We start from the raw sequence: 56,113 nt of genomic DNA, 5'->3' as shown, positions 1-56,113 counted from the left end.
CTCGCCCTTCAGGTAGTTGAAGGTCGAGTCGAACTGCAGCAGCTGGTAGGTCTCCGTGTTGGTGGGTTCGAGGCGGTTGTAGACCACCTCGGCCATCTTGCGGAAGTCGTCGTGCGTCTTGCCCTCGGCCTGGACGAGGCTCGCGACGGTCACGACCTCCAGCGGGTTGTCCAGCTTGAGGCCCTGGGCCTTGGCGGACAGCTGGTACGCGCCGTACTTCTTGCTCGCCTGGCCGACCATGTCCTTGAGGACCGTCTCGGGCTTCATGCCCTCGGCCGCCGGATAGGTGCCCGGCCAGAGGAAGCCCTCCAGCGGGTCCTTTATGTCGCCGTTGTTGTTCGCCCACTCGGGCAGGCCGAGACTCTCGAACTTGGACTCGGCCACCTTCTCGGTGCTGCCCTCGGACAGGCCGAGCTTCTCGTCGATCGCCTTGTAGACCTGCGCGTTGCGCTGGCCCGGCGTGACCATGACGTTGTTCTGGCTCTTGGGGTCGAGCATCATCTCGACGGCGCTCTCGGCGGACATCCGCTTGTTCAGCAGGTAGGCGCCGGCCTGGATGCTCTTGCCGTCGGGGTTCTGCGCCTGGGCGGCCACGAAGGCGTCGACGCTCTTGACGACGCCGGCCTCCTTCAGCCGCCGGCCGATGTCGTACCCGCTCGCGCCCTTGGGGATCTGGACGGTCACGGACTGCCCGGTGCCGTCGCCCGCGTAGTCCGGCGCCTCACCGAAACGATTCTGGTAGAACTGGAAGCCAAAGTAGCCAACTCCGGCGATACCCCCGCCGAAGACCGCGAGGACCACCAGGCAGGCGCAGCCGTTGCGGCGTTTCCTGCCCTTGTTGCCGCGGCCCCGGCCGCGTCCGGCGCGGCCCGTGCCGTCGGCCTCGTCGGCGCCGTCACCGTCATCGCCGCCCCCCGCGAAGAAGGCGTGTTCGCCCTGGTCGGGGCCCGGGTCCCAGTCGGTGCGCGGTTCCGGTTCGGCCTGTCTGCGGCTCGGCGGCTCGGGCGGCGGGTAGGCCTCGGGGTTGCCGTAGTAGTCGTCCTGGTCACCGCCGTACGCGGCGGCCTGCCCGCCGTAGGGGTCCGTGGGGTCGGTGGGGGCCTGCGGGTGGCCGCCGGTGTGCCAGGCGTCGCCGTCGTACTGCGGGTGCTGCTGGGGGGCGGCCGGGTACTGCTGCTGGTCGTACGGCCGGCCCCACTCGTCGTACTGCGGCTGCTGCTCCTGCTGCGGATAATGCTGCGGACGGCCGCCGTAAGGGGACTGCTGACCCGGCTGGGCCTGCTGTCCTGTCCATCCGCCGTCCCCGTACAACGGGTCGTCCGGATGCCACGGTTCGGAGCCTGGGCCCCGGCCATACTCAGTCATCGATCCCCTAGAGCCGCGAGGCGGCGGTCGCCCGGTGTGCAGCCCCGCGTCCGTTCCGCCTCTCTCTGTGCGGCAGCTGTTCGAACACCGCCGCATCGCGGGGAACGTTACCGTATCGCGATCAGATGACCACTTCGACGCCCTCGCCGGGTGCTGTGCCTGACACCCGTTCGGATTCCAGCGCCTGTTGCAGGATGATGACCGCGGCTGCCTGGTCGATCACGGCGCGGCCCTTCTTGGACCGTACGCCGGAAGCGCGCAGCCCTTGACCGGCCGTCACCGTGGTCATGCGTTCGTCCACGAGTCTCACCGGAATCGGCGCGATCATGCGTGCGAATTCCTGGGCGAAGGCGCGGACCTTGACGGCGGCCGGGCCCTCGCCCCCCTTCAGGGAACGAGGGAGACCGACGACGACCTCGATCGGCTCGTACTCCTCGACCAGCTGCCGCAGCCTGCGGTGGGCCGCGGGCACGTCCCGGCCGGGGACCGTCTCGACGGGGGTGGCGAGGATCCCGTCGGGGTCGCACGAGGCGACCCCGATACGGGCGTCCCCGACGTCGATCGCCAGGCGACGGCCGCGGCGCATCGCCGGTCCGTCCGCCTGGTCGCGGTGCGGGTCGTTCACTTGGCGGTGTCCGCCACGAGCCGCTCGACGGCGTCGACGGCGTCACCGATGGCGGCCGGGTCCTGGCCGCCGCCCTGGGCGACGTCGGGCTTGCCGCCACCGCCGCCGCCGAGGGTCTTGGCGGCCGTGCGCACCAGGTCACCGGCCTTCAGGCCGCGCTCGCGGGCGGCCTCGTTGGTGGCGATGACCGTCAGCGGCTTGCCGTTCACCGTGGTGAACAGCGCGACCACGGCGGCCCGGCCGCCCTGGATGCGGCCCCGCACGTCGAGGACCAGCTTGCGCAGGTCGTCGGCGGTGGTGCCGTCCGGCACCTGGCCGGTCACCAGGGCCACCCCGCGCACGTCCTTGGCGGACTCGGCGAGACCGGCGGCGGCCTGGAGGACCTTCTCGGCGCGGAACTTCTCGATCTCCTTCTCGGCGTCCTTCAGTTTGCCGAGCATGGCGGAGACCTTCTCCGGGAGCTCCTCGGGACGGCCCTTGATCAACTCCTGGAGCTGGGCGACGACCGTGTGCTCGCGGGCCAGGAAGTTGTAGGCGTCCACACCGACCAGGGCCTCGATACGGCGCACACCGGAGCCGATGGAGGACTCGCCGAGCAGCTTCACCAGACCGAGCTGGGCGGTGTTGTGCACGTGCGTGCCGCCGCACAGCTCCTTGGAGAAGTCGCCGATGGTGACGACGCGGACGCGCTCGCCGTACTTCTCGCCGAACTCGGCGATGGCGCCCTGCTTCTTGGCCTCCTCGATGCCCATGACGTCGGCGCGCACGTCGAGGTCGCGGGCGAGCACCTCGTTGATCTTCTGCTCCACGTCGGTCATGACCGCCTGCGGCACGGCGGACGGGGAGCCGAAGTCGAAGCGGAAGCGGCCGGGCTGGTTCTCGGAACCGGCCTGGGCGGCCGTCGGGCCGAGGGCGTCGCGCAGCGCCTGGTGGGTCAGGTGGGTGGCCGAGTGGGCGCGGGCGATGGCCTTGCGGCGGCGGGAGTCGATCGAGGCCTGCGCCGTGGCGCCGACGGTGACCTCGCCGACCTGGACGACGCCCTTGTGGACGTACACGCCCGGGACCGGCTTCTGGCAGTCGCGGACCTCGATGACCGCGCCGGAGTCCACCTTGATGCGGCCGGTGTCGCCGATCTGGCCGCCGCCCTCGGCGTAGAAGGGGGTGCGGTCGAGGACGATCTCGACCTCGTCGCCCTCGGTGGCGGCCGGGGAGGGCACTCCGTCCACGAGGATGCCGACGATGGTGGACTCGCCCTCGGTGTCGGTGTAGCCGATGAACTCGGTCTCGCCGGAGGAGTCGGCGATCTCGCGGTAGGCGCCGAGGTCGGCGTGGCCGCTCTTCTTGGCCTGGGCGTCCGCCTTGGCGCGCTCCCGCTGCTCCTTCATCAGGCGGCGGAAGCCGTCCTCGTCGACCTTCAGGCCCTGCTCGGCGGCCATCTCCAGGGTGAGGTCGATCGGGAAGCCCCACGTGTCGTGCAGCAGGAAGGCCTTGTCGCCGGGCAGCACGGTGGAACCGGAGGCCTTGGTCTCGGCGACGGCGGTGTCCAGCACGTTCGTGCCGGCGTTGAGGGTCTTGAGGAAGCGGGCCTCCTCGGCGAGGGCGACCTTCTCGATGCGCTCGCGGTCGGTGATCAGCTCCGGGTACTGCTGCCCCATCATCTCGATCACGACGTTGATCAGGTCCTCGACGACCGGACCGGTGGCGCCGAGCAGGCGCATGTTGCGGATGGCGCGGCGCATGATGCGGCGCAGCACGTAGCCGCGCCCCTCGTTGCCCGGGGTGACGCCGTCGCCGATGAGCATCGTGGCGGTGCGCATGTGGTCGGTGACCACGCGCAGGGACACGTCCGAGTCGTGGGCGTCGCCGTAGCGGACGCCGGTCAGCTCGGTGGCCTTGCCGATGACGGCCATCGAGGTGTCGATCTCGTACATGTTCCGCACGCCCTGCAGAATCATGGCGAGCCGCTCGAGGCCGAGGCCGGTGTCGATGTTCTTGCTCGGCAGGTCCCCGAGGATCTCGAAGTTGTCCTTGCCGATGCCCTCGCCGCGCTCGTACTGCATGAAGACGAGGTTCCAGATCTCCACGTACCGCTCGTCGTTGACGGCGGGGCCGCCCTCGGCGCCGAACTCGGGGCCGCGGTCGTAGTTGATCTCGGAGCAGGGGCCGCAGGGGCCGGGGACTCCCATGGACCAGTAGTTGTCCTTCATGCCCAGGCGCTGGATGCGCTCCTTGGGCACGCCGACGACCTCGTGCCAGATGCGCTCGGCCTCGTCGTCGTCCTTGTAGACGGTGATCCACAGCCGCTCGGGGTCGAGGCCGTAACCGCCCTTGTCCTGGGGGGTGGTGAGCAGCTCCCAGGCGAGCTTGATGGCGCCTTCCTTGAAGTAGTCGCCGAAGGAGAAGTTGCCGCACATCTGGAAGAACGTGCCGTGCCGCGTGGTCTTGCCGACCTCTTCGATGTCGGGCGTGCGCACGCACTTCTGCACGCTGGTGGCGCGGGCGAACGGCGGCTTCACCTCGCCCAGGAAGTACGGCTTGAAGGGCACCATGCCGGCCGGAACGAGCAGCAGAGTCGGGTCGTCCGCGATGAGCGACGCCGAAGGGACGACGGTGTGCCCGCGCTCCTCGAAGAAGCTCAGCCAGCGGCGGCGGATCTCGGCCGACTCCATCAGTGGTCCTCATTCCGGTTGTACGAGTACGTCGTCCTGTCGATGTACTTCGAGGTGGACTGCGGGTTGTTGCGGTTCTCGATGGCGGTGTGATTCCGCACTTCGGGCAGTTCGCGGTCGACGGGGGCGTTCAGCCCGAGGGCGTCGTCCAGTTCCGCCTCCCGCCGGGCCATGTTGTCGCGGACGTCCAGCGCGAAGCCGACCGCGCGGTCCTTGATCCTGTGGCCCGCGTCGATCGCCTTGTGGGCCGCGGTCACGGCCAGGTGCTCGGGCGTCAGCTGCTTGAGCTTGCGGTTGACCTTGGTGGTGGCCCACACACCGGTGGCGACACCTGTGGTGAACCAGAACGTACGGCGGAACATGTCCGGGTCAGCCCTTCTTCCGCTTCGTCGTGCGCGCGGCCGGCACGGTACGGCCCACGACGACCGTACGCCTCGACGTCTTCGCGGGTGCCTCCTCGTCCCGGCGGCCGGCGATGGCCTTGCGCACGCCGTATCCGAAGGCCGCGACCTTGACCAGCGGGCCGCCGAACGTGGCGGCGACGGTGGTGGACAGCGCGGAGGCGTTGGAGGTGACCTCCTGCACGTCGGTGGCGATCGCGTCGACCCGCTCGATCTGGGTCTGCGCGGACCGCACCGCCGAGGAGGCGTCCGCCAGCAGCGGGACGGCCTGATCGGTCACGTCCGCCACGAGCTTGGTGGTCGCCCTGAGCGTCTGGGCCAGCCTCGCCAGTGCGACGGCGAGGAAGGAGACCAGGATCGCCCAGAAGACGGCCACCAGGATTCCGGCCACCTCTCCACCGGACACTGTGCACCCGCTCCCTGAAAACGTGCCTGAACATCGAGAACATCGAGAAAGTCGTGCACCGAGCCTATCGCGCCCGGCACGAGCCTCCGTACCGCATTCCCGTCGGCGGCGGGCGCAGTCGCGGGAAGCGTTTGTACGGACCGAAGTTGCTTCAGTACGCTCCGTGTCCCATGCGGAATCATCGGCGCGGCGGTACCTGCGCGGACGGCAATCTGCCCCTGGAACTCGACGCCTTCGTGGGGCGCACGGCTGAACTCGCCGAGCTCTGCCGGGCCCTGGACGAGGCGCGGCTGGTGACCGTGACCGGCATGGGCGGGGTCGGCAAGTCCCGTCTCGCCGTGCACGCCGCCGCGCGGTCCGCCCCGCCGGACGGGGTGTGGCGGGCGGAGCTGGCCCCGGTCCGGGACCCGGCGTTCCTCGACCACGCGGTCGTGGCGGCCCTCGGCCTGACGGACCACACCACGCGGCCGCCGCGCGAGACGCTGGCCGGCCACCTCGCGGGACGCCGTGCGCTGCTGGTCCTGGACGGCTTCGAGCACCTGGTGGACCGGTGTGCGGCGCTGGTGGCGGATCTGCTGCACCGGCTGCCGGGGCTGCGGATCCTCGCGGTGGGGCGGCGGGCGCTGGCGGTGGCCGGGGAGCGGCTGTTCCCGCTGGCGCCGCTCGGCCCGGACGAGGCGGCCGAGCTGTTCAGGGTCCGCGCCGCGCAGCAGGGCATCGACGTGGGCGACGGCCCCGAGGTGCGGGAGGTGTGCCGGCGTCTGGAGGGCATTCCGCTGGCCGTCGAGCTGGCGGCGGGGCGGCTCGGGGCACTGTCCCCCGCCCAGTTGCTGGAGCGCCTCGACGACCGGTTCCGGCTGCTGACGGGCGGCGGGCGGGACGCGCTGCCCCGGCATCAGGCGCTGCGCACGGCGATCGGCTGGAGCCACGAGCTGTGCACGCCCGAGGAGCGGCTGCTGTGGGCGCGGCTGTCGGTGTTCGCCGGACCGGTCGACCTGGAGGCCGCCGAGTACGTGTGCAGCGGGGACGGACTGGCCGCGGAGGACGTGCTGGACGTGCTGGGCGCGCTGCTGGCGCAGTCGGTGGTGACGCGCGAGGAGGGCCCGGCGGGCGTGCGGTACGGCATGCTCGACACGGTGCGGGAGTACGGCGCCCGGTGGCTGGAGGCGACCGGGGACGCGGAGCGCCTGCGGCGCCGGCACCGCGACTGGTGCGTGGGCCTTGCCACCTGGTGCGAGCTGGAGTGGTTCTCGCCGCGCCAGGGCGAGGTCGCGGCGAGCATCGAGGCGGAGCTGCCGAATGTGCGGGCCGCGCTGGATTTCTGCCTGTCCGACCCGCAGGAGGCGCATCTGGGTCAGTACCTGGCGGGGACCCTGTGGTTCGTGTGGGTGGGCTGCGGACGGCTGTCGGAGGGCCGGCACTGGCTGGAGCAGGCGGCCCGGCTGGACTCGGGCAGCGAGCAGGCCCGGCTGAAGGCGCTGTGGGTGCTCGGCTATGTGGCGATCCTGCAGGGCGACACGGTTCCGGCGCTGGCGGCGCTGCAGGAGTGCCGCGAGGAGGCCGAGCGGTGCGCGAACGAGACGGCGGTGGCGTACGCGGAGCACCGCACGGGCTGTCTGGCGCTGATCACGGACGACATGGCGCGGGCGGAGACGCTGCTGCGGTCGGCGCTGGAGCGCTACCGGCGGATCGGCGAGCTGAACAGCAATGTGCTGATGGGCCAGGTGGAGCTGGCGATGACGCGCGCGTTCCAGGGCGACCTGCCGGACGCGGTGCGCCTGTGCGAGGACGTGCGCCGGGTGTGCGAGGACCACGGCGAGCGGTGGACGCGGGCGTACGCCCTGTACGTGCTGGCGTACGCGGCCTGGTACGAGGGTGATCTGGGGCGGGCCCGTGAGCTGCTGCGCGAGTGCCTGTCGGACGCGCACTCCTTCCACGACCTGCTGGGCTCGGTGCTGGCGGTGGAGCTCGTGGCGCTGGTGACGGCGGCGGAGGGCGACGCGGCCGAGGCGGCGGTGCTGCAGGGCGCGGCGGGGCGGATGTGGCCGTCCGTGGGTCTGCCGCTGTTCGGCTCGGAGTACTTCAACGCGCCGCACGAGCTGTGCGAGGCGACGGCCCGCGAGGGGCTGGGCGACGAGCGGTACGAGGAGTGCGTCCGGCAGGGGTCGCGGCTCGGCAGGCAGGAGGCGGTGGCGCGGGCGCTGGTGCGGCGGCGGGTGGCGCTGGACGGGCTGCCCGCCCCGCGTGCGGCCGTGCGGGAGGCACGGGAGTCCCGGGCGGCGGGGCGCAAGCAGCAGCCCGCCGCCTCGCCCACCTGGAAAAAGGGCGGGGAGACGGCGGGCTGAGGTACCGCTGTGGTGACTGCGTCCGCCGGATCAGCGGGCGTAGTACTCGACGACGAGCTGCTCGTCGCAGATCACCGGGATCTCCTTGCGGTTCGGCTCGCGGTCCAGGCGGAACGCCAGGGCCTTGAGGTTCACCTGGAGGTAGCGCGGGGTCTCGCCGTCGGGGGCGAAGCCGCCTTCACGGGCGATCGTGAAGAGGGTCTTCTCCTTGCTGCGGTCGCGGACCTGGACGACATCGTCGGGACGGACGACGAAGGACGGCTTGTCGACCTTCTTGCCGTTGACCTGGATGTGGCCGTGGACGACCATCTGGCGGGCCTGGTAGATCGTGCGGGCGATGCCCGAACGCAGGACCAGCGCGTCGAGGCGCTTCTCCAGCTCCACGATCAGGGCCTCGCCGGTCTTGCCCTGGACCTTGGACGCACGCTCGTAGGCGCGGACCAGCTGACGCTCGGAGATGTCGTACTGGGCGCGCAGCCGCTGCTTCTCGAGCAGACGGACCTTGTAGTCCGAGTTCTGCTTGCGGCCACGGCCGTGCTCGCCCGGCGGGTAGGGGCGGGCCTCGAAGTACTTGACGGCCTTCGGGGTCAGCGCGATACCGAGGGCACGCGACTTCTTGACCTTGGGGCGGGACTGGTTCGCCATGAACCAAACACCTCGTGTTCTGTGTGCGAATACGGCTTCACCAGGGTTAGGGGAGGTCGCATCCGCAGCCGGGGAAACCCCGCGGGTCCGCTTGCGCGGGCCTGCCGGGCAGCCGCTCCCCTGATCTGGGCACATACGTGCAGCACGCGAGTGGCCCACCGACCGGTCCCGGGAATCCGGGTGGTGGTGGGCTGCCCGCGACACCGTTCGCCGGTGCGCGACGCTCCTGGAGATCCCCGCCCGGGGGCCGGGTCTCCGGCTGGATGTCCCGCTCTGGTGGTGCCGGTTTCCCTCGGGAGGGGCCGGACACGGGACTCAGCACTTCGGGCAAGTCTACAGGCTGCTCATGGGCGCTTCCGACCGAGGTGCTTGCGGGTCCATTCGACCGCGTCCGCGTAGCGCGCCTCGGCGCCGTGCCGGGTGGGGGTGTAGTACTCGCGGTCCTTGAGGGCGTCCGGCGCGTACTGCTGGGGGGCGATGCCCTCGGGCCGATCGTGCGGGTAGACGTATCCCTGGCCGTGGCCGAGTGTGCCCGCGCCCTTGTAGTGGCTGTCGCGCAGGTGCGGCGGGACGGGCCCGGCCAGTCCCTTGCGGACGTCCTCCAGGGCGGCGCCGATGGCGGTGGTCGCGGCGTTGGACTTGGGGGCCAGGGCGAGGGCGATGGTGGCGTGGCTGAGGGTGAGGGCGGCCTCGGGGAAGCCGATCATGGCGACGGCCTGGGCGGCGGCGACCGCGATCGGCAGTGCGGTCGGGTCGGCGAGGCCGATGTCCTCGCTGGCGGAGATCATCAGGCGGCGGGCGATGAAGCGGGGGTCCTCGCCGGCCTCGATCATGCGGGCCAGGTAGTGCAGGGCGGCGTCGACGTCGGAGCCGCGGATGGACTTGATGAGGGCGCTGGCGACGTCGTAGTGCTGGTCGCCGTCGCGGTCGTACTTCACCGCGGCCCGGTCGACCGTCTCCTCCAGGGTGGTCAGGGCGATCTCCGTCTCGCCCTTGTCGAGGGCGGCGCCCGCGGCGGCCTCCAGGGCCGTCAGGGCGCGGCGGGCGTCGCCGCCGGCGATGCGCAGCAGGTGGTCCTCGGTGTCGTCGGGGAGGGTGACGGCGTCCGCGAGGCCCCGCTCGTCGCTGAGGGCGCGGCGCAGCAGGCCCCGGAGGTCGTCGTCGGTGAGGGGTTCGAGGGTGAGCAGCAGGGAGCGGGACAGCAGTGGGGAGATCACCGAGAAGTACGGGTTCTCGGTGGTCGCGGCGATCAGCGTCACCCAGCGGTTCTCGACGGCCGGGAGGAGGGAGTCCTGCTGGGCCTTGCTGAAGCGGTGGATCTCGTCGAGGAAGAGGACGGTCTCCTTGCCGTACCCGCCGACGGCGCGGCGGGCGCCCTCGATGACCGCGCGGACCTCCTTGACGCCCGCGGTGATCGCGGACAGCTCCACGAAGCGCTTGTTGGTGGCCTTCGAGACGACGTACGCCAGGGTCGTCTTGCCGGTGCCGGGCGGGCCCCACAGGATCACCGAGGAGGGTCCGGCGGGTCCGGAGGCGCCCTCGCCGACCAGGCGGCGCAGTGGCGAGCCCGGCTTCAGCAGGTGCTGCTGGCCCACCACCTCGTCGAGGGTGCGCGGACGCATGCGGACCGCCAGGGGGCTGCCCGCGGGGTCCTTCTCCTGGCGTTCTTCTGCTGCGGCGGTGAACAGGTCGGGCTCCACGTCGGCAACCCTAAATCACCCCACTGACAACGCGTCGGCCGCTGTCAGCCGGTCCAGAAGTCCCACCACCGGGTCAGGATCAGCATGCCGATGATGCCGATGTGCAGCACGGGCATGACCCAGGTGAACTCGCCGAAGAAGCCGCGCAGCCAGCCGGGGGCGGGCAGGAAGCCCTTGCGGATGTTGAACGACGTCACGTACCAGAACATGACGATCGTGGCGACCCAGGCCAGGCAGCACCACAGGCACAGGGCGTTGATCCGGTACAGGGACTGGAAGGTCAGCCAGGCGCAGAAGCCGACGCCGAAGAGGGTGCCCGCGTTGAAGGTGAGCCAGTACCAGCGCGGGAAGCGGGCCCCGGCGAGCAGGCTCATGCCGACGCAGACGACGATGCCGTAGGCGACGAGGCCGAGCATCGGGTTGGGGAAGCCGAACGCGGCGGCCTGGTCGCTCTCCATGACGCTGCCGCAGGAGACGACCGGGTTGAGGCTGCAGCCGGGCGTGAACGTCCTGCCCTCGGCCTTGGCCTCCAGGAGCTTGAACTTGTCGAGCGTGATGACCCACGCGGCGAGCAGTCCGGCCGCGCCGGTGATCACGAGCAGCAGGGCGAGGGCACGGCTGCCGCCCTGCGCGCGCGACGCGGCGGGGGCGCGCTCCGGCTCGGGCTCGCTGGAGACGTCCTTGACTGTCGTCTTGCTCATCACGCCGATTCCGTCACTCGAGGGGTCGGGCCTGCTTCGGGCAGGGCCATTGTGCCGCACCTGTCTGTGTGCCGACCGTGCTGTGGACAGATCCGCCGGCACTGCTGCGGCACAGGAAGGCACGCGTGGCCGTGCCCGGACGCCGTCCGCCCACGCAGGGCCCGGGGCCGGGCGGCCGTGCCGTCCGGCCCCGGGCCCTCACCCGAGCCGTGCCTCCAGTTCGGCGACGATCTCGTTCACGCCGACCGCCGTCTGCTCGCCGGACTCCATGTCCTTCAGCTGGACGACGCCGTCCGCCAGGTCGCGCTCGCCCAGCACGAGGGTGTAGCGCGCGCCGGACCGGTGGGCCGCCTTCATCGCCCCCTTCAGTCCCCTGCCGCCGTAGGAGAAGTCCGCCGCGATGCCGTTCTTGCGCATCTCGGTGACCTTGGTGAACAGCAGGCGGCGCGCGTCCTCGCCGAGGGCGACCGCGAACACGCTGGTGGAGGGCGGCAGTTCGAGTTCGACGCCCTCCGCCTCCAGCGCCAGGACGGTGCGGTCGACGCCGAGCGCCCAGCCCACCGACGGCAGCGCGGGGCCGCCGATCATCTCGGACAGGCCGTCGTAGCGCCCTCCGCCGCCCACCGCGGACTGCGAGCCGAGCCCGTCGTGGACGAACTCGAAGGTGGTGCGCGTGTAGTAGTCCAGGCCGCGCACCAGCTTCGGGTCGTCCTCGAAGACGACGCCCGCCGCGCCGATCAGCTCGCGGACCTCCTCGTGGTACGCCTTGCACGCGTCGCACAGGTAGTCGCGCAGCAGCGGCGCGCCGGTGAGCTGCTTCTGGACCGACTCCCGCTTGTCGTCGAGCACCCGCAGCGGGTTGATGTCCGCGCGCCGCAGGGTGTCCTCGTCGAGGTCCAGGCCGCGCAGGAAGTCCTGCAGCGCGGCCCGGTACACCGGCCGGCACTCCTTGTCGCCGAGGGAGTTGAGCAGGATCCTGAAGTCGCGCAGGCCCAGCGAGCGGTACGCCTGGTCGGCCAGGATGATCAGCTCGGCGTCCAGCGCCGGGTCCTCCGCGCCGATCGCCTCGGCACCGACCTGCGAGAAGTGGCGGTAACGGCCCTTCTGCGGACGCTCGTAGCGGTAGTAGGAGCCCGAGTACCAGAGCTTGACCGGGAGGTTGCCCGCCTTGTGCAGGTTGGCCTCCAGCGCGGCGCGCAGGACGGAGGCCGTGCCCTCCGGGCGCAGGGCGAGCCTGTCGCCTCCCTTGGTCTCGAAGGCGTACATCTCCTTGGTGACGATGTCGGTGGACTCGCCGACACCGCGCGCGAACAGCTCGACGTTCTCGAAGCCGGGCGTCTCGATGTAGCCGTAGCCGGCGTTCCGCAGCGGGGCGGCGATGGCCTCGCGGACCGCCAGGTACGTCGCGGAGTCCGGCGGGATCAGGTCGTACGTGCCCTTGGGGGCCTTGAAGGTGCTCACGGAAGGTCTCGTCACATTCCTCGTCGGGGAGCCGGGGGCGCTCCCTGGCCGGCCGCCACCTGCCGCAGATAGGGGTTGGTGGCGCGTTCCTGGCCGATGGTCGTCTGGGGGCCGTGGCCGGACAGCACCACGGTCGAGTCGTCGAGCGGCAGGCACACGCGGGCCAGCGAGTCGAGCAGCTCGGCCATGTCACCGCCGGGCAGGTCGGTGCGTCCGACGGAACCGGCGAACAGCAGGTCGCCCGAGAAGAACACCGGCGGAATGTCCGCCGCCTCGGGCATCCGGAAGGTCACCGACCCCTTGGTATGGCCCGGCGCGTGCGCGACGGAGAACTCCAGGCCCGCCAGCTCCAACCGCGCGCCGTCGGCGAGTTCCTTGACGTCGTCGGGCTCCCCCACGGTCAGCTCGCCCATCAGCGGCATCCCGATGGAACGGCCGAGCGCCTTCTCGGGGTCGCTCATCATGTACCGGTCCTCGGGGTGGATCCAGGCCGGCACGTCGTGCGCGCCGCACACCGGGACGACCGAGGCCACGTGGTCGATGTGGCCGTGGGTGAGGACGACGGCGACGGGCTTGAGCCGATGCTTCTTCAGTGTCTGCTCGACGCCCTGGGCGGCCTGGTGGCCGGGGTCGATGATCACGCACTCCTCACCGGCGGCGGGGGCGACGAGATAACAGTTCGTCCCCCAGGCCCCGGCGGGGAACCCGGCAATGAGCACGATCGTCCTTCGTTTGTATCGGTTCGGGTGGGGTTGTGCCCGGGCTGCGCCCGTGGTCAGAGCCTACCGGCGCTGCCGATTCCACAGTGAACCCATATACGGTACGGGGCACACGCAGGCGGCCGGCTCGCCCCACGCACGCGTACCGGTCGGCACACGAGACGCATGAGGAGAGAACCCGGTGGTCAGCCAGGAGCAGCGGCGGCGTCAGCTCGCCCGGGAGAAGTTCTTGAGGCAGCAGCAGCGCCGCACGTCGGCACGGCGCAAGGCGCGGATGCGCAACGCCGTGATCGCGTCGGTCCTCGGCGTGGTCGTGGTGGGCAGCGTCGCGCTGTACACGACCGGGGCGCTCAAGGGTGACGACAAGACCAACGCGAACGCGGAGGTCAGCCCGAGCGCGTCGGCGCCCGGCAAGGCGCCCGACCCGTGCGAGAAGCCCGCCCCGGGCAAGGCCGCGTCGCAGACCTGGAAGAAGGAGCCTGCGATGACGATCGACAAGTCCGCGCAGTACACGATGAAGCTGGCGACGACCTGCGGCGACATAGACATCGACCTGAAGACGGCGGCGGCCCCGCACACCGTCAACTCCTTCAGCTTCCTCGCCTCGAAGGGCTACTTCGACCACACGAAGTGCCACCGCCTCACCACCAACGGCATCTACGTGCTGCAGTGCGGCGACCCCACGGGCAAGGGCACCGGCGGCCCCGGCTACACGATCCCGGACGAGAACCTGAAGGACAAAAGCCTGAAGGGCAACACCTACCCCAAGGGCACCGTCGCGATGGCCAACACGGGGCAGAAGAACAGCGGCGGCAGCCAGTTCTTCCTGGTCTACGAGGACAGCAAGCTGCCGCCCAGCTACACCCCGTTCGGTACTGTCTCCGCGTCGGGCATGAAGGTGCTGCAGAAGATCGCCAAGGCGGGCGAGAGCACCGGAGCCGGTGACGGAGCACCGAACGCGACGGTGGTCATCAACAAGGCGACCGTCACGAAATCCTGACCCCCAACTGCGGAATTTCGGTCGCGCGGGATGCGGACAGCCGCCCCGCCGGTCGCCTATGTTGGCCGTGACGAAACTGTGGACGATGCCCGGGGGAGCTCGACAGCCCCTCGCAGGCATCATGTGGAGGAGGCGCTGTGAGCAGCGACCCGTGGGGCCGCGTCGACGAGACGGGGACCGTGTACGTGCGGACGGCCGACGGCGAGAAGGTCGTCGGCTCCTGGCAGGCAGGCTCCCCTGACGAGGCACTGGCCTACTTCGAGCGCAAGTACGAGGGCCTGGTTGTCGAGATCGGCCTCCTCGAGAAGCGGGTGAAGACCACCGACCTGTCGTCGAAGGACGCCATGGCGGCCATCGACCACCTGCGTGAGCAGGTCGACGCGCATCACGCGGTGGGCGACCTGGACGCCCTGCGGGTCCGGCTGGACAAGCTCGTGGAGCTGGTGGACAAGCGCCGCGAGGAGCGCAAGGCGCAGCGGGCCAAGCAGTCCGACGAGGCGCGCAGGGCCAAGGAGGCGCTGGTCGCCGAGGCGGAGGAGCTGGCGCAGTCCGACCAGTGGCGGGCGGCCGGTGAGCGGCTGCGGGCGCTGGTGGACACCTGGAAGGGCCTGCCGCGACTGGACCGCAAGTCCGACGACGAGCTGTGGCACCGCTTCTCGCACGCGCGCTCGGCGTTCTCCAAGCGGCGCAAGCAGCACTTCGCGCAGCTGGACGCGCAGCGCGAGGAGGCCCGCCGGATCAAGGAACGGCTGGTCGCCGAGGCGGAGTCGCTGTCGGGTTCGACGGACTGGGGCCCGACGGCCGCCCGGTACCGCGAGCTGATGACGGAGTGGAAGGCCGCGGGCCGCGCCCAGCGCGAGCACGAGGACGACCTGTGGAACCGGTTCCGGGGCGCCCAGGACGTCTTCTTCGCCGCCCGCAGCTCGGTGTTCGCCGAGCGTGACGCCGAGCAGGCCGAGAACCTGAAGCTGAAGGAGGAGCTGGCCCACGAGGCCGAGAAGATCCTCCCCGTGACGGACCTGAAGGCCGCCCGCGCCGCCTTCCGCGCGATCAACGAGCGCTGGGAGGCCATCGGCCACGTGCCGCGCGACGCCCGGCCGAAGGTCGAGGGCCGGATGCACGCCGTGGAGCGGGCCATCCAGGAGGCCGAGGAGGCCGAGTGGCGCCGGACGAACCCGGAGGCACGCGCGCGTGCCGAGGGTCTGACCGGCCAGCTGCAGGCAGCGGTGGACAAGCTCAAGCGCCAGATCGAGCAGGCCCGCGCCCAGGGCAACAACGCCAAGGCCGACAAGCTGGAGCGCGAGCTGGAGGGCCGCCAGGCGCTCTTGGACCAGGCTCTGAAGGGCCTGCAGGAGTTCGGCGGCTGACCCACGCCGACAGAGACGAAGGGGGCTTGCCGTACGCGGTACGGCAAGCCCCCTTCGTCGTGCGCGTGCGCGGGTCTACGTCCTGTTGCGCGCCGACGTCACGCGGTACACGTCGTACACGCCTTCCACTCCCCTGACCGCCTTCAGGACGTGCCCGAGGTGCTTGGGGTCGCCCATCTCGAAGGTGAAGCGGGAGGTGGCGACGCGGTCGCGGGAGGTCTGGACGGCCGCGGACAGGATGTTCACGTGCTGGTCGGACAGGACGCGGGTGACGTCCGACAGCAGCCGGGAGCGGTCCAGCGCCTCCACCTGGATGGCCACCAGGAACACCGAGGACTGGGTGGGCGCCCACTCGACGTCGAGGATGCGCTCGGGTTCGCGGGACAGCGAGTCGACGTTGACGCAGTCGCTGCGGTGCACCGATACGCCGCTGCCGCGGGTGACGAACCCGATGATGGGGTCGCCGGGCACCGGGGTGCAGCAGCGGGCCAGTTTCACCCACACGTCCTCGACGCCCTTGACGACGACGCCGGGATCGGAGCTGGTGCGGCGCTTGCGGCTGCGGCCGCGGGACGGCGGGACCGACTCGTCGATCTCCTCGGTGGCGGCCTCCTCGCCGCCGAGGGCCTGCACCAGCTTCTGCACGATGTTCTGCGCCGAGACGTGGCCCTCGCCGATCGCCGCGTACAGCGCGGAGATGTCCGAGTAGCGCATCTCGTGCGCGAGCGTGACGAGCGAGTCGCCGGTCAGGATGCGCTGGATCGGCAGGTTCTGCTTGCGCATCGCGCGGACGATGGCGTCCTTGCCCTGCTCTATCGCCTCGTCACGGCGCTCCTTGGAGAACCACGCGCGGATCTTGTTGCGGGCCCGCGGCGACTTGACGAAGCCGAGCCAGTCGCGGGAGGGGCCCGCGCCGGCCGCCTTGGAGGTGAACACCTCCACCAGGTCGCCGTTGTCCAGGGTGGACTCCAGCGGCACCAGCCGGCCGTTGACCCGTGCTCCTATCGTGCGGTGGCCGACCTCCGTGTGGACGGCGTACGCGAAGTCGACCGGGGTGGCCCCGGCCGGGAGCGCGATGACATCGCCCTTGGGGGTGAAGACGAAGACCTCGTTGCGGGAGAGGTCGAAGCGCAGGGACTCCAGGAACTCGCCGGGGTCCTCGGTCTCCTTCTGCCAGTCCAGCAGCTGCCGCAGCCACGCCATGTCGTTGATGGCGTCCTTGTCCTTGCCGGACGCCCTGGGCGCGTCGGTGCGCACCTTGGAGGCGCCGGCGACGGCCTCCTGCTTGTACTTCCAGTGCGCGGCGATGCCGTACTCGGCGCGGCGGTGCATGTCGAAGGTGCGGATCTGCAGTTCGACGGGTTTGCCGCCGGGGCCGATGACCGTCGTGTGCAGCGACTGGTACATGTTGAACTTGGGCATCGCGATGTAGTCCTTGAACCGGCCGGGGACCGGATTCCATCGCGCGTGCACCGTGCCGAGGGCCGCGTAGCAGTCGCGGACGGTGTCCACGAGGACGCGGATGCCCACCAGGTCGTAGATCTCCGCGAAGTCACGGCCGCGGACGATCATCTTCTGGTAGACGCTGTAGTAGTGCTTGGGGCGGCCCGTGACGGTGGCCTTGATGCGGGCGGCGCGCAGGTCCTGCTGCACCTCGTCGGTCACTATGGCGAGGTACTCGTCGCGCTTGGGGGCGCGCTCGGCGACGAGGCGGACGATCTCGTCGTACATCTTGGGGTAGAGGATCGCGAAGGCGAGGTCCTCCAGCTCCCACTTGATGGTGTTCATGCCCAGGCGATGGGCGAGCGGCGCGTAGATCTCCAGGGTCTCGCGCGCCTTCTTCTCCTGCTTCTCGCGCTTGAGGTAGCGCATGGTGCGCATGTTGTGCAGGCGGTCGGCGAGCTTGATGACCAGCACGCGCGGGTCCTTGGCCATGGCGACGACCATCTTGCGCACGGTCTCGGCCTGCGCGGCCTCGCCGAACTTGACCTTGTCGAGCTTGGTGACGCCGTCCACGAGCAGCGCGACCACGTCGCCGAAGTCGCGGCGCAGGTCCGCCAGGCCGTACTCGGTGTCCTCGACGGTGTCGTGCAGCAGACCGGCCATCAGCGTGGCCGGGTCCATGCCCAGTTCGGCGAGGATCGTGGTGACGGCGAGGGGGTGCGTGATGTAGGGGTCGCCGCTCTTGCGCTTCTGGCCCCGGTGCCAGCGCTCGGCGACCTGGTAGGCACGCTCGATCTGGCGAAGCGTGGCCGTCTCGATCTTGGGGTCGTTGCTGCGCACTATCCGCAGCAGGGGCTCCAGGACCGGGTTGTACGAGTTGGCGCGCTGGACGCCGAGCCGGGCGAGGCGGGCCCGGACGCGGTTGGAGGAGCCGGAGCGTGCGGGCTGCCCGACGGGTGAGCGGACCACGGGAGGCTGCGCGGGGCGCTCGGCGGGCACCGGTTTGGGCCGGGACTCCTCGGCCGGCTTGTCGACGGGCGCCGACTGCGCGTGCTGGACCGGCCCGCTGGGGTCGTTCTTCGCCTGGGGCGTGCTCGGCGCGGGCTTGGCCGCGGCGGCCGAGGCGGACTCGGGCTTCGCGGCGGTCAGGGGCTGGGCCTCGTCTGGCAAGAGGGCTCCTCGTGCACGATCCGGGTCCCTCGGTCAGGCTCCGGAGACCCCATGGTAGCGATCCCGGAGCGGGGGATCCCCTTCAGACCATTGTGAGCCCTGTCCACCGGGGAAACGCGAGAGGCGGGCGCCGGATTTCTCCGGACCCGCCTCCGCGCTGCCGTGCCGGTGCGTCCGGCCCGGCCGCAGATCCTCTAGACGGTGAGCAGCGCCTGCAGTGGGGCGCCGGCGAGGGCCGCTTCCAGACGGGCCCGGCCGCCGAGGAAGCCGAGTTCCATGAGGACCGCGAGGCCCGCGACCTCGGCGCCCGCCCTGCGGATGAGCTGGATCGCGGCCTCCGCGGTGCCGCCGGTGGCGAGGACGTCGTCGACGATGAGGACGCGGTCACCGGCGGACAGGTCCTCGGCGTGCACCTCGATCTCCGCCGAGCCGTACTCCAGCTCGTAGGCCTGGCCGAGGGTGGCTCCGGGGAGCTTGCCCGCCTTGCGCACCGGGATGAAGCCGAGGCCGGCGCGGACGGCGACCGGGGCGCCGAGGATGAAGCCCCGGGCCTCCAGGCCGACGACCTTGGTGGCGCCGGCCCGCTCGGCGATCTCCGCGAGCGCGTCGGTGAGCGCGGTGAAGGCCGCCGGGTCCGCCAGGAGCGGGGTGATGTCCTTGAACATCACGCCCGGCTCCGGGTAGTCGGCCACGTCCCGGATGCGGCTGAGGAGCAGCTCCTGGATGCCGGTCATCGCCGCTTCCCCGAGGAGCGGCCGCGGCCCCGGGCACGGGACGCGGGCTGGCTGCGCGGGCCGACGACGGCGGGGGCCTCGTCGTCCGCGTCCGCGTCCAGCTCGTCCTCGGCGGAGGTGTCCTCGGCGGAGCCGTCCAGCGGCTCGCCCTTGGCCGCGGCCTGAGCGCGCTTGGCCAGCACCCGCTTCTTGAGCGCCTTCATCGGCGGCTCGAGTTCCTTGAGGTCGGCGACGAGCGGCGTGGCGATGAAGATCGACGAGTACGCGCCGGCGGCGAGGCCGACGAACAGCGACAGCGAGATGTCGTTGAGCATGCCCGCGCCGAGGACACCGCCACCGATGAACAGCAGGCCCGCCACCGGCAGCAGCGCGACGACCGTGGTGTTGATCGACCGCACCAGGGTGCTGTTGATCGACCGGTTGGCGATCTCGCTGTACGTCCAGCGGGTCTGCCGGGTGATGTCCCGCGTCTGTTCCTTGAGGCTGTCGAAGACGACGACCGTGTCGTAGAGCGAGTAACCGAGAATGGTCAGCAGACCGATCACCGTGCCCGGCGTGACCTCGAAGCCCACCAGGGCGTAGATGCCGACGGTGATGGTGATGTCGTGGATCAGCGCGACGAACGCGGCGAGCGCCATGCGCCACTCGAAGGCGATCGCCAGGTAGATCACGACGAGGACCATGAAGATGCCGAGGCCCTGCCAGGCCTTGTCGGCGATCTGGTCGCCCCAGCTGGGGCCGACCAGGTCCGCGTTGATCTGCTCGGCGTCGATCTTGAGGTCCTCGGCGAGCGAGTCCTTGATCCGGTCGGCCGCGCCGGTGTCGATGCCGGCGACCTGGATGCGCATGCTGCCGTCGCCGAGCTGCTGCACGATCGCGTCGTGGCCGGACGCCTCTTCGGCGTACTCCTCGGCCTGGGCCACGGAGACGCTCGTGTTCTTGGGCGTGGTGAAGACCGCTCCGCCCTGGAACTCGATGCCCATGTTCAGGCCGCGCACCGCCAGGCCGACGATGGCCGTGATGGTGATCAGGATGGAGATGCCGTACCAGATCTTGCGGTTCTTGACGAAGTCGTAGCCGACCTCGCCGCGGTGCAGTCGGGCGCCGAGGGTGCCGAGTTTCGACATCGTCTCACGCCTCCTTCGGGTCGACGGGGCCGGCGGCCGCATGGACGGGACGGCGGGTGCGGCGCAGCGGGGGCTTGGCACCCAGGCTCTTCGGGTCGAGGCCGGACCACTTGTGGCCGCTCGCGAAGAAGTCGCGGCGGGCCATCAGCGTGAGCAGCGGCTTGGTGAAGAGGAACACCACGACCACGTCGAGCACGGTGGTGAGGCCGAGGGTGAACGCGAAGCCCTGCACCTTGCCGACGGTGACGATGAAGAGCACCGCGGCGGCGAGGAAGGACACGAAGTCGGAGACCAGGATGGTGCGCCGGGCGCGCGGCCAGGCCCGCTCGACGGCGGGGCGCAGCGTGCGGCCTTCGCGGATCTCGTCGCGGACGCGTTCGAAGTACACGATGAACGAGTCCGCGGTGATGCCGATGGCGACGATGGCGCCGCACACGGCCGGGAGGTTCAGCGCGAAGCCGATGGCAGGGCCGAGCAGCGACATGATCACGTACGTGAGGGCCGCGGAGACCAGCAGCGAGGCGATGGCGATGAACGACAGGCCGCGGTAGTACACCAGCAGGTAGATGACGACCAGCGCCAGGCCGATCGCGCCGGCGATGAGGCCGGCCTCCAGCTGCTCGCCGCCGAGCGCCGCGGTCACCGTGGTGACGCTGTCCTCGCGGAAGGTCAGCGGCAGGGCGCCGTACGACAGCATGTTGGCGAGGTTCTGCGCGGACTCCTGGTCGAAGTTGCCGGAGATCTCCGCGTTGCCGCCGGTGAGGGCCTGGCTGACGTACGGGTCGGAGACGACCTCGCCGTCGAGGACGATGGCGAACTGGTTCTGCGGGGACTGGTTCTTGGCCAGCTTGCCGGTGATGCTGGCGAACTTCTTGGATCCCTTGTCCGTGAAGTCCATCGTGACGGTCCAGCCGGCACCGGTCTGCGTGTTGAAGACCGCCTGCGCCTCGTCGACGTCCGTGCCGTCGACCTCGGCCGGGCCGAGGATGTACTTCTGCCACTGGCCCTGCGAGTTGCGGCCGCAGGCGACCGTGGAGTCCTCGGGCTTGGCGCCGTCGCCGGCCTTGGCGCGGACGGCGGGCTTGGTGCAGTCCAGCGCGGCGTACTGCTCCTGGAGCTTGGCGTCGCCCGCGGGTGCGCCGGAGTCGGCGGACGGCGTGGCGCTCGGGGAGGCGTTGCCGGAGGCGGACGCGGAGGGGGTGGGGCTGGCCTTCAGGGCGTCACTGGCGGGGCGGCCCTGCGTGGTGGCGCTCGCCGACGGGGTCGCGGAGCTGCCCGCGGAGGGCGAGGAGGTCGCCTTCTCGTCGCCGTCCTTGCCGGTCGCGCCGGTGGAGGGACTCGGCGAGGGGCTGGCCGGCGCGGCGCCGCCCGAGATCTCGGTGGCGACGACCGGGCGGAAGTAGAGCTTGGCGGTGGTGCCCACCTGGTCCCGGGCCTGCTTGGAGTTGGTGCCCTTGGGGATGTTGACGATGATGTTGCGATCGCCCTGTGTCTGGACCTCGGCCTCCGAGACACCCAGACCATTGACACGGCGTTCCATGATGGAGACCGCGGTGTCCATGTTGGTCTTGTTGATCGCGTTCTCCTGGCCGGCCTCGGGAACCGCCCGGAGCGTGATGCTCGTACCGCCGGCCAGGTCGATGCCGAGACGCGGAGTGGTGTGCCCGGAGGCGTACATTCCCCCGGTGAGCGCCACGATGGCGATCAGGATCAAGGCCAGCGAGCGCCCCGGCTTGCTCTGGGCGCTCGCGTTCCGGCCCTTTTTAGGTGCTGCCACCTTCTCGTACTCCCTCTCGGGCCGCTCTCACGCCGGGTGGGCGCGCGGGCGGCATGACATGGTGTCGGGATCCCCCGTGCGAGCTGCGCAGGCCCAGGAGTGTGCGGGCCCGCGCCCGCACGCCCCGGGGCGCGACTACCTCGCCTCGGAGTCGCCGTCGGTCTTCTTCGGCGCCTCGTCCGTCTTCGCCTCGGCGGAGGCGGCCGGCTCGTCGGCCGCGGCCTCGTCCTTCTTGCCGAGGTCGACGGGCGTGTCGTCGGAGTCGGCGGCAGCGGAGGGCTCGTCGGTCTCGGTGAGGGAGGAGGCGTCGTCCGGGACGATGTCGGCGTCGGACTTCAGGTCGTGCTCGATGCCGTGGACGATGCGGTTGTACTCGTCGTCGGTCAGGACGGCACCGATGGAGTTCTTCGCGAAGAGCAGCTCGACGCCGGGGCCGGCGTCGAGGAGGACCGTGTCCTCGTTGACCTCCTTGACCGTGGCGTACATGCCCCCGATGGTGCGGACGCCGGAACCGGGCTGCATCTGGTTCCGCATGTCGATGGCCTGCTGCTGCTTCTTCTTGGCCGAGCGGGTCATGAGGAACATGGCCCCGATGAGCACGATGAACGGGAGGAGGGTCAGGAGACTCACGGGTCGGAACTTCCTTCACGCGACCGCGTTGGTGAACGGCCTGATGGTTGGGGGTGTGCGATGCCACCGGCAAAGGCGGCATCGGCGGAGTCTAAGCGAGTCCGCGCGCAAGGAACAACGCTCAGCATGGCACCCGGGTTCCTGCCTCGGCGAATGCGCTCGCCGTCACGCCCCGAACAGGTCCTGTTGTCCGTTTCCCCCGCTCTGCGAACGGGGCGGCGCGAGGCCGAGATGCGCCCATGCCGCGGGCGTGGCGACCCGGCCGCGCGGGGTGCGGGCGAGCAGCCCTTCCCGGACGAGGAACGGCTCGGCGACCTCCTCGACGGTCTCGCGCTCCTCCCCCACGGCGACCGCGAGCGTCGACAGGCCGACGGGACCGCCGCCGAACAGCTTGAGCAGTGCCTCCAGCACGGCGCGGTCGAGGCGGTCGAGGCCGCGGGCGTCGACCTCGTAGACCGCGAGGGCCGCGGCGGCGATGTCCCTGGTGATCACGCCGTCGGCCTTGACCTGGGCGTAGTCGCGGACGCGGCGCAGCAGGCGGTTGGCGATGCGGGGCGTGCCGCGCGAGCGGCCGGCGATCTCGGCGGCTCCGGCGGTGTCGATCTCGACGTCGAGGAGGCGCGCCGAGCGGTGGATGACGCGCTCCAGTTCGGCGGGCTCGTAGAACTCCATGTGCGCGGTGAAGCCGAAGCGGTCGCGCAGCGGGGGCGGCAGCAGTCCCGCGCGTGTGGTGGCGCCGACCAGGGTGAACGGCGGGAGTTCCAGGGGAATGGCGGTGGCGCCGGGGCCCTTGCCGACGATGACGTCGACGCGGAAGTCCTCCATCGCCATGTAGAGCATCTCCTCGGCGGGCCGCGACATGCGGTGGATCTCGTCGAGGAAGAGGACCTCGCCCTCCTGCAGGGAGGACAGGATCGCCGCGAGGTCGCCGGCGTGCTGGATGGCGGGTCCCGAGGTGATGCGGATGGGGGCGTCCATCTCGGCCGCGATGATCATGGACAGGGTGGTCTTGCCGAGGCCGGGGGCGCCGGAGAGCAGCACGTGGTCGGCGGTGGCGCCACGCGCGCGTGCGGCGCGCAGCACGAGGTCGAGCTGTTCGCGGACCTTCTCCTGGCCGATGAACTCGCCCAGGTCCTTGGGGCGCAGTGCGGCCTCGACGGCCTGGTCCTCACGGTCGGCGACGGGGCCGACCAGCCGCTCGGCCGCGGTGCTGTCGGTCGTGTCGTCCCAGTTCATGGAGTGTGCCTCGGGGTCGCGGTCGGAGGGGTCGAAAGGTGCGCGGGGGTTTTCACGGGCCGGGCGGTCGCAGGCGCCCCACGGGGCGGTTTCCGGTCAATGCCTGCGGGGTGGTTTCCGGCCGGTGCGGTCCGGGGGTCCCGCGTGGTGCTCAGCGCGTTCTATTCAGGGTCTGCAGCGCCGCCCTCAGCAACTGCCCCACCTGGGGCGTGCCTTCGGCGGCCTCGGCCTGCGGGGCGACGGCGGCGACCGCCTCGTCGGCCTCGCGGGTCGCGTAGCCGAGGCCGATCAGGGCGGCGTGCAGCTGGTCGCGCCAGCCCGCGGCGGGCGGGGTTCCCACGGCGGGCGCGCCGAGCGGCTCGCCCAGGCGGTCCTTCAGTTCCAGCAGCAGCTTCTGGGCGCCCTTCTTGCCGATGCCGGGGACCGCGGTGAGCGCCTTCTCGTCCCCGGTGGACACGGCGCGCCGCAGGGCGTCGGGGCTGTGCACGGCCAGCATCGCCTGGGCGAGCCGGGGGCCGACGCCGCTGGCGGTCTGGAGCAGTTCGAACGTTTGCCGCTCGTCGTCGTCCGCGAAGCCGTACAGCGTGAGGGAGTCCTCCCGCACGACCAGGGACGTGGCGAGTTTGGCGGGCCGACCGACGCGGAGCGTGGACAGCGTGTTCGGCGTGCACTGGACGGCCATGCCGACGCCGCCGACCTCGACGACCGCGGCGTCGGGGGCGAGCGCGGCGACCGTGCCGCTGACGAAGGCGATCATGCCGTACGGCCTTTCGATGCGTGCGATGGCTGCGATGCGCGGGTGGCGTGCAGGGCGGCGGCCTGCTGGAGGCGGTTGTGCGCGGGGGCGCGCCAGATGTGGCAGATGGCGAGGGCGAGGGCGTCGGCGGCGTCGGCCGGTTTCGGGGGCGCGGCGAGCCGCAGCAGCCGGGTGACCATGGCGCCCACCTGGGCCTTGTCGGCGCGTCCCGAGCCGGTGACGGCGGCCTTGACCTCGCTCGGGGTGTGCAGGGCGACGGGGATGCCGCGGCGGGAGGCGCACAGCAGGGCGACGGCGCTGGCCTGGGCGGTGCCCATCACCGTACGGACGTTGTGCTGGCTGAAGACGCGCTCCACCGCCACGTACTCCGGGCGGTGTTCGTCGAGCCACTGCTCCAGGCCCTGCTCGATGGCGACGAGGCGGTGGCCGAGGTCCGCGTCGGCGGACGTGCGCACGACGCCGACGCCCAGCATGGCCAGCGGCCGTCCGGCGACGCCCTCGACGACACCGACCCCGCACCGGGTCAGCCCCGGGTCCACCCCCAGTACGCGCACCTGACGCCCCCTCCCTTCGATCACCTGTTTGTGCAGGCTATCGGGTGCCACCGACAACGCCCGGCAACACGACGGGCCGACGGGGGTGTCCCGTCGGCCCGTTCGGCGTGCTGAGTTCGCGGCGGCGTTACGCGTCGACCTTCTCCATGATCTCGTCGCTGACGTCGAAGTTGGCGAAGACGTTCTGCACGTCGTCGCTGTCCTCGAGCGCGTCGATCAGCTTGAAGATCTTCTTGGCGCCCTCCTCGTCCAGCTCGACCTGCATGGTCGGGACGAAGTTGGCGTCGGCGGAGTCGTAGTCGATGCCCGCGTCCTGCAGGGCGGTGCGGACCGCGACCAGGTCGGTGGCCTCGCTGATGACCTCGAAGGTCTCGCCGAGGTCGTTGACCTCCTCGGCGCCCGCGTCCAGGACCGCGGCGAGGACGTCGTCCTCGGTGAGCTCGCCCTTGGGGACGATCACGACGCCCTTGCGGTTGAACAGGTAGGACACCGAGCCGGGGTCGGCCATGGAGCCGCCGTTGCGGGTCATGGCGACGCGCACCTCGGAGGCGGCGCGGTTGCGGTTGTCGGTGAGGCACTCGATGAGGACCGCGACGCCGTTCGGGCCGTAGCCCTCGTACATGATCGTCTCGTAGTCGGCGCCACCGGCCTCCAGGCCGGCGCCGCGCTTGACCGCGGAGTCGATGTTCTTGTTGGGGACCGACGACTTCTTGGCCTTCTGGATCGCGTCGTACAGCGTCGGGTTGCCCTCGGGGTCGGCGCCGCCCATCCGCGCCGCGACCTCGATGTTCTTGATCAGCTTCGCGAAGAGCTTGCCGCGCTTGGCATCGATGACGGCCTTCTTGTGCTTCGTCGTGGCCCATTTAGAGTGGCCGGACATCTGCCTGTCTCCTTCGCGTAACCCATCCCTGCAACGAACGCAGGAATCCTACAAGGACTCCGCTCCCGCGTTCGCGCGCACCATGTCGACGAACAGCGCGTGCACGCGGTGGTCGCCGGTCAGTTCCGGGTGGAACGACGTGGCGAGCGCGTTGCCCTGGCGGACCGCGACGATGTGGCCGTCGTGCTCGGCGAGCACCTCGGCCGCCGCGCCGACGGACTCGACCCAGGGGGCGCGGATGAAGACGCCCTCCACCGGGTCTCCCGCGATGCCCTTGACGTCGAGGGCCGCCTCGAAGGACTCGTTCTGGCGTCCGAAGGCGTTGCGGCGCACGATCATGTCGATGCCGCCGACCGTCTCCTGGCCCGAGCGCGGGTCGACGATCTTGTCGGCGAGCATGATCATGCCCGCGCAGGTGCCGTAGACGGGCATGCCGGCACGCACGCGTGCGCGCAGCGGTTCCATGAGGCCGAAGAGGACAGCCAGTTTGGAGATGGTGGTGGACTCGCCGCCGGGTATGACGAGGCCGTCGACCTCGGCGAGTTCCTCGGGGCGCCTGACCGGCCTGGCCACGGCATCGGCCGCGGCCAGGGCGACCAGGTGCTCCCGTACGTCGCCCTGGAGGGCCAGGACGCCTGCGACAGGAGTGTTCATGATGCTTACCAGCCGCGGTTGGCGTAGCGCTCGGTCTCGGGGAGGGTGTCGCAGTTGATGCCGACCATGGCCTCGCCGAGGTTGCGGGACGCGTCCGCGATGATCTTGGGGTCGTCGTAGAAGGTGGTGGCCTTGACGATGGCGGCGGCCCGCTTGGCCGGGTCGCCGGACTTGAAGATGCCGGAGCCGACGAAGACGCCCTCGGCGCCGAGCTGACGCATCAGGGCGGCGTCGGCGGGGGTGGCGACGCCACCGGCGGAGAACAGCACGACCGGGAGCTTGCCCAGCTCGGCGGTCTCCTTGACCAGCTCGTACGGGGCGCGCAGCTCCTTGGCGGCGGCGTACAGCTCGTTGTTGTCGTAGCCGCGCAGGCGGGCGATCTCGTTCTTGATCTGGCGCAGGTGGCGGACGGCCTCCACGACGTTGCCGGTGCCGGCCTCGCCCTTGGAGCGGATCATGGCCGCGCCCTCGGCGATGCGGCGCAGGGCCTCACCGAGGTTGGTGGCGCCGCAGACGAAGGGGGTGGTGAAGGCCCACTTGTCCGAGTGGTTGACCTCGTCGGCCGGGGTCAGGACCTCGGACTCGTCGATGTAGTCGACGCCGAGCGACTGCAGGACCTGGGCCTCGACGAAGTGGCCGATGCGGGACTTGGCCATCACGGGGATGGACACCGCGTCGATGATGCCCTCGATCATGTCCGGGTCGGACATCCGGGCCACGCCGCCGTCCTTGCGGATGTCGGCCGGGACCCGCTCCAGGGCCATGACGGCGACGGCGCCCGCGTCCTCGGCGATCTTCGCCTGCTCCGGCGTGACGACGTCCATGATCACGCCGCCCTTGAGCTGCTCGGCCATGCCGCGCTTCACGCGGGCGGTGCCGGTCTCGGGAGCCTGGTTCTCGGTGCTGGACACGGGTGACCTCACTGATGGGAAAGAGGGATTCTGCATCACTGAGGAAACGTGAGGGGACCAGGCCACAGCAAGGGCCAATGGGAAGGTGGTGGATCGTTTTTCCTGCCGCGGGGGCGGATATCGGCCGGATACCGGCCGATCAGCAGAAGCGGCCGGCCAGGAAATGCGGCCCGCCGCATTTCGGCAGCCGGAACGGCCGGTGAACGGCCGCCGGGACGACCGGTCCACCAGGGCAGGGGACAGCGGCTAGGACGACCGGTCCACCAGCGCCGCCGGAGGCTCGTCGTCCATCTCGAAGGCCAGCGGGAACGGCGCGTGACCGGCCAGCCGGAACCAGCGCACCTTGCGGTGCCGGCGCAGCGCGCGTGCCGCGCGCACGGCGTCGTTGTGGAAGCGCCGGGCCATCGGCACCTTGCGCACCGCCTCCGTCAGCTCCCGGGCGGCCTCCTCACCGCCGGGCGCCTCCCGCACCGCCTCCACCTGCGGCGCCTCGCCGAACACCGCGCGCAGGGCCTGGCTCAGCTCGCTCTCGGCGACCTCCCGCTGCTCCTCCTCGGCCTGCCGCGCGGCGTGCGCGGCCTCGTACAGCACGATGGACGCGGCCGGGTCGAGCACGCCCGAGGTGGCCAGTTCCTGGGCGACGGAGGCCCTTCTGAGCAGCTGCGCGTCGAGCGCGGCGCGGGCGGCGTCGATCCGGGCGTGCAGCCGGTCGAGGCGGCCCGCGGTCCAGCTCAGGTAGAGGCCCACGGCCACGAGTGCGACAAGGATCCAGATGAGAGTTGCGGTCACGCGCCGAGGCTACCGGGGCGCGATCCGGCCGGTGCCGGCCGCGTCGCCGTCGGTCCCGCGCTCGGCACCGCGTCAGTCCCGCGCCAGCCCCAGCCGTGCCCTGAGCCCCGTCGTCCTGTCGTCCGCCGCCACCGCCGCCGCGCCCGCCGTGACCGTCTCGTAGACCGACAGGATGTCCGCGCCGACCGTGGACCAGTCGAAGCGGCGTACGTGGCTGCTGCCGCGCTCGCGCAGTTCCGCGCGGCGGGCCGAGTCCTCCAGGAGGCGCACGGCCGTCTCGGCGAGCGCGTCCGCGTCCTCGTTCGGGAACAGCTCGCCCGCCGCGCCCCGGTCCAGGACCTGCGCGAAGGCGTCGAGGTCGGAGGCGAGGACGGGGGCCCCGGCCGACATGGCCTCGACCAGGATGATCCCGAAGCTCTCGCCCCCGGTGTTGGGCGCCACGTACAGGTCGACGCTGCGCAGCAGCCGGGCCTTGTCCTCGTCGCTGACCATGCCGAGGAACTCGACGCGGGAGCGCAGGTCGGCGGGCAGGGTCTCCACCGCCTCCTCCTCGTCGCCGCGCCCGGCGACCAGGAGCCGGGCCTGCGGGCGGGCGGTGAGGATCTTGGGCAGCGCCTTCATCAGCACGGGCAGGCCCTTGCGGGGCTCGTCGATGCGGCCGATGAAGCCGATCGTCTCGCCCTGCCACTCGGGCCTGGGCTCGGCCTTGGCGAAGAAGTCGACGTCGACGCCGTTGGGGATGACCACGGCGTCCCCGCCGAGGTGCTCGACCAGGGTGCGGCGGGCGTACTCGCTGACGGCGATCCGCGCGCTGATCTTCTCCAGGGCCGCCTGGAGGATGGAGTACGCGGCGATCATCGCGCGCGAGCGGGGGTTCGACGTGTGGAAGGTGGCGACGATCGGGCCCTGCGCCGCCCAGCAGGCCAGCAGGCCCAGGGACGGCGAGGTCGGCTCGTGGATGTGGATGACGTCGAACGCGCCGTCGTGCAGCCAGCGCCGCACCCGGGCCGCCGAGAGGAAACCGAAGTTGAGGCGGGCCACCGAGCCGTTGTACGGCACGGGCACCGCACGGCCGGCGGAGACGACGTACGGGGGCAGCGGCGTGTCGTCGTCGGCGGGCGCCAGGACGGACACCTCGTGCCCGAGCCGCAGGAAGTACTCGGCCAGGTCACGGATGTGGAACTGGACGCCGCCCGGTACGTCCCACGAGTACGGGCAGACGATGCCGATCCTCACGGGCGCTCCCCGTCCGCGCTGTCGGCCGGGCGTGGTTCCAGGTCGGCGAGCCACAAGCGCTGGAGCATGTGCCAGTCCTCCGGATGGTCGGCGATCCCGGTGGCGAAGGCGTCTGCCAGCGCCTGTGTCATGACTGACGTCTTCTCGGCGCGGGACCCTGACCGGGGTACCTCGATCGGGGGATGGACCCGCCCCCGCATCACGGGCGAGTCGTCGTACCAGAGCGTCGCCGGCAGCAGCAGGGCGCCGGTCTGCTGGGCGAGCAGCGCCGGCCCTGCGGGCATGCGGGCGGTGTCGCCGAAGAAGTCGACGGGCACCCCGGACGCGGACAGGTCACGGTCGGCGACCAGGCAGACCAGGCCGCCGTTGCGCAGCCGCCGGGCGAGGATGCCGAAGGCGGCGCCGCCGTTGTGCGGCAGGACCTCCATGCCCAGGCCCTCGCGGTAGGCGACGAAACGGTCGTAGAGCGTCTCGGGCCTGAGGCGTTCGACGACGGTCGTGAACGGGATCTTCAGGTGCGTGGTGAGCCAGGCGCCGGCGAGGTCCCAGTTGGCCAGGTGCGGCAGGGCGAGGACCACGCCCTTCCCGGCGGCCAGACCGTCGGTCAGGCGGTGCAGGTCCTTGACCTCCACCCCGGCGCTGACGCGCTCGGCGCTCCAGGCCGGCAGCCGGAAGGACTCCATCCAGTAGCGCAGGTAGGAGCGCATGCCCGCCCGGGAGAGCTCGGCGAGCCGCTCGGGGGTCGCGTCCGGCACCACACGCGCGAGGTTGCTCTCCAGGCGCTGCACGCCCTTGCCGCGCTGCTTCCAGGCGATGTCGGCGATGGTGCGGCCGAGCCGTGCGGCGGCGGGCTCGGGGAGCTTCTTGACGGTGCTCCAGCCGAGGCCGTACAGCGCGTCCGCGACGTGTTCCCGGGCCTTCACGTCGCGGCCTCGCTGCCGTGGGAGGCGTTGTGCTGGTCGCCTTCATCGTCCTGGGCGTCGGCGGCCTCGGCCTCGGCGGACTCGCGGCGGACCGTGACGACGCGCTGGATCAGCGTGACCATGCTGCCGACGGCGACGAGCCACAGCGCGATGGGCAGCAGGACGTGGATGCCGGGCACGCCGAACGTGTCGAAGCCCGCGAGCCCGGCCGCGACCAGCGAGACCACCAGTCGCTCGGCGCGCTCCACGAGCCCGTTGACGGCCACCGGCAGCCCGATCGACTCGCCGCGTGCCTTGGTGTACGACACGACCTGGCCGCTGGCCAGGCAGAAGATCGACACCGCGCACAGCGCGTTGTCGTCGCCGCCGCCCGCGTACCACAGCGCGAAGCCGCCGAAGACCGCGCCGTCGGCGACCCGGTCGAGCGTGGAGTCGAGGAAGGCGCCCCAGCGGCTGGAGCGGCCGAGCTGGCGGGCCATGTTGCCGTCGACCAGGTCGGAGAAGACGAACAGCGTGATCACGACCGTGCCCCAGAAGAACTCCCCCCGGGGGTAGAAGACCAGCGCGCCCGCGACCACACCGGCGGTGCCGATGAGCGTGACCGTGTCCGGGCTGACGCCCCGGCGGATGAGAAACGCGGCGAACGGTGTGAGGACACGCGTGAAGAATGCACGCGCGTACTTGTTCAGCATGGCCTTCCCGACGGTCGGTGTCGCCGGACGGCCCCTGCTGGCCCCCGGCTGGCCCATCGTAGCCACGCACGCGTGGGTGCGAGGGCCGGGCACCCGGCGCACGTGTCACGCGCGCGGGGCGGCCGGGCGCGCCGCGATGCCGTCGCTCGTATGGACGCACCGTGGCGGGAGTGGAAAGCTCGAAGGACCGCGGGCGTCGCAGGACCGCCCAGCACGCGGTGTCCGCGTGTCCCGCGCCCAGAGTGACCTCACCGCGCACGGGAGGCAAGGTTATGGGCGACAAGGCGCACACACACCCCGGAGCCGCCGGCAGGGCAACGGCGGCCGACCACCCCGCGTCCGTACGGAATGTGGTGCTGGTCGGCCACTGCGGATCGGGCAAGACCACCCTGGTGGAAGCCCTCGCGCTGACGGCGGGGGCGGTGAACCGGGCGGGCCGCGTGGAGGACGGCGGCACCGTCTCCGACTACGACGACATCGAGCACCGCCAGCAGCGCTCGGTGCAGCTCTCCCTGGTGCCGGTCGAATGGGACGGCACCAAGGTCAATCTCCTCGACACCCCCGGATACGCCGACTTCGTCGGTGAGCTCAGGGCCGGTCTGCGAGCCGCGGACGCGGCCCTGTTCGTCGTCTCCGCCTCCGACGGCGTGGACGGCGCCACCCGCGTGGTGTGGGAGGAGTGCGCGGCCGTCGGCATGCCGCGGGCCATCGTGATCACGCACCTGGAGTCCGCGCGCTCGGACTTCGAGGAGATGACGCGGCTGTGCGCCGAGGCCTTCGGCGCGGACGACCCCGACGCCGTGCTGCCGCTCTACCTGCCGCTGCACGGCCCGCAGGCGCCGGACGGGCACGCGCCCGTGACCGGTCTGATCGGGCTGCTGTCGCAGAAGCTGTTCGACTACTCGACCGGCGAGCGCAAGGAGTCCGAGCCGGGCGAGGACCAGCTGCCGCTGATCGAGGAGGCCCGCAACCGGCTGATCGAGGGGATCATCTCGGAGAGCGAGGACGAGACCCTCATGGACCGCTATCTCGGCGGTGAGCAGGTCGACGTCGCCACCCTGATCCAGGACCTGGAACGGGCCGTCGCGCGCGGCGTGTTCTTCCCCGTCCTGGCCGCCGCCCCCGCCGCCGACGGCGCCCGGCAGGGCCTCGGCACGGTCGAGCTGCTGGAGCTGGTCACCCGCGGGTTCCCGACCCCGCTGGAGCGCGCGGCACCCCGCGTGACGACACCGGACGGCAGGCCGCGCGAGCTGAAGCCGTGCGACCCGGACGCCCCGCTGGTCGCCGAGGTCGTCAAGACGTCCTCCGACCCGTACGTCGGCCGGCTCTCGCTGATCCGGGTGTTCTCCGGCACCCTGCGCGCCGACCAGACGGTCCACGTCTCCGGGCACGGCCTCGCCGACCGGGGCCACGAGGACCACGACGTCGACGAGAAGATCGGCGCGCTGTCCACGCCGTTCGGCAAGCAGCAGCGGCCCGTCGGGCACGTCGTCGCGGGCGACCTCGCGTGCGTGGCGAAGCTCAGCCGCGCCGAGACCGGGGACACGCTCTCCGCCAAGGACGACCCGCTGCTCATGGCGCCCTGGGAGATGCCCGACCCGCTGCTGCCGCTCGCCATCGAGGCGCACAGCAAGCCGGACGAGGACAAGCTCTCGCAGGGCCTGGCACGGCTCGTCGCCGAGGACCCGACGATGCGGCTGGAGCAGAACCAGGACACCCACCAGGTGGTGCTGTGGTGCCTGGGCGAGGCCCACGCGGACGTCGCGCTGGAGCGGCTGCGCAGCCGGTACGGCGTCCAGGTCGACGTCGTACCGCACAGGGTGCCGCTGCGGGAGACGTTCGCCACCAAGTCGGCCGGGCGCGGGCGGCACGTGAAGCAGTCCGGCGGGCACGGGCAGTTCGCGATCTGCGAGATCGAGGTGGAGCCGCTGCCGGGCGGCTCGGGCATCGAGTTCGTGGACAAGGTGGTCGGCGGGGCCGTGCCGCGGCAGTTCATCCCGTCCGTCGAGAAGGGCGTCAGGGCCCAGGCGCTCAAGGGCGTCGCGTCCGGTCACCGGCTGGTCGACGTACGGGTCACGTTGCTGGACGGCAAGGCGCACTCGGTGGACTCCTCCGACGCCGCGTTCCAGACGGCGGGCGCGCTCGCGCTGCGGGAGGCCGCGGCCGGCGCGAAGATCCACCTGCTGGAGCCGGTGGCCGAGGTGTCGGTGCTCGTCGGCGACGACTACGTGGGCGCCGTGATGAGCGACCTGTCCGGCCGGCGCGGCCGGGTGCTCGGCACCGAGCAGACACCCGGCGGACGCACCTTGATCCGCGCCGAGGTGCCCGAGATCGAGATCAGCCGCTACGCCGTCGACCTGCGCTCCCTGTCGCACGGCACCGCGCGCTTCAGCCGGGCGTACGCGCGGCACGAACCGATGCCGCCGCAGGTCGCGGAACGGCTCCGCCAACACACCGGCCACGCGGCGTGATCGCCCGGGGCGCGCCGCAACCGGTGTGCCCCGCCGCGTGCTTGCGCGTGCGCCGACGGGCGGCTTTGGCCGTCCGTCGGCGCACGCCGCCGCCTGCGGATACGCTGATGACCTGATCAACAGGTGTGCGCGGCAGGGAAGTCGGGAAGGCCGCAGAAGCAGGTACGGCGTCGATCTGGGGGCGGAAATGACCGTTGAGAGCGGTTACGCGGACATCTTCGGTCCGCAGGTGCCGCGTACGGGCGACGAGGCGCAGACGGCGACCTTCGCGCTGGCCTCGGCGGCCTATCGGGACAACGACGTCGAGGAGATACTCAAGGCCAACAGCGAATGGCACCAGTCCAAGGTCAGTCCGGGCAGGATGGCGCTGTTCAGGCCGAACCTCGGCGAGGCGTTCTCCCGGGCCGTCGTGGACCGGATGCTGGGGGCCGGCCGCAAGCCGCTCATCCAGTCCTTCGGCGCCGAGCCGCAGGTCGTCGTGGAGCACTGCCTCGCGGCGAACCACATCCGCAAGAACCGCGACAACCAGCTCAGCGCGATCATGGTGCTGTGCGGCGTGCTGTTCCTGCCGGGCCTGCTGGTCTGGCTGCTGGTCTTCCAGATCCGCACCACCATCGCCAAGCGCGAGGACAAGCGGGCCGGGGCGCTCGCCACCACACTGCTGGTCGCCATGGGCGCCCTCGCGGTGATCTTCCTGCTCAAGATGCCGTTCACGGGGTTCTGGGGCCTGTACGCGCGCGCGGCCGTGATCATGCCGGTGGTCGGCTGGTACCTGGCCAAGCGGGTCTGCGAGCGCACGGCGCACGACCTGCGGGGCCGCTGGGAGGGCCTGCTGTCCGGCAGCAGCGTGGGCGCCAAGGTGCCCGAGACGGTACCGACCAACCCCAGTGAGACGGCGGCCGAGAACCTGCGCCAGTCCCTGGCCAGGCTCGCCGCCGAGCAGCAGTCCAACTCCGTGTTCTACGCCGGTCCCAAGGGCATCCTCGGCATGGGCACCCGCTGGGGCAGCTGGCAGCTCGCCGAGAACCTGGTGGCCGCCGATCCCGGCCGGGAGATCCATCCGTTCCGCAGCTGGGACGTCATACGGTCCATCCACGACCAGCTGCGCATGCTGGAGCGCGGCCCGCTGAACACGGGCGGTTTCACCAAGCCGTCGATACGGCACTGGATCGTCACGCCCGTCGGGGAGAACGCGTCGGCGGTGGCCCGGCCGGAGGGCACCGACGTCGAGGCGTACCAGGTCAAACCGCACGCCATCCAGGAGATCTGCAACAAGCAGCAGTTCGGCGCGGGCGACCGGCACTACCTGGGCGTGCAGTGGACGCTGTGGGACGGGCAGCTGGTGATCACCATGCTGATCACGGTGACCGTGCTGCACGAGACGCTGCGCATCGAGGTGACCGGGCACGCGCTCGGCCCGGTGCACCCGCTGTTCACGACGAAGCCGGCGGCCAAGGAGAAGCAGGTCCAGAAGTCGGTCAAATTCTGGGAGACCCGGACCGTGAAGCTCCCGCTGGTCGACGCGGACGAGGTGGTACGGCTCACGGCACGGGCTCCGCTGTCCTGGTACCCGCCGCTGCTGAACTGGCTCGGCGGCTCGCTGAGCCTGCCCGAGCCGTTCGGTCTGCGGCACGCCTGGGCGGACAAGCCGTGGCGGCACCGGTTCATGGCGGACGACGCGCTGCGGGCGGCCACGCCGGTCCTGCGGGTGGTGCACGCCGCGGCGATCAAGGTGCTGAAGGAGAACGGCGTGGACACCGAGAAGTTCGGCTCGCGGTCGGCGGCCCTCAGCACGGCGGTGCAGGATGCGGCGCCGAAGAAGGCGGACCTCTACGACGCGTAGGCCTCCGGCGTTTCGGTGGTTCCGGCGCGTGGGCCCCGGCCGGGCTTCTGAGGGCTGCGCCCCCAGACCCCCCGTCGGCCTGCGGCCTCGTCCTCGAAGCGCCGGACGGGCTGATGGTGACGTCAGCCCGTCGGCCAGGCCTCGGCCAGCATCTTGCGCGTGTCCGCCAGCAGTTGCGGCAGCACCTTCGTGTGGCCGACCACCGGCATGAAGTTCGTGTCGCCGCCCCAGCGCGGGACGATGTGCTGGTGCAGGTGGGCGGCGATGCCGGCGCCCGCGACGGCGCCCTGGTTGATGCCCAGGTTGAACCCCTGGGCCCCGGAGGCCGTCCGCAGGGCCGTCATCGCCTGCTTGGTCAGCTCCGCCAGCTCGGTGGTCTCGTCCGCCGTGAGATCCGTGTAGTCGGCGACGTGCCGGTACGGGACGGTCATCAGGTGGCCGCCGTTGTACGGGTACAGGTTGAGCACGGCGTACACGTGCTCACCGCGCCTGACGATCAGCCCGTCCTCGTCCGACGCGGCCGGGATGGAGCAGAAGGGACAGCCGTCGCCGGCCCCGGGGCCGGTGGGCTTGTTCTCGCCCTGGATGTAGGCCATCCGGTGGGGCGTCCACAGACGCTGGAACGCGTCCTGCGTCCCCACTCCCGACTGCTGCTCCGGCTCACTCGTCATGCGTGCAGCATATGGCGTCGCCGCTGGACGTACGGCAAGGCCCCCGGCGAGACGAGCTGCACCGGGGGCTCTTGGCCCCGCATCGGCGGGGACCATCACACCTGCACGCGACGCTCCACCACGTCAACGAGCTTGGCAATGGCTTGGTCGCGCGGGATGCCGTTCTCCTGCGACCCGTCGCGGTAGCGGAACGACACCGTGCCGGCGTTCATGTCGTCGTCGCCCACGATGATCATGAATGGCACCTTCTGCTTCTGGGCCGTCCTGATCTTCTTCTGCATGCGGTCCGAGGACGCGTCGACGTCGACGCGCAGACCCTTCTTCCTGGCCTCCGCCGCGAACTGCTGCAGGTACTCGACGTGAGCGTCACCCACCGGGATGCCGATCGCCTGCACCGGAGCCAGCCACGCCGGGAAGGCACCCGCGTAGTGCTCCAGGAGCACCGCGAAGAAGCGCTCGATGGAGCCGAACAGCGCGCGGTGGATCATGACCGGGCGCTGCTTGGTGCCGTCGGCGGAGGTGTACTCCAGGTCGAAGCGCTCGGGCAGGTTGAAGTCGAGCTGGATCGTGGACATCTGCCAGGTGCGGCCGATGGCGTCTCGCGCCTGGACGGAGATCTTCGGACCGTAGAAGGCGGCGCCGCCCGGGTCGGGTACCAGGGGCAGGCCCTGCTTCTCGGCGACCTCGCGCAGCGTCTCGGTGGCCTCTTCCCAGGCCTCGTCCGTGCCGACGTACTTCTCCGGGTCCTTGGTGGACAGCTCCAGGTAGAAGTCGGTCAGGCCGTAGTCGCGCAGCAGGTTCAGCACGAAGGTGAGCGTCTTGTCGAGCTCCTCGGACATCTGCTCACGGGTGCAGTAGATGTGCGCGTCGTCCTGGGTGAAGCCCCGGGCGCGGGTCAGGCCGTGCACGACGCCCGACTTCTCGTACCGGTACACGGTCCCGAACTCGAAGAAGCGCAGCGGCAGTTCGCGGTACGAGCGGCCTCGCGCGTCGAAGATCAGGTTGTGCATCGGGCAGTTCATGGGCTTGAGGTAGTAGTCCACGCCCTCGTCGAGCTGCATGGGCGGGTACATGCCGTCGGCGTACCAGTCCAGGTGGCCCGAGGTCTCGAAGAGCGCCCCCTTCGTCGCGTGCGGGGTGTAGACGAACTCGTAGCCCTCTTCCTCGTGGCGGCGGCGCGAGTAGTCCTCCATGACGCGGCGGACGATGCCGCCCTTGGGGTGGAAGACGGCGAGGCCGGAGCCGATCTGCTCCGGGACGGAGAACAGGTCCAGCTCGCTGCCGAGCCTGCGGTGGTCGCGCTTCTCGGCCTCGGCGAGGAATTCCAGGTACTGCTTCAGCTCGTCCTTGGAGGGCCAGGCGGTGCCGTAGATGCGCTGGAGCATGGGGTTCTTCTCGCTGCCGCGCCAGTAGGCGGCGGCGTTGCGCATCAGCTTGAACGCCGGGATGAGGCGGGTGGAGGGCAGGTGGGGACCGCGGCAGAGGTCCTTCCAGCACAGCTCGCCGGTCTTGGCGTCGAGGTTGTCGTAGATCGTCAGCTCGCCCGCGCCGACCTCGACGTCCGCGCCGTCGTCGCTGGAGGCGGAGCCCTTGAGGCCGATCAGCTCCAGCTTGTAGGGCTCGTTCGCCAGTTCCTCGCGGGCGGCCTCGTCGGTGACGACGCGGCGGGCGAACTTCTGCCCGCGCTTCTGGATCTCCTGCATCTTCTTCTCGATGGCCTTGAGATCCTCGGGCGTGAACGGCTTCTCGACGTCGAAGTCGTAGTAGAAGCCGTCCTTGATGGGCGGGCCGATGCCCAGCTTGGCCTCGGGGAACAGGTCCTGCACGGCCTGCGCCATGACGTGCGCGGTGGAGTGGCGCAGGATGTTCAGGCCGTCCTCGGAGGAGATCTCGACGCCCTCGACGGTGTCGCCGTCGCGCAGCTCGTGGGTGAGGTCCCTGAGCTCGCCGGCCACGCGCGCGGCGACGATGGAGCGCTCGCCCGCGAAGAGGTCGGCGGCCGTAGTGCCCGTCGTCACCACGCGCTCTTCCCGCTCGGAATCGCGTTGGATGATCACACGGACGTCTGACACCGGTCTCTCCTGACTGAAGGGGAATGCGGCGCCATACCGGGAGCGCGCGCATGACCGGATCGTACCGACCCGGGGCGGCCCTCCGCGAAGTCAGCCCCGCTCCCCCGGCCGCCGGCGTCAGGATTCAGTCGCCGATCTCTCCCCCGCAGGCCCCCGTGGAGGAGTCCAGGTCCTCCTGGAGGAACTTCATCAGCCGGTCCCGCTCGGCGTCGTCGACCCGCACGGGCGTCACCTCGGCAGCCTCGGTGAGCCGACCGAAGCCGCCCCGGCTCTCCAGCCGCCCGTGCACCCGCACCGGCAGTCCGACGAGGTGCGCGTGCCCGGCGACGCGGTACGCCTCCTCGTCCAGCGTCATCCGTACGTGCGCGACGTCGGCCCCGGTGAGCACCCGCAGCCGTACGGCGCCCGGGCCGCGCGGGCCGGACCTGCGCAGCCGTACGACGGCGCCGGTGATCCGCACGGGCACCGACGGTTCGCCGCGCAGACAGCGGGCGCCGGCCTCGCGCAGCACGGGCAGGTCGCCGGGCGAGAACTCGACGGGTTCGGCGCAGGGGGCGCAGCCGTCGGGGACGCCGGCCGCGGGGGCCCAGGCGACGGCGACGCGGGCGCCCTCGCTGCCCTTGACGAGGGTGACGAGCGCCTCGGTCAGCTCGTGGCTGACCCCGGTGGCGACGGCCGCGTCGAAGGCGTCCATGGCGCCGGTCGCGCGCCGGTGGTCGACGGCCTCGCGGGTGGCGTACAGCGCCTGGTGGAGGCGTACGGCGAGGGGGCGGCCGGAGCTGACGGGGACGAAGACGGTGAGGCGTCGACCGCCGGTCGCGGAGCCCACGAGGACGTCCCCGAGGGCCGCGGCGGCGGGGCTGCGGTGCCGGGCGCCGTAGTAGCCGGCCCGCGCGCGGGTGGCGAGGGCGGCGGCGAGGAGCATCCGGCGGGCGGCGGTGCGCAGTTGTTCCTCGACGGTCCAGGGGCGGCGCCGGCGGGCCTGTCCGGGACGTCGCGCCACCAGTGGATCTCGTCGCTGGGCACGGCGAGGGAGAGCAGCACCTCCCGGGCGGAGGGTGTGCCGCTGCGGGTGAGGGCGTGCAGGGCCTCGCCGAGCAGGTCGTCGCTGTCGGGGAAGGCGCGGCTCTCGGGCACCAGGAGGCTGGTGGCGCTGGTGCCGGGTCCGGGCGGCGTCCAGCGGCCGTAGCGTCCGGTGGCGCCGCCGCGGCGTTGCCAGCCGTGCCGCTTGAGCAGCGCGGCGAGCACGGCGGGGTCGACGTCGCGGGGTTCGGGGGTGCGGCCGTTCCAGGTGGGGTCGGCGGGGTGTGGCCGGGCGGGGCGCGGGGGCTCCTCGGCCGGGCGGTGCCTCATGGGGTGCCTCCCGTCCCGACGCGCGTCATGATCTCGCACAGCGCACGGTCGTCGAAGATGCGTGCGGTCGGTATCCGCACGGTGGTGCGGCGGCGACCCGTGACGGGGTGCCCGGCCAGGTTGGTCCAGTAGCAGCAGTGCCTGAGGTCGAGCCGGTCGTGTCCGGCGCGCAGCCACTGGTCGCGGGAGCGCGGCACGATCATCACGACGAGGATCTTGTGCACGGAGACGGGGTGCGGGCGAGCCTGGCCAGGTGGTCGTTGTCGAGCGTGAAGGAGAAGGACCGGCCCGGTGGATGCGGCGGTACCTGGTAGGTCGCCTTGAGCTGGACCTTGATGGTGACCTCGTCGTCGACGGTGTGCCCGGGGGCGCTGTGGCTGACGTGCCGGTCGATGCCGTTGTCCGGGAAGGGCTGGGACAGCGAGCAGCCGGCGGCGGCCGCGACGGCGTGCAGATGGCCGACCTGCAGGGCCTCCATGCAGGCGGTGGTGGCGAGTGAGCCCCGGGCGGGTGCCGTGCGCTCGGGCAGCAGCCCGCCCCGTTCGGGCTGCGCGATGGCCATGGCCGACAGCCTTCCAGAACAAGTGGTTCCGTGCTGCGGGTCGCTGAACTGCAATGACCCGTACCCCCGTTGTCTCCTTCCGGCGTAGTGCGCAAACTGCCCGGGTATCACCGAAACGGGCAGTGGGCGCAGTGGACGGCGTGTCAACTGCCGAGGGTGAACGAGGGGTTGGGTGACTATGGTGTGCTGCTTCGAAGGGCCCCTGGCCGCGTTCGACACGGAGACCACGGGTGTGGACGTCGAGACCGACCGCATTGTGTCGGCGGCGGTCGTCGTCCAGGACGCTCCGGGCATACGGCCGCGGGTGTACCGCTGGCTGGTGAACCCGGGCGTGCCGGTGCCCGCGTCGGCGACGGCGGTGCACGGGCTGACGGAGGAACATCTGCAGCGCAACGGCCGCTGGCCCGCGCCGGTGATGTACGAGCTGGCGGAGACGCTGGCCGAGCAGGCGTCGGCGGGCCGCCCGCTGGTGGTGATGAACGCGCCGTTCGATCTGACGCTGCTGGACCGGGAGTTGCGCCGGCACCGTGCGTCGTCGCTGAGCCGCTGGTTCGAGGCGACGCCGCTGCGGGTGCTGGATCCGCTGGTGCTGGACCGGCATCTGGACCGCTACCGCAAGGGCCGCCGCACGCTGACGGATCTGTGCGCGCACTACGAGGTGCCGCTGGAGGGCGCCCATGACGCCGGGGCGGACGCGCTGGCCTCGCTGGACGTGGTACGGGCTGTGGGGCGGCGGTTCGCGGGTCGGCTCGAGCGGCTGTCCCCGGCCGAGCTGCACACGCTGCAGGCGGTGTGGCACGCGGCACAGGCGCGGGGTCTGCAGGCGTGGTTCGCGCACAGCGGCACGGAGGAGGCGGTGCACCCGGCGTGGCCGCTGCGTCCGAGCCTGCCGGCGGCGGCCTGACCCTCCGGGGGCCGGGCCACGGCGACGCGGGCGGTGGGGTGCAGGGACAGCGCGAAGGCCGGTCCGTGTGCCGGACCGGCCTTGACCCGTGGGCGATACTGGGTTCGAACCAGTGACCTCTTCGGTGTGAACGAAGCGCTCTTCCGCTGAGCTAATCGCCCGGGAACGCACTGAACAATACAGGTCCGGGCAGGCTTCCTTCAAACGGCCTCGGGTGGCGCCGTCAGGTGTGCCGCGAGGCCGCGCCGCCCCGACCGCATCATCAGGGTGTGGTTGGCGCGGAAGAGGACCCGTCCGGGCACGGCGAGCCGGCGCAGCAGGGGTTTGCGGACGTCGACCTCCTGGTCGTAGCGGGCGAGGGTGCCGGGTCCGTCCGGGAGGAGGGTCCAGCGGGCCCGGCCCTCGATGTCGCCGGTGAGGGCCACCTCCAGGATTCCGGCGGCGGGGTCGCGCCGCTCCTCCCGCAGGGCCGTGGTCAGGTCGTACGGGAGGAGGGAGCGGATGCGGACGATGCCGGTGGTGGCGTCGACGCGGCGGACCTCACGGACCTGGGGCCACCAGCGGGGGTAGTGCTCGATCCGTTCGAGAGCCCGGTACACGGCCGGGGCGGGCGCGGGCAGGGCCCACAGGGTGCGGAAGCGGTAGTGGTTCCAGTCCATGCACCGAGTGTGCCCGCCCGGCCGTGGTCCGTGCGCTACGGCATGCGGTCACCGAGCAGCGCGAGGTTCTCGATGGCGGCGAGGCCGTAGAGCGCGGTGTCGTTGGTGGACACCCAGGTGGCCTCGCTGCCTGGCACCAGGGTGGCGGGGCCGCTGAGCCTCTCGGTCTTCCAGGGGGCGGACTCCTTGTAGCCGTCGGAGTTGTAGAACTTCTCCCAGGCCCGCTTGGCGAGTTTCTCGTCGCCGGACTGGACGGCGGCGTACGCGTCGAGGCGGGAGTGGCCCTGGAAGAGGATCAGGGAGCCGAAGTGGGTGCCGTAGCGTGCCGCCTGTTCGGCCCTGGTGGCGTTGTAGTAGCGGCAGTAGTCGAGGTACGCCTCCTTGAACTTCGGCATGTCGACGAGGTCGATGAGTTCGGCGCACAGTTCGCCCAGGCCGAAGACGGCCGACAGGTGGGAGACGGACACGACGGGCTTGTCGGCGACGGCGAACCTGCCGGTGTCGAGGTCGTACAGGCCCTGGCCCTGCACGAAGCCGTTGGGCTGGGCGGCGATGGTCTCCATGGTGGAGAGCACGCGCGCCTTGGCCTTCTCCCACTTGGGGCCCTTGCGTTCCCACTCGGTGAGCCAGGCCGAGACCAGGCCGCTCCAGTCGGTGCCGAAGCCGATCGACAGGGCGTGCCGGTCGGGGGTGTACGGCTCGGTGCGGATCTTGCGGATGGGGTCGAGGACGAGAAACGTCTCGTCGGAGTCGACGTTGGCGTGCATGAGGTCGCCGACGCGTTCGTCGGCGGTGAGGAAGTAGTAGTAGCGGCGGTAGGTGGTGTTGGCGATGCGCTGCTGCTTGGCGCTGTCCGCGAAGTGCTGCACGCCGTGCCGGGTGCCGAGGCCGGCCCACTCGCCGATGTGGTAGACGTCGACCTCGCCGGTGTGGCGGGTCATGGCCTCGGCGAAGCGGAAGATGTCGGCGCGGCCGCTTCTCAGGTAGGCGAACCACAGCCACAGGTCGGGCGACAGCTCGGAGTTGTCCCAGGCGTAGCCGCCGACGTCGTAGCGCCACTGGTGGCGGGCCGTGTCGTAGGTGTGCATGATGTCGCCGTAGTCCCAGAAGCCGTACCAACGGCGCATCTCCACCTGGTCCTTGTAGTAGGTGAAGAGGAAGTCGAGGTGGTCCTCGATCTTCGCCTTGGCCGGGGTGGAGCGGTCGGGCTCGGCGAACAGGCCCTTGCCGAAGACGCCCGCCTTGATGAGCTGCCTGGGCGGGGCGGCGAGCTGCGGCAGGACGCGCACGGCCTCGACCTGCTCGGCGAGCGTGGCGGCGCTGGGCGTGGACTCGTTGGCCCAGAAGAGGAGTTCGGAGGTGCGGGCGATGCCGTACGGGGTGCCGAAGCCGGGCTCGTAGTCCTCGTAGGTGATGTTGAGGCCTTCGAGCTGCTCGGGGAAGGTGTCCTGGCCCATGCCGTCGTGGTAGAAGCGCAGGTCCATGGGCTGTGCCTCGGGCGACCAGAGCCAGAGGGTGACCTCGGCCTCGTCGGTGTGGGCGCCGCGGATGTCGAGCTGGGCGGGGAACTTCTCCCAGAAGTCCCGCAGGCCGAAGGAGAGCCCGCCGCTGACGCCGCCGACGTAGCCGAAGCCGGAGGCGCGCCGTCCGCCGCCCGCGGGGATCCAGCCGTAGCCCTTCTTGGTGCGCTTGCGCAGGGTGAAGCCGTCGGCGGAGAGCTGGGAGAGGGTGTAGTCGCCCCACTCGGGGATGTACTGCAGGCGGGTGGTGACGCGCTGGTCCCAGGTGGACGGGTCGGGCAGCTTTCTGCCCTCGTACTGGGCGGCCTGGACGGCGGCTCCCGGGTCGCGGCGCAGTCCGGTGATGCCCTTGACGGCCTCGCGGAGCAGGCCGGTGCCCTCGCCGCCGATGCGGATGTGACGGTCGTAGGACTGGTCGCGCAGCGGCACGGTGAAGCGGACGCCGAGGCCGCGGATGAAGTCGCCGCTCGCCTTGCCGGGCTCCTGGGAGCCGTCGAAGGTGATGGTGTGCACCATCCGGAACGAGTCGGCGCCGGCGTAGAAGTACAGGCGGATCGAGAAGGGGATCCAGCTGCGGTCGCCCTTGCGGTGCTTGCCGTCGACGCGGACGACGGCGCGGACCGGGCCGTCCTGCTCGACGGTGACGTCGGAGACGACGCCGTCGAAGCGTTCGGTCTTGACGGTGGTCTGGTCGCCGTCCTCGAACTCGGGCTGGCGCAGCAGTACGAGCCGGCCGTTCCTGGCGATCTCGGTGGAGCCGCGGGTCACGGACTTCACGATGGTGGAGCCGGACTTGCCGATTTTCGCGGTGATGACGCCGGTCGAGACGTCGATGGTGCCGCCGCTTCTGTCGACGGTGACCTTCTTGGCGGGGGCGGCGGCGTCGCCGGCGGTGAGGGTGAGCTTGCCGGAGCCGGAGCTGACGGCGTGCGCGGTCCACTTCAGGGAGCCGTCGGGCCAGTAGGCGAGCGGCCAGGACTGCACGGGTACGGCCTTGCCGTCGGCGTCCGTCAGGGCGAAGGTCTGGCCCTCCTGGTGGGCGCCTCTGGGCCAGGGGACGCCGACGGTGGAGCCGGGGGCGGCGCCGAGGCCGCCGTCCTCCAGCCAGTCCAGGGTGACCGGTTCGGCGTCGGCGGGCGCGGCCTCGGCGTTCTGGTTGCCGAGGGCCCAGCTGAACTGGGCGGCGGCTCCGGCGACTGCGGCGGCCTTGAGCAGGGATCTGCGGGGAATGGGAGACATGGGGGATGCAGCCTTTCCTTTCCGTGCGGTGGCCGTCCGGACGGGCGGACGGTCAGGGGCATGACAGATCGAGGCGCGGCGCCCGGAGGCGCCGGCCCGGGAACCGGGGCGGGCGCCGCTCAGCGGCGCCGGTAACGCTCCTCCACGGCGAGGGAGGCCGCCGCGACGGCCCCGAGGACGGGGATCGCCAGCGGCGCGGCGAACCAGGCGGAGCAGACCACCACGGCCAGTCCGCCGACGATCAGGAAGGAACCGGCCGGGTCGAGGACGGTGCGCCGCCCGGCACCGGCCAGCAGCGCGCGCCAGGACGCGCCGGGCTGCCACAGGGCCGCCGCGCGCAGCCCGGCGACGGCGGCGCCGATCAGCGCGAACAGACCGGCCGCGCCGACCAGCGGGCCGCCGGGCAGCCCGGCCCGCACGGCCTGCACGTCCACCCACACGACGGCCACGGCGGCCCAGCCGGCCAGCCCGACGAGCCAGCCGCGGCGCGCCGCCGCGCGGAAGTCGGCGGCGAACTCGCGCAGGCCGCCGATCTCGTGCGTGGTGCGCCGCCGCAGGTGCCGGGCGCCGGCGGCGAACGCGGCGGGGTAGGTCACCAGCGGCAGCGCGGCCACCGCGATCCACACCCCGGTCAGCAGGCACTCGGCGAACACGGCGAACCGCTCCGCGAACGGCGACTCGCCCGTACGGGCCTTCGCACGCACCTCGGTCATGTCCGGCTCCCCTCAGCCCTTCAGGCCGGACGTCGCCATGCCGTCGATCAGGTAGCGCTGGAAGGCCAGGAAGAAGGCCAGCACCGGCAGCAGGGCGACGAGGGACATGGCGATCATGCCGCCGTAGTCGGCGACGGCCTCCTGGTCGACGAACATCTTCAGACCCAGCGAGACCGTGTACTTGTCGGGCTCGTTGAGGTAGATCAGCGGGCCCATGAAGTCGTTCCAGGCGTTGATGAAGGTGAAGATCGCGCTGGTGATCAGGGCCGGGCGGCTCAGCGGGAGCACGATCGACCAGTAGATGCGGAAGTGCCCGCAGCCGTCGAGGCGGGCGGCCTCGTCCAGTTCCCTCGGCAGGTTCCGCATGAACTGCACCATCAGGAAGACGAAGAACGCCTCCGTGGCGAGGTACTTGCCGAGCAGCAGCGGCGTGTACGTGTTGATCATGTCCATGTTGCGGAACAGCACGTACTGCGGGATCAGCAGGACGTGGTACGGCAGCAGCAGCGTCCCGATCATCAGCGTGAACAGCAGGTTGCGTCCCGCGAACCTGATCTTCGCGAAGGCGTAGGCCGTCAGCGAGCAGGACACCAGGATGCCGACGACCGAGCCCAGCGACAGGAACAGCGAGTTCATGAAGAACGTCGAGATCGAGACATCCGCGATGCCCTCGGTCAGCCGCGTGTAGTTGGACGTGATCGGGTCGGTCGGCAGCAGGTCGAGGCTGCCGACGATGTCCTCGCTCCTCTTGAAGGACCCGCCGACCACCCAGACCACCGGGTAGAGGATCACCACGAGGATCGCCAGCGCCCCCAGGTGCCAGGCGAGGGAGCCGGGCAGCCCGCGGCGCAGGGCACCGCCCTTCGCGGACCGGGCCGGCGTGACGTCGGTGGCCTGTGCGCTCATCGGCCGCCCTCCTCGTAGTGCACCCAGCGCTTCTGGGACCAGAACAGCACCGCGGTCACCAGGGCGACCGCGACCAGCAGCATCCACGCCATGGCGGAGGCCAGGCCCATCCGGCTGTTCTCGAAGCCCTGGACGTAGAGGTAGCAGGTGTAGACCATGGAGCCGTCCGCCGGGCCGCAGGCGTTGCCCCCGGCGCCGCCGCCGACGATGTACGCCGAGCTGAAGATCTGGAAGGAGTGGATGGTCTCCAGCAGGACGTTGAAGAACAGCACCGGGGAGATCATCGGCAGGGTGATGTTCCAGAACTGCCGCAGCTTGCCGGCGCCGTCGACGTCGGCCGCCTCGTACAGCTCGCGCGGGACCTGCTTGAGGCCGGCCAGGAAGATGACCATGGGCGCGCCGAACTGCCAGACCGTCAGCGCCACCAGGCTGTAGATGATCAGGTCCGGGTCGCCGGTCCAGCCGCCGGCGTCGATCCCGAAGAACTGCTGGGTGCGGTCCACGACCGCGCCGTCCGAGAAGATCGCCTTCCAGACGATGGCGACGGACACGCTCGCGCCGATCAGGGAAGGCGCGTAGAAGGCGGCCCGGTAGAAGGCCTGGCCGCGCCGCTTCTGGGCCAGCAGCAGCGCCACGCCGAGCGCGGCGAGCAGCTTGATCGGCGTGCCGACCACGACGTACCAGAGCGTCACCTGCACCGAGTGGCGCCAGCGCGGGTCGCCGAACATCTCGGAGAAGTTGTCGAAGCCGATCCACCGGGGGGCGTCGAACAGGTTGTAGTCGGTGAACGCGAAGTACAGCGAGGCCGCCATCGGGCCCGCCGTCAGCAGCAGGAACCCGGCGATCCAGGGGGACATGAAGAGGTAGCCGGTCAGGTTCTCCCGGCGGCCCCGCCGCTGGTGGGCGGCGGGGCTCGGGGAGGTCACCGGACCGTGCCGCGGCTCGGAGTCCCGGACGGGGTCCTCCGTCGCAGGGGCGTGTGTCACGGTGGTTCCCATCAGCTGCCGAGAGCCGTCTTCGACTCGGTGAAGAACTGCTTGACGGCGTCGTCCACGGACCGCTTGCCGAGGGCCATCTCCTCCGCGATGCGCAGGAAGGCGGCCTCGCAGATGTCGGCGCCGTTCGGGTGCGGGGTGATGGTCTCCAGCACGCCGGCCTTGACGAGGGACTCCTCGTAGGCGGCGATCGCCTTGTTGACCGGATCGGTCGGCCGGTACGCGTCGTACTGCGCCTGCGTCGCCGGCACGCCCCGGTCGTAGCCCATGATCTTGGCGACCTCGGGCTCGTGGACCATGAAGTTGATGAACTGGGCGACTTCCTTGGGGTGCTGGGTGCGCCTGGAGGCGCTCAGCATCAGGGAGCCGAGGTACTGGCCGGTCTTCTTGCCGTCCGTGGTCGGGATGGGCGCGAGGCCGTACTCGCTCTTGCCCTCGGAGGTGTAGCGGACGGTGAAGTTGTCCCAGGTGAACTCGCTGCCCGCGAGTTCCGCCGACAGGGCCGACTTGGGCTTGATCTGGGCGACCTTCTTGGGGTCGGCGAACAGGCCCGACTTCACGCCCTTCTCGGCCTTGGCCCACCACTGCCTGAGGTCCGCCTCGGTGAAGCCCAGGCCGTCCTCGGTGAAGAAGGCCTTGCCGTTCTGACGGAGGTACAGGTCGTAGAGGTACATGACACCGTACATGCCGCTGTCGCCGGCCCGGCCGGTCCTGTCGCGGATCCTCTTCATCGCCTCGTCCAAGTCGTCCCAGGTCCAGCCCTGTTCGGGCTTGACGCCGGCACGGGTGTAGACGGGCTTGTCGATGACCAGGGCCATCGAGTTCGAACCGACCGGAATTCCCAGGAGTTTGCCGTCGACCTCACCGAACTTCTCAAGGCCCGCGCGGAAGCCGTCGAGCGAGAGATTTCCGGCCTTCACCTGCTCACTGAGATCGAGCAGCACATTCTTCGCATCGTATTTGCGCAGAAATCCGATCGCGTTCTGGAAGACGTCCGGCGGATTTCCGCCTGAGGCCTGGGTGTTGAACTTCTTCCAGAAGTCGCCGTACGGCTGGAAGTCGGTCTTCACCTTGATCTTCGGGTACTTCTTCTCGAAGAGCGCGATGGTCTTGTTGATGCGCTCCGCGCGGTCCTCGGCACCCCACCAGGCGTAACGGATCGTCACCGTTCCGTCCCCCGAGCCGCTGCCCCCGCCGCAGGCCGTGGCCGTGGCACCCAGTCCCGCGACGGCCAGGGAGGCCCCGGCCGCTTTGAGGACTGTCCGCCTCTCAACATTCCCGTTCTGCTGCATGTGAGCCTCCCCAGCGAGGTTGCGTCCGCCTCATGAATCGTTTCAAGTAAGCGCTTGCCGCCACAAGTTACGGAGGCCCTACGAACACGTCAATGATTCGGACAGGAATACATGCCTGGCAAGAGGCGTCCAGGACGGCGCCGCAGCCCTCGCGGTCCGCCCTTGCCCTCACAAAGCCGCAGGTGACAGCCGCGCGATCGACTGGCCGAACGCGATCCGACCCCACAAACCGGGTGCGCCGGAAGGTTACGGTTGGGTGAAGACGGGCGAGATGTGGCGGATCGGAGTCCGCCCGCACATCACCAGGGCTCGCCCGCAGACCCTCCGGGACCGCACGCACGGCTTCCGGGTCCGTGCCCATGGCTTGCGGGCCGCGCACGGCTTCGGTGCCCGCCCACGCAGCAGAGGACCCGGCTCACGGTCCTCCGTGAGCCGGGTCCTCGTGCGATCCGGTGGGCGATACTGGGTTCGAACCAGTGACCTCTTCGGTGTGAACGAAGCGCTCTTCCACTGAGCTAATCGCCCGGACGCAGGAAGAACATTACCCCATGTCAGGGGATGCGTGTGACCAGCGCCGAACGGTCACCGCGGTCCCGCGCCGCTCACTGGTTCTTGATCTTCCAGGGCATCTCGAAGCCGACCTTCCAGACGTAGACCGCCAGCACCGCCGCGATGATCACCAGGCCGGCCGTCGTCAGGATGATGTTCCGGCGCCGCACCTTGGGGTCGAGGGCGCGCTGCGCCGCCTCGGTGACCTTCCGCTTGGTCCAGCGCAGCACGAGCTGCGCCCAGACGAACTCGGTCGCCCAGATCGCCATGCCGCCGAAGATCACGACCCACCCCGGTCCGGGCAGCGGCAGCATGATGATGCCGGTCACGACGACCGCCAGGCCGATCACGAAGACGCCGACCTGCCAGCTGAGGTGGAGCATGCGGCGCGCCTTCACGAATTCCGGCGCGCGCGATCCGAGGCCCCGCTCCTCGATCCCCGTGTCCGCGGCCGTGGTGCCCGATCCGGCCCTGCCGCTTCCGGTCTCGTCCGCTGCCATGGCCACCTCGCCCGGCTCGTTACTCCCCGTATTCATACGGGGAAACCCTACCCGAGGGAATCCGGTCACCGGAATGGACCTCCGGCCCGGACGATCTCTCCGCCGGAAGAGTTACATAAACGCACGCAAAACACTCAGAGGGGTTTACAACGGCACCGTAGGTGGCATGTCGATTTCGCCGACGTGCGAATCCCCGAGCGCACACTGAGCGAAAGGCCCTGGCGCTTATGAACACCACGGTCAGCTGCGAGCTGCACCTGCGCCTCGTTGTGTCGAGCGAGTCCTCCCTGCCTGTCCCCGCAGGCCTGCGGTACGACACGGCCGACCCCTACGCCGTGCACGCCACCTTCCACACCGGAGCCGAGGAGACCGTCGAGTGGGTGTTCGCCCGCGACCTCCTCGCCGAAGGACTTCACCGTCCCACCGGCACGGGCGACGTCCGTGTCTGGCCGTCGCGCAGTCACGGTCAGGGCGTCGTCTGCATCGCCCTCAGCTCCCCGGAGGGAGAGGCGCTGCTCGAGGCCCCGGCACGGGCCCTGGAGTCCTTCCTCAAGCGGACCGACGCCGCCGTGCCCCCCGGCACGGAACACCGCCACTTCGATCTCGACCAGGAGCTCTCGCACATCCTGGCGGAAAGCTAGGCCTAGGGCGCACCAGACCGCCCGGCGCCGTCGACTCGGGGTGACGGCACGGGCACACCACCGCACACACACCGGCGCCGCCGCCGCGGACCTCCGCGGGGGCGGCGCCGGTGTGCGCGGAAGCCGGGGGCGGGAGAGCTGCCCCAGGGCGTCCGGCCCGGCCGGGAAGCGGGGCTCGGTCACGGAGCGTAGCCGCGGGCCGGCCGGTACGGTCCTGGCGCGCGGGACGGGAACGACGGTGGGGCGGCGTTCGTTGTATGGGCACGGCACCGGGCCGGAATGGGCACCCCGGCCGGCCGGACCGGTGGTCACCGACGGTGGTGAGGGGCCGAGGGCGGCGACGGAGCCGGTCCGTACGGCGCGGAAGCCACTACCATCGGCCAGCATCGGCGGGCGCCCCGCCCGACCACCAGGCCAGGGAGCGAAACGTGCTGATCACCCACGACACCCGGTGCGCGCTCGACACCGTGGTGGATCTGGTGAACACCGCACCGGAGGACGACACGGAGCCGGACGGGTTGGCGGACGTCGCCGCCCTCGCCGACTTCGTGCGCAACCACCAGATCAGCGATGCCGGGGTGCTCTCGGAGTTCGACCTCTCGGCGGTGCGCAAGGTGCGCGCCCGGTTCGCCTCGGTCTTCGCGGCCCCCGACGCCCGGTCGGCGGCCGTGCTGATCAACGAGCTGGTGGCCGCGGCCGGCACCACGCCGCGTCTGACGGACCACGACGGCCACGACTGGCACGTGCACTACTTCGCGCCCGGAGCCTCGGTCGCCGACCACCTGGCGGCCGACTGCGGGATGGCGCTGGCGTTCTTCGTCGTCGCCGGGGAGCAGGAGCGGCTGCGGCGCTGCGAGGCGCCCGACTGCCGACGGGCCTTCGTCGACCTCTCGCGGAACCGCTCGCGGCGCTACTGCGACAGCCGTACCTGCGGAAACCGGCTGCACGTGGCCGCGTACCGGGCGCGGCGCAAGGAGGCGGCGGGCTGACGTCCGCCGCGCGAGGCGCCGGGCACTGCCCGCGCCGGGGCTGTCGACGCGGCCCCCGGCGGGTGACGCCGGAGACCGCGAGTACGGCTCACAGCAGCAGCAGGTCGTGCAGCGAAGCCATGAGCAGCAGACACCCGATCACCGCAAGGAAGATCATCAGCGGTGGCTGGGAAAGGGCGAAGAGGCAACCGCGGGGCTTGTCCTCGGACGGCTCGTCGTGCGACGGCGCGGCCTCGCTCTGTGTCGTGTCCAGCATCTCGCCGCGATGATGACGCAGGTGAGGGGTTCCGCGCGAACAACCCGCCCGGAATGAACCGGTGTTCGCAAGATTCCGCGAGGTCCGGTGCCGGTTGTGATCGTTTCCGGACGCTCGGGCGGCCCACTGTGTCCTTTCGGCGTCGTGTCAGCCGGGGGCGCGTGCCGTCGGATGCCGTGCTCTGCGGCGGGCTGTTCAGATGCCGTGCTTCTTGAGGATGGCCTCGATGTCGCTGAAGTCGTCCTCGGAGCGGGGCGCGGACGCCGGCTTGGCCGCCGGGCGCCGGCCCTGCCCCAGGGAGGGCGCGGAGGCCGTCGGCGCCACGGGGTCGCGCTGTGCTGCGGCCTCCGCCGCTCTGCGCTCCTTGCGGTCCTTTCGCGTGCCGCCGCGGCGGCGCTCCACCACGCGCGTCGACGCGAAGAGCAGCCAGGAGACGCCGAGCACGGCGAAGCCCGCCCACGCCGTCGGGCTGAGGGCCGTGTCCGCCAGCCAGTCGACGACGCCCGTCATCACCAGGCCGAGCGGAACGAGCGCGTAGCCCGCGACACGGGCCGCCGCCAGGAACCGCTTGCGGTACGCGGTGATCGCCGCGACGCCCAGGCCGGCCGCGGCGAGGGCGGAACAGACGGTCTCGGCAATCATCCGGTCCTCCACGCGGGGCTCGTCGAGCACTTCGTCCCTTCCATCCTGCACCGTCGGGACCCCGCCGGGCCATGTTCCGGCCGTAGATCAGGGACATCTCGGGGTCGCCTCCCGCGCGGGTACCGGGCGGGACGTACGCCACGAGCGCCCCGCCGCGTGCCGCTCCGCGTCCTGACCTGCGAGGGCCGATTGGGCCGCGGGCGCCGGGGCTGGAAGACTTGGGGTCATGAGCGACTCCTCCCCCGTCCGCCCCGCCCCGCCCGTCCTCGACGTCTGGTGCGAGTTGCAGTGCCCGGACTGCCGTACCGCCCTGGCCGACCTGCGTGCCCTGCGGGCCCGCTACGGCGAGCGTCTCGAACTGCGGCTGCGGCACTTCCCGCTGGAGAAGCACCAGCACGCCTTCGCCGCCGCGCAGGCCGCCGAGGAGGCCGCGGAGCAGGGCAAGGGCTGGGAGTACGTCGAGGCCGTGCTGGAGCGAGTGGCGGACCTGGCCGGCCGGGGCGAGTCCGTCCTGGTCGACATCGCGCGCGAACTCGGCCTGGACGCCGAGGAGTTCGACACCGCGCTGATCGACGGCCGACACATCCTGGTCGTTGACGCCGACCAGGCCGAGGGCAAGGCGATCGGCGTGACCGGCACCCCGACGTACGTCATCGGCGGCGAGCGCCTCGACGGCGGCAAGAGCCAGGAAGGGCTGCGCGAGCGCGTCGAGGAGATCGCGGACCGGCTCTTGGCCGAGCGGGAGGCCTGACCGGCCCGCCGGCCAGCGTCCCCTGCGCCCCCGTGCCCCGTCCCCCGCGCTGCCGTCTGCCGCACCACCGCGCCGCCACACCCCGCACCCAGCGCGTCGCACCCCCGCACCCCGCACCGCCGTGCCCTGCCCCGCACCACCGCACCGGCAGCAGCAGGGCGGCTACAGCAGCGGCTTGTACATCGCGTACCGCGTCGTCTCGTAGCCCAGGGACTCGTACAGCCGCTCCGCCGGGGTGTTGCCCGCGAAGACGTTGAGTTCGACGGCCGGTTTCCCGCCCTCGATCGCCTGGGCCTCCGCCAGCAGCAGGAGGGAGCGGCCGTGGCCCCTGCCGCGGTGGCCGGGGTCGGTCTCGACGTCGAAGACGAAGGCGTGGTCGCGGCGCAGCGCCAGCCACAGGGTGCCGACCGCGGTTCCCTCGTGTTCGAGGACGCTGAAGAGCATGTCCGGCGTGCTGGGGCCGTCCGGCAGCAGGGCGGCGTGGTCGCGCTCGGACTTGGCCCGCGCCTCCGCCTCGGGGACGCCCCGCTCCATCCAGTTCCGGGCGTAGTCCTCCCGGCCCTTGGCCAGCCAGGGGCCGAACTCGTCCTCGGTCATGGGCCGCGCCCGGGTGCCCGCGGGCAGGGCGGGCGGGGTACCGCCGAGGGCCTTCGCCATGTTGCGGTTGCGGACGACGTAGCCGAGGGCGGTGGCCAGGCGCAGGGCGGCCTCGGGGTCGGCGGGGACGGTGGCCTCGATGCGCCGGCAGCCCCAGCCGCGCGCGACCTCCTCCGCGGCGAGCGCGGCCACGGTGCCCCGGCCGCGGCGCCGGTCCGGTTCCTCGATCCGCAGCTTCATGATGCGGGCCACCGCGTCGCCGAAGACGGGATGCGTGCCGAGGTGTATCGCGCCGACGGGACGGCTGTTCACGCACACCTGGTAGCGGCGTGACCGGGTCCCGTCGGCGTTGTGCTGGAGCGGCTCGGTCGGCCGCAGGGTCGTGGTCATCAGGTGAGTTCTACCCGCTGGCGCGGACCGGAGCAGCCGGATGTGCGCGGCCGTCAGGGATCGAGGTCGCTGCCGGCCCGCTCGTCGAAGATCCGCATGGCCTTGGCAGTCACCGGGCCGGGCGCGCCGGGCAGTTCACGGCCGTCGACGCGGTGCACGCCCTGGACGTCGCGCAGTGTGGAGGTGAGGAAGATCTCGTCGGCCCGCTCCAGGACGTCCAGCGGCAGGTCGGTCTCCTTGGCGCCGGTCCACTCGACGGTCAGCGCGCGGGTGATGCCGGCGAGGCAGCCGGAGGCGAGGGGCGGGGTGTGGATCTCGCCGTCCAGGACGACGAAGACGTTCGACCCGGTGCCCTCGCACAGCTGCCCGACGGTGTTGCCGAACAGCGCCTCGGAGGCGCCCTCGGCGCGGGCGCGGGCGAGGGCGACGACGTTCTCGGCGTACGAGGTCGTCTTCAGGCCGGTGAGCGCGCCGCGTTCGTTGCGCGTCCAGGGGACGGTGATCACAGCCGTGGAGTCGGGGCGCCGGGTGGTCTCGCCGAGGGCGACGACCAGGGTCGGGCCGTGCTCGCCGCGGTCGGAGCCGAGCGGGCCGTGGCCGCCGGTGCAGGTGATGCGCAGCCGGCCGAGCGGCATGGGGTTGGCGTCGAGGACGGCGGCGCAGGCGCGGCGCACCTCGTCGTGGTCGGGCTCGGGCAGGCCGAGGCCGCGCGCGGACCGGGTGAGCCGGTCCAGGTGCCGGGTGAGTGCGAACGGCTTCCCGTCGACCGCCTTCACCGTCTCGAAGATGCCGTCGCCCACGGTCAGGCCGTGGTCGAAGACGGAGACACGGGCGGACTCGATGTCCTGCAACCCGCCGTCGAGCCAGATCTTCACGTCACCACGTCCCTTCACTCGCCTCGTACGCTCCCGACGCTACCGCGAGCAGCCGGGACGCCTTCAGCTCGGTCTCCCGCCACTCCCCCTCGGGGTCCGAGCCCCACGTGATCCCGGCGCCGGTGCCGAACCGCAGCACGCCCGCGGCCCGGTCGATCCAGAAGGTGCGGATACCGACGGCCAGCTCGGCGGTGCCGCGGTCGGCGTCGACCCAGCCGATGCCGCCGCAGTACGGGCCGCGGGGCGCCGTCTCCAGGGCGTCGATGATCCGCAGGGCGCTCGACTTGGGGGCGCCGGTGACGGAGCCGGGCGGGAACGCGGCGGCCAGCAGCTCCGGCCAGCCCGTCCCGGCGCGCAGCTCGCCCCGTACCGTCGACACGAGGTGGACCAGGCCCGGGTGCTTCTCCACGGCGCACAGGTCGGGCACCGAGACGGAGCCGGTGGCGCAGACCCGCCCGATGTCGTTGCGGACCAGGTCCACGATCATCACGTTCTCGGCGTGGTCCTTGTCCAGCAGGTCGGCCTCGGTGCGCCCGGTGCCCTTGATCGGCCCCGACTCGACGGTCCGGCCGTCCCGGCGCAGGAACAGCTCGGGCGAGGCGATGGCGATCTCGACGCCGTGCCGGGGCAGCCGAATCGTTCCGGCATACGGGGCCGGGTTGCCGCGGGCGAGCAGCGCGGTCAGGGCGTCCACGTCGGCGTCGGGTGCGACGGGCGCGGACAGCACCCGGCAGAGGTTCGCCTGGTAGACCTCGCCGGCCGCGATGTGCTCGCGGATCCGCCGTACGCCCGCCGTGTACGCGGTGTGGTCCAGGGAGGACGTCCAGTCACCGGCCCCCGGTCCCCGCCAGGCGCCCGGCACCGGGGCGGGCACGGGCTCTTCCCGGACGTCCCGGAAGCGGGCGCAGGTCAGGCGGCCCTCGAAGTCGGCGCAGACGGCCCAGAAGCCGGTGGCGTCCAGTGCCGCGGGGTCGTCGGTGACGTCGAGGAGACCGGTGGCGATCCGGTCACCGAAGCGGGCGAGAGGAGGCAGGTCGAGCACGCGATCGAGTCTATGGCGGGTGTCCGACAGGTGACCTGGCCGTGACCCGGCGGGGGCCCCGCGCACCTCTGTGAGCAGGCCCGGTGCAGCACGCTGCGCAAACGCGTTTTTGTCCTGGCACTGGTATCCGCTAGAGTTCAACACGTCGCCGGGCGCGTGAGCGCACCGAAACGACAGGCGGACGTAGCTCAGTTGGTAGAGCGCAACCTTGCCAAGGTTGAGGTCGCGAGTTCGAACCTCGTCGTCCGCTCGAAGGTGAGGGGATTCCCGTCCCCCGCACTCCTGGTGGAGTGGCCGAGAGGCGAGGCAACGGCCTGCAAAGCCGTCTACACGGGTTCAAATCCCGTCTCCACCTCCAAGGACGATTAGCTCAGCGGGAGAGCGCTTCCCTGACACGGAAGAGGTCACTGGTTCAATCCCAGTATCGTCCACTGGATCTTTCGAGGGTCCGACCCGCGCGATTAGCTCAGCGGGAGAGCGCTTCCCTGACACGGAAGAGGTCACTGGTTCAATCCCAGTATCGCGCACGCAGTGCCCGTGATCAGTCCGTGCCGGACGCGGACGATCGTGGTCCCGAGGACGATTAGCTCAGCGGGAGAGCGCTTCCCTGACACGGAAGAGGTCACTGGTTCAATCCCAGTATCGTCCACACTCCGAAGCCCCCCGGTTCCCTTGAGTTCTAGTGGTCGTTGCAACACCCCAGCTCAGGGGATGCGATGGACTTCGAGATCCGGGAGAACCGGGGGCGGCCGACCGGGAAGAGG

General features: G+C 71.2%; 48 protein-coding genes, 7 tRNA genes and 2 pseudogenes (1 of these 57 cut by a window edge). 14 read left to right on the top strand and 43 right to left on the bottom strand.

Features of this window, described 5'->3' with window-relative positions; genetic code table 11:
* The 5 genes from mltG to AB0M97_RS24690 all read right to left on the bottom strand — a co-directional run.
* Positions 1 to 1,365: the 5' portion of an endolytic transglycosylase MltG gene (mltG, locus tag AB0M97_RS24710; protein ID WP_365963145.1), read on the bottom strand. The gene continues 252 nt to the left of window position 1, outside the view; 1,365 of the gene's 1,617 nt are visible here — the first part of the coding sequence; the start codon lies at positions 1,363 to 1,365; the stop codon falls past the left edge of the window.
* A 121-nt stretch (positions 1,366 to 1,486) separates the two neighbouring features.
* A complete protein-coding gene (gene ruvX / locus AB0M97_RS24705; RefSeq protein ID WP_365963172.1) occupies positions 1,487 to 1,951 on the bottom strand; it encodes a Holliday junction resolvase RuvX in 465 nt (154 codons plus the stop codon).
* Positions 1,952 to 1,986: 35 nt separating this feature from the next.
* Positions 1,987 to 4,659 (bottom strand): alanine--tRNA ligase, encoded by a 2,673-nt coding sequence (gene alaS / locus AB0M97_RS24700; protein WP_365963144.1) that lies wholly within the window; start codon positions 4,657 to 4,659, stop codon positions 1,987 to 1,989.
* Entirely contained in the window at positions 4,659 to 5,021 is a 363-nt protein-coding gene (locus tag AB0M97_RS24695; protein ID WP_365963143.1) for a hypothetical protein, read from the bottom strand. The genes alaS and AB0M97_RS24695 overlap by 1 nt, the downstream gene beginning before the upstream one ends.
* Before the next feature lie 7 nt (positions 5,022 to 5,028).
* Positions 5,029 to 5,466: a DUF948 domain-containing protein gene (locus AB0M97_RS24690; protein ID WP_365963142.1), complete on the bottom strand. Its 438-nt coding sequence runs from the start codon at positions 5,464 to 5,466 to the stop codon at positions 5,029 to 5,031.
* A gap of 170 nt (positions 5,467 to 5,636) precedes the next feature.
* Between AB0M97_RS24690 and AB0M97_RS24685 the strand changes: the two genes are divergently transcribed.
* A complete protein-coding gene (locus AB0M97_RS24685) occupies positions 5,637 to 7,811 on the top strand; it encodes an AAA family ATPase (protein WP_365963141.1) in 2,175 nt (724 codons plus the stop codon).
* Between the two features lie 30 nt (positions 7,812 to 7,841).
* Here the strand turns inward: AB0M97_RS24685 and rpsD are convergent, their stop codons facing one another.
* The 5 genes from rpsD to AB0M97_RS24660 all read right to left on the bottom strand — a co-directional run bounded on the left by rpsD (position 7,842) and on the right by AB0M97_RS24660 (position 13,037).
* A complete protein-coding gene (gene rpsD / locus AB0M97_RS24680; protein ID WP_029383113.1) occupies positions 7,842 to 8,456 on the bottom strand; it encodes a 30S ribosomal protein S4 in 615 nt (204 codons plus the stop codon).
* A 344-nt stretch (positions 8,457 to 8,800) separates the two neighbouring features.
* Positions 8,801 to 10,156: a replication-associated recombination protein A gene (locus AB0M97_RS24675; RefSeq protein ID WP_365963140.1), complete on the bottom strand. Its 1,356-nt coding sequence runs from the start codon at positions 10,154 to 10,156 to the stop codon at positions 8,801 to 8,803.
* 44 nt (positions 10,157 to 10,200) lie between these two features.
* Positions 10,201 to 10,857: a vitamin K epoxide reductase family protein gene (locus AB0M97_RS24670; RefSeq protein ID WP_365963139.1), complete on the bottom strand. Its 657-nt coding sequence runs from the start codon at positions 10,855 to 10,857 to the stop codon at positions 10,201 to 10,203.
* Between the two features lie 198 nt (positions 10,858 to 11,055).
* Positions 11,056 to 12,318, bottom strand: coding sequence for a histidine--tRNA ligase (gene hisS / locus AB0M97_RS24665; protein WP_365963138.1), 1,263 nt, complete (start codon positions 12,316 to 12,318; stop codon positions 11,056 to 11,058).
* Between the two features lie 11 nt (positions 12,319 to 12,329).
* Positions 12,330 to 13,037, bottom strand: coding sequence for an MBL fold metallo-hydrolase (locus AB0M97_RS24660; protein WP_365963137.1), 708 nt, complete (start codon positions 13,035 to 13,037; stop codon positions 12,330 to 12,332).
* A gap of 181 nt (positions 13,038 to 13,218) precedes the next feature.
* On the opposite strand from AB0M97_RS24660, the gene AB0M97_RS24655 reads away from it, so the two are divergent.
* Both AB0M97_RS24655 and AB0M97_RS24650 read left to right on the top strand, forming a co-directional pair.
* Positions 13,219 to 14,037, top strand: a complete 819-nt coding sequence (locus tag AB0M97_RS24655) for a peptidylprolyl isomerase (RefSeq protein ID WP_365963136.1) — start codon at positions 13,219 to 13,221, stop codon at positions 14,035 to 14,037.
* Positions 14,038 to 14,174: 137 nt separating this feature from the next.
* Positions 14,175 to 15,404 carry a DUF349 domain-containing protein gene (locus AB0M97_RS24650; protein ID WP_365963135.1) on the top strand — a complete coding sequence of 410 codons (1,230 nt, stop codon included), beginning with the start codon at positions 14,175 to 14,177 and terminating at the stop codon, positions 15,402 to 15,404.
* A gap of 75 nt (positions 15,405 to 15,479) precedes the next feature.
* Here AB0M97_RS24650 and relA read toward each other — a convergent pair whose 3' ends face one another.
* The 15 genes from relA to pgsA form a co-directional block, all read right to left on the bottom strand.
* Positions 15,480 to 18,017 carry a GTP pyrophosphokinase gene (gene relA / locus AB0M97_RS24645; RefSeq protein ID WP_365963134.1) on the bottom strand — a complete coding sequence of 846 codons (2,538 nt, stop codon included), beginning with the start codon at positions 18,015 to 18,017 and terminating at the stop codon, positions 15,480 to 15,482.
* Positions 18,018 to 18,211: 194 nt separating this feature from the next.
* Complete coding sequence (locus AB0M97_RS24640) at positions 18,212 to 18,751, bottom strand: adenine phosphoribosyltransferase (RefSeq protein WP_365963133.1); 540 nt, start codon at positions 18,749 to 18,751, stop codon at positions 18,212 to 18,214.
* Positions 18,748 to 19,878: a protein translocase subunit SecF gene (secF, locus tag AB0M97_RS24635; RefSeq protein ID WP_365963132.1), complete on the bottom strand. Its 1,131-nt coding sequence runs from the start codon at positions 19,876 to 19,878 to the stop codon at positions 18,748 to 18,750. The genes AB0M97_RS24640 and secF overlap by 4 nt, the downstream gene beginning before the upstream one ends.
* Before the next feature lie 4 nt (positions 19,879 to 19,882).
* Positions 19,883 to 21,655, bottom strand: a complete 1,773-nt coding sequence (gene secD, locus AB0M97_RS24630; RefSeq protein ID WP_365963131.1) for a protein translocase subunit SecD — start codon at positions 21,653 to 21,655, stop codon at positions 19,883 to 19,885.
* 135 nt (positions 21,656 to 21,790) lie between these two features.
* Positions 21,791 to 22,285 (bottom strand): preprotein translocase subunit YajC, encoded by a 495-nt coding sequence (yajC, locus tag AB0M97_RS24625; protein WP_365963130.1) that lies wholly within the window; start codon positions 22,283 to 22,285, stop codon positions 21,791 to 21,793.
* Between the two features lie 165 nt (positions 22,286 to 22,450).
* The gene (gene ruvB / locus AB0M97_RS24620; RefSeq protein ID WP_365963129.1) at positions 22,451 to 23,521 is read right to left on the bottom strand and encodes a Holliday junction branch migration DNA helicase RuvB; all 1,071 of its coding nucleotides are present in this window, start codon (positions 23,519 to 23,521) and stop codon (positions 22,451 to 22,453) included.
* Positions 23,522 to 23,672: 151 nt separating this feature from the next.
* Positions 23,673 to 24,278, bottom strand: a complete 606-nt coding sequence (gene ruvA / locus AB0M97_RS24615; RefSeq protein ID WP_365963128.1) for a Holliday junction branch migration protein RuvA — start codon at positions 24,276 to 24,278, stop codon at positions 23,673 to 23,675.
* Positions 24,275 to 24,832, bottom strand: a complete 558-nt coding sequence (ruvC, locus tag AB0M97_RS24610; protein ID WP_365963127.1) for a crossover junction endodeoxyribonuclease RuvC — start codon at positions 24,830 to 24,832, stop codon at positions 24,275 to 24,277. The genes ruvA and ruvC overlap by 4 nt, the downstream gene beginning before the upstream one ends.
* Positions 24,833 to 24,959: 127 nt before the next feature.
* Positions 24,960 to 25,712, bottom strand: coding sequence for a YebC/PmpR family DNA-binding transcriptional regulator (locus tag AB0M97_RS24605; protein ID WP_365963126.1), 753 nt, complete (start codon positions 25,710 to 25,712; stop codon positions 24,960 to 24,962).
* Positions 25,713 to 25,760: 48 nt separating this feature from the next.
* Positions 25,761 to 26,366, bottom strand: coding sequence for a pyridoxal 5'-phosphate synthase glutaminase subunit PdxT (pdxT, locus tag AB0M97_RS24600; protein ID WP_365963125.1), 606 nt, complete (start codon positions 26,364 to 26,366; stop codon positions 25,761 to 25,763).
* 5 nt (positions 26,367 to 26,371) lie between these two features.
* Positions 26,372 to 27,277, bottom strand: coding sequence for a pyridoxal 5'-phosphate synthase lyase subunit PdxS (gene pdxS / locus AB0M97_RS24595; protein WP_365963124.1), 906 nt, complete (start codon positions 27,275 to 27,277; stop codon positions 26,372 to 26,374).
* 246 nt (positions 27,278 to 27,523) lie between these two features.
* Complete coding sequence (locus AB0M97_RS24590; RefSeq protein WP_365963123.1) at positions 27,524 to 28,066, bottom strand: hypothetical protein; 543 nt, start codon at positions 28,064 to 28,066, stop codon at positions 27,524 to 27,526.
* 72 nt (positions 28,067 to 28,138) lie between these two features.
* Entirely contained in the window at positions 28,139 to 29,302 is a 1,164-nt protein-coding gene (locus AB0M97_RS24585; protein WP_365963122.1) for a glycosyltransferase family 4 protein, read from the bottom strand.
* Positions 29,299 to 30,225: a phosphatidylinositol mannoside acyltransferase gene (locus AB0M97_RS24580; RefSeq protein ID WP_365963121.1), complete on the bottom strand. Its 927-nt coding sequence runs from the start codon at positions 30,223 to 30,225 to the stop codon at positions 29,299 to 29,301. Before AB0M97_RS24580 ends, AB0M97_RS24585 begins: the two co-directional genes overlap by 4 nt.
* On the bottom strand, positions 30,222 to 30,974 hold the full coding sequence (gene pgsA, locus AB0M97_RS24575; protein ID WP_365963171.1) for a phosphatidylinositol phosphate synthase: 753 nt from the start codon (positions 30,972 to 30,974) through the stop codon (positions 30,222 to 30,224). Before pgsA ends, AB0M97_RS24580 begins: the two co-directional genes overlap by 4 nt.
* 215 nt (positions 30,975 to 31,189) lie before the next feature.
* On the opposite strand from pgsA, the gene AB0M97_RS24570 reads away from it, so the two are divergent.
* On the top strand, positions 31,190 to 33,388 hold the full coding sequence (locus AB0M97_RS24570) for an elongation factor G-like protein EF-G2 (RefSeq protein WP_365963120.1): 2,199 nt from the start codon (positions 31,190 to 31,192) through the stop codon (positions 33,386 to 33,388).
* A gap of 187 nt (positions 33,389 to 33,575) precedes the next feature.
* On the top strand, positions 33,576 to 35,231 hold the full coding sequence (locus tag AB0M97_RS24565) for a hypothetical protein (RefSeq protein ID WP_365963119.1): 1,656 nt from the start codon (positions 33,576 to 33,578) through the stop codon (positions 35,229 to 35,231).
* Positions 35,232 to 35,353: 122 nt separating this feature from the next.
* Here the strand turns inward: AB0M97_RS24565 and AB0M97_RS24560 are convergent, their stop codons facing one another.
* The 4 genes and pseudogenes from AB0M97_RS24560 to AB0M97_RS24545 form a co-directional block, all read right to left on the bottom strand.
* Positions 35,354 to 35,902, bottom strand: coding sequence for an HIT domain-containing protein (locus AB0M97_RS24560; RefSeq protein WP_365963118.1), 549 nt, complete (start codon positions 35,900 to 35,902; stop codon positions 35,354 to 35,356).
* A 95-nt stretch (positions 35,903 to 35,997) separates the two neighbouring features.
* Positions 35,998 to 37,974, bottom strand: coding sequence for a threonine--tRNA ligase (thrS, locus tag AB0M97_RS24555; RefSeq protein ID WP_365963117.1), 1,977 nt, complete (start codon positions 37,972 to 37,974; stop codon positions 35,998 to 36,000).
* A gap of 124 nt (positions 37,975 to 38,098) precedes the next feature.
* A pseudogene (locus tag AB0M97_RS24550) lies at positions 38,099 to 39,327 on the bottom strand (hypothetical protein).
* Positions 39,324 to 39,889 (bottom strand): annotated as a pseudogene (locus tag AB0M97_RS24545) (DUF4365 domain-containing protein). The pseudogenes AB0M97_RS24550 and AB0M97_RS24545 overlap by 4 nt, the downstream one beginning before the upstream one ends.
* Before the next feature lie 178 nt (positions 39,890 to 40,067).
* Between AB0M97_RS24545 and AB0M97_RS24540 the strand changes: the two are divergent.
* Complete coding sequence (locus AB0M97_RS24540; protein ID WP_365963170.1) at positions 40,068 to 40,793, top strand: 3'-5' exonuclease; 726 nt, start codon at positions 40,068 to 40,070, stop codon at positions 40,791 to 40,793.
* A gap of 89 nt (positions 40,794 to 40,882) precedes the next feature.
* Here the strand turns inward: AB0M97_RS24540 and AB0M97_RS24535 are convergent.
* The 9 genes from AB0M97_RS24535 to AB0M97_RS24495 all read right to left on the bottom strand — a co-directional run bounded on the left by AB0M97_RS24535 (position 40,883) and on the right by AB0M97_RS24495 (position 49,202).
* Positions 40,883 to 40,954 (bottom strand) — tRNA-Val (locus AB0M97_RS24535).
* Positions 40,955 to 40,993: 39 nt separating this feature from the next.
* Positions 40,994 to 41,452 (bottom strand): SRPBCC family protein, encoded by a 459-nt coding sequence (locus AB0M97_RS24530; protein WP_365963116.1) that lies wholly within the window; start codon positions 41,450 to 41,452, stop codon positions 40,994 to 40,996.
* A gap of 35 nt (positions 41,453 to 41,487) precedes the next feature.
* Positions 41,488 to 44,211 carry a Tat pathway signal sequence domain protein gene (locus tag AB0M97_RS24525; protein ID WP_365963115.1) on the bottom strand — a complete coding sequence of 908 codons (2,724 nt, stop codon included), beginning with the start codon at positions 44,209 to 44,211 and terminating at the stop codon, positions 41,488 to 41,490.
* A 119-nt stretch (positions 44,212 to 44,330) separates the two neighbouring features.
* Positions 44,331 to 44,924 carry a hypothetical protein gene (locus AB0M97_RS24520; RefSeq protein WP_365963114.1) on the bottom strand — a complete coding sequence of 198 codons (594 nt, stop codon included), beginning with the start codon at positions 44,922 to 44,924 and terminating at the stop codon, positions 44,331 to 44,333.
* A gap of 12 nt (positions 44,925 to 44,936) precedes the next feature.
* The gene (locus AB0M97_RS24515) at positions 44,937 to 45,830 is read right to left on the bottom strand and encodes a carbohydrate ABC transporter permease (protein ID WP_365963112.1); all 894 of its coding nucleotides are present in this window, start codon (positions 45,828 to 45,830) and stop codon (positions 44,937 to 44,939) included.
* Positions 45,827 to 46,828 (bottom strand): sugar ABC transporter permease, encoded by a 1,002-nt coding sequence (locus AB0M97_RS24510; protein ID WP_365963111.1) that lies wholly within the window; start codon positions 46,826 to 46,828, stop codon positions 45,827 to 45,829. Before AB0M97_RS24510 ends, AB0M97_RS24515 begins: the two co-directional genes overlap by 4 nt.
* Positions 46,828 to 48,117 (bottom strand): extracellular solute-binding protein, encoded by a 1,290-nt coding sequence (locus AB0M97_RS24505; protein WP_365963110.1) that lies wholly within the window; start codon positions 48,115 to 48,117, stop codon positions 46,828 to 46,830. The genes AB0M97_RS24510 and AB0M97_RS24505 overlap by 1 nt, the downstream gene beginning before the upstream one ends.
* 453 nt (positions 48,118 to 48,570) lie before the next feature.
* Positions 48,571 to 48,642 (bottom strand) — tRNA-Val (locus AB0M97_RS24500).
* Between the two features lie 77 nt (positions 48,643 to 48,719).
* Complete coding sequence (locus AB0M97_RS24495) at positions 48,720 to 49,202, bottom strand: TIGR02611 family protein (RefSeq protein ID WP_365963108.1); 483 nt, start codon at positions 49,200 to 49,202, stop codon at positions 48,720 to 48,722.
* A gap of 191 nt (positions 49,203 to 49,393) precedes the next feature.
* On the opposite strand from AB0M97_RS24495, the gene AB0M97_RS24490 reads away from it, so the two are divergent.
* Positions 49,394 to 49,807, top strand: a complete 414-nt coding sequence (locus AB0M97_RS24490; protein WP_004002642.1) for an SsgA family sporulation/cell division regulator — start codon at positions 49,394 to 49,396, stop codon at positions 49,805 to 49,807.
* A gap of 428 nt (positions 49,808 to 50,235) precedes the next feature.
* A complete protein-coding gene (locus tag AB0M97_RS24485; protein ID WP_365963107.1) occupies positions 50,236 to 50,796 on the top strand; it encodes a CGNR zinc finger domain-containing protein in 561 nt (186 codons plus the stop codon).
* Positions 50,797 to 50,884: 88 nt separating this feature from the next.
* Here AB0M97_RS24485 and AB0M97_RS24480 read toward each other — a convergent pair whose 3' ends face one another.
* Together AB0M97_RS24480 and AB0M97_RS24475 are read right to left on the bottom strand one after the other, a co-directional pair.
* Complete coding sequence (locus AB0M97_RS24480; protein WP_365963106.1) at positions 50,885 to 51,052, bottom strand: hypothetical protein; 168 nt, start codon at positions 51,050 to 51,052, stop codon at positions 50,885 to 50,887.
* A 195-nt stretch (positions 51,053 to 51,247) separates the two neighbouring features.
* Complete coding sequence (locus AB0M97_RS24475) at positions 51,248 to 51,694, bottom strand: hypothetical protein (RefSeq protein WP_365963169.1); 447 nt, start codon at positions 51,692 to 51,694, stop codon at positions 51,248 to 51,250.
* Between the two features lie 226 nt (positions 51,695 to 51,920).
* Between AB0M97_RS24475 and AB0M97_RS24470 the strand changes: the two genes are divergently transcribed.
* Positions 51,921 to 52,445 (top strand): DsbA family protein, encoded by a 525-nt coding sequence (locus AB0M97_RS24470; RefSeq protein WP_365963105.1) that lies wholly within the window; start codon positions 51,921 to 51,923, stop codon positions 52,443 to 52,445.
* Between the two features lie 162 nt (positions 52,446 to 52,607).
* On the opposite strand, the gene AB0M97_RS24465 is transcribed toward AB0M97_RS24470, so the two are convergent.
* Genes AB0M97_RS24465 through AB0M97_RS24455 form a run of 3 tightly spaced genes read right to left on the bottom strand, consistent with a single transcriptional unit; the run spans position 52,608 to position 55,349 of the window.
* Positions 52,608 to 53,432 carry a GNAT family N-acetyltransferase gene (locus AB0M97_RS24465; RefSeq protein ID WP_365963103.1) on the bottom strand — a complete coding sequence of 275 codons (825 nt, stop codon included), beginning with the start codon at positions 53,430 to 53,432 and terminating at the stop codon, positions 52,608 to 52,610.
* A 53-nt stretch (positions 53,433 to 53,485) separates the two neighbouring features.
* Entirely contained in the window at positions 53,486 to 54,307 is an 822-nt protein-coding gene (locus AB0M97_RS24460; RefSeq protein WP_365963102.1) for an aminodeoxychorismate lyase, read from the bottom strand.
* A 1-nt stretch (position 54,308) separates the two neighbouring features.
* Positions 54,309 to 55,349, bottom strand: a complete 1,041-nt coding sequence (locus AB0M97_RS24455) for a chorismate-binding protein (protein WP_365963101.1) — start codon at positions 55,347 to 55,349, stop codon at positions 54,309 to 54,311.
* Positions 55,350 to 55,526: 177 nt separating this feature from the next.
* On the opposite strand from AB0M97_RS24455, the gene AB0M97_RS24450 reads away from it, so the two are divergent.
* The 5 genes from AB0M97_RS24450 (at position 55,527) to AB0M97_RS24430 (ending at position 55,998) form a co-directional block, all read left to right on the top strand.
* Positions 55,527 to 55,599, top strand: a tRNA-Gly gene (locus AB0M97_RS24450).
* Positions 55,600 to 55,633: 34 nt separating this feature from the next.
* A tRNA-Cys gene (locus AB0M97_RS24445) sits at positions 55,634 to 55,707 on the top strand.
* Between the two features lies 1 nt (position 55,708).
* A tRNA-Val gene (locus tag AB0M97_RS24440) sits at positions 55,709 to 55,780 on the top strand.
* A 24-nt stretch (positions 55,781 to 55,804) separates the two neighbouring features.
* Positions 55,805 to 55,876: transfer RNA gene (locus AB0M97_RS24435), tRNA-Val, on the top strand.
* Between the two features lie 50 nt (positions 55,877 to 55,926).
* Positions 55,927 to 55,998: transfer RNA gene (locus AB0M97_RS24430), tRNA-Val, on the top strand.
* Positions 55,999 to 56,113 lie beyond the last annotated feature (115 nt).

The sequence above is a fragment of the Streptomyces sp. NPDC051207 genome, from assembly GCF_040682395.1.
Lineage (GTDB): Bacteria > Actinomycetota > Actinomycetes > Streptomycetales > Streptomycetaceae > Streptomyces.
This window is presented reverse-complemented; position numbering and strand designations above follow the sequence as displayed.

Excerpts from the sequence above, each read along its gene's own strand:
- AB0M97_RS24685 (WP_365963141.1), top strand. The coding sequence starts at position 5,637 with ATGCGGAATCATCGGCGCGGCGGTACCTGCGCGGACGGCAATCTGCCC.
- AB0M97_RS24560 (WP_365963118.1), bottom strand. The coding sequence starts at position 35,902 with ATGACGAGTGAGCCGGAGCAGCAGTCGGGAGTGGGGACGCAGGACGCG.
- secF (WP_365963132.1), bottom strand. The coding sequence starts at position 19,878 with ATGTCGAAACTCGGCACCCTCGGCGCCCGACTGCACCGCGGCGAGGTC.
- pdxT (WP_365963125.1), bottom strand. The coding sequence starts at position 26,366 with ATGAACACTCCTGTCGCAGGCGTCCTGGCCCTCCAGGGCGACGTACGG.
- AB0M97_RS24505 (WP_365963110.1), bottom strand. The coding sequence starts at position 48,117 with ATGCAGCAGAACGGGAATGTTGAGAGGCGGACAGTCCTCAAAGCGGCC.
- rpsD (WP_029383113.1), bottom strand. The coding sequence starts at position 8,456 with ATGGCGAACCAGTCCCGCCCCAAGGTCAAGAAGTCGCGTGCCCTCGGT.
- AB0M97_RS24640 (WP_365963133.1), bottom strand. The coding sequence starts at position 18,751 with ATGACCGGCATCCAGGAGCTGCTCCTCAGCCGCATCCGGGACGTGGCC.
- AB0M97_RS24470 (WP_365963105.1), top strand. The coding sequence starts at position 51,921 with ATGAGCGACTCCTCCCCCGTCCGCCCCGCCCCGCCCGTCCTCGACGTC.
- AB0M97_RS24565 (WP_365963119.1), top strand. The coding sequence starts at position 33,576 with ATGACCGTTGAGAGCGGTTACGCGGACATCTTCGGTCCGCAGGTGCCG.
- AB0M97_RS24515 (WP_365963112.1), bottom strand. The coding sequence starts at position 45,830 with ATGAGCGCACAGGCCACCGACGTCACGCCGGCCCGGTCCGCGAAGGGC.
- AB0M97_RS24670 (WP_365963139.1), bottom strand. The coding sequence starts at position 10,857 with ATGAGCAAGACGACAGTCAAGGACGTCTCCAGCGAGCCCGAGCCGGAG.
- AB0M97_RS24520 (WP_365963114.1), bottom strand. The coding sequence starts at position 44,924 with ATGACCGAGGTGCGTGCGAAGGCCCGTACGGGCGAGTCGCCGTTCGCG.
- AB0M97_RS24525 (WP_365963115.1), bottom strand. The coding sequence starts at position 44,211 with ATGTCTCCCATTCCCCGCAGATCCCTGCTCAAGGCCGCCGCAGTCGCC.
- AB0M97_RS24510 (WP_365963111.1), bottom strand. The coding sequence starts at position 46,828 with ATGGGAACCACCGTGACACACGCCCCTGCGACGGAGGACCCCGTCCGG.
- alaS (WP_365963144.1), bottom strand. The coding sequence starts at position 4,659 with ATGGAGTCGGCCGAGATCCGCCGCCGCTGGCTGAGCTTCTTCGAGGAG.
- AB0M97_RS24540 (WP_365963170.1), top strand. The coding sequence starts at position 40,068 with ATGGTGTGCTGCTTCGAAGGGCCCCTGGCCGCGTTCGACACGGAGACC.
- AB0M97_RS24480 (WP_365963106.1), bottom strand. The coding sequence starts at position 51,052 with ATGCTGGACACGACACAGAGCGAGGCCGCGCCGTCGCACGACGAGCCG.
- AB0M97_RS24490 (WP_004002642.1), top strand. The coding sequence starts at position 49,394 with ATGAACACCACGGTCAGCTGCGAGCTGCACCTGCGCCTCGTTGTGTCG.
- AB0M97_RS24465 (WP_365963103.1), bottom strand. The coding sequence starts at position 53,432 with ATGACCACGACCCTGCGGCCGACCGAGCCGCTCCAGCACAACGCCGAC.
- AB0M97_RS24530 (WP_365963116.1), bottom strand. The coding sequence starts at position 41,452 with ATGGACTGGAACCACTACCGCTTCCGCACCCTGTGGGCCCTGCCCGCG.
- ruvA (WP_365963128.1), bottom strand. The coding sequence starts at position 24,278 with ATGATCGCCTTCGTCAGCGGCACGGTCGCCGCGCTCGCCCCCGACGCC.
- AB0M97_RS24605 (WP_365963126.1), bottom strand. The coding sequence starts at position 25,712 with ATGTCCGGCCACTCTAAATGGGCCACGACGAAGCACAAGAAGGCCGTC.
- pgsA (WP_365963171.1), bottom strand. The coding sequence starts at position 30,974 with ATGGGCCAGCCGGGGGCCAGCAGGGGCCGTCCGGCGACACCGACCGTC.
- AB0M97_RS24495 (WP_365963108.1), bottom strand. The coding sequence starts at position 49,202 with ATGAATACGGGGAGTAACGAGCCGGGCGAGGTGGCCATGGCAGCGGAC.
- ruvX (WP_365963172.1), bottom strand. The coding sequence starts at position 1,951 with ATGCGCCGCGGCCGTCGCCTGGCGATCGACGTCGGGGACGCCCGTATC.
- ruvB (WP_365963129.1), bottom strand. The coding sequence starts at position 23,521 with ATGAACTGGGACGACACGACCGACAGCACCGCGGCCGAGCGGCTGGTC.
- AB0M97_RS24475 (WP_365963169.1), bottom strand. The coding sequence starts at position 51,694 with ATGATTGCCGAGACCGTCTGTTCCGCCCTCGCCGCGGCCGGCCTGGGC.
- AB0M97_RS24570 (WP_365963120.1), top strand. The coding sequence starts at position 31,190 with ATGGGCGACAAGGCGCACACACACCCCGGAGCCGCCGGCAGGGCAACG.
- AB0M97_RS24695 (WP_365963143.1), bottom strand. The coding sequence starts at position 5,021 with ATGTTCCGCCGTACGTTCTGGTTCACCACAGGTGTCGCCACCGGTGTG.